The sequence below is a fragment of the Micromonospora chalcea genome (assembly GCF_002926165.1).
Taxonomy (GTDB): Bacteria; Actinomycetota; Actinomycetes; order Mycobacteriales; family Micromonosporaceae; genus Micromonospora; species Micromonospora chalcea.
Genome location: NZ_MAGP01000110.1, coordinates 1 through 56,993, shown reverse-complemented (window position 1 = coordinate 56,993; position 56,993 = coordinate 1). Strand labels below are relative to the sequence as shown.

Genomic DNA, 56,993 nt, shown 5'->3' with positions numbered 1-56,993 from the left:
CAGGTCGCGGATGGCCAGGCAGCTCTTGACGCCCTCGGCGGTCTGCCGGGTGGCGGCCTGGGCCTGCTCCAGCGACTCCCCGCGGCCCAGGTGCTCGCCGAAGGTGCGGTTACGGGCCATCGGGGACGAGCAGGAGGCGACCAGGTCGCCCATGCCGGCCAGCCCGGCGAACGTGATCGGGTCGGCGCCGAGCGCCACGCCCAGCCGGGCGGTCTCGGCTAGCCCCCGGGTCATCAGCATGGCCCGGGTGTTGTCGCCGAAGCCCATCGCGGTGGCGATGCCGTACGCCAGCGCGATCACGTTCTTCACCGCGCCGCCCAACTCGCAGCCGATCACGTCGTCGTTCGTGTACGGGCGGAAGTACGGCGTACGGATGGACGCCTGCACCAGCGCGGTACGCCGGCTGTCGGTGCCGGCGACCACCGTCGCGGCCGGCTGCTCGGCGGCGATCTCCGGGGCCAGGTTGGGCCCGGAGACGACCACCACCCGGTCGGCGGGCACCCCGGCGGTCTCCATGATCACCTGGCTCATCCGCTTGGTGGTGCCCAGCTCGATGCCCTTCATCAGCGACACGAGCGTGGCGTCCGGCGCCACGTACGGCGTCCAGTCGGCGAGGTTGCCGCGCAGCGTCTGCGACGGCACCGAGAGCACCACCACCTCGGCGCCCTCGATCGCCTCGGCGGCGACGCCGGTGGCGGTCACCCGCTCCGGCAGGCGTACGCCCGGCAGGTACTCCGGGTTCTCCCGGCCGGTCCGGATCGCCTCGGCCACGGCGGCGCGGCGGGCCAGCACTGTGACGTCCCGCCCGGCGTCGGCGAGGATCTTGGCGAACGCGGTCCCCCAGGACCCGGCGCCCAGCACCGCCACGTGCCCGCTCATTCGCCGGCCTCCCGGATGCCGGTGCGGGCGGGCCGCTGCCAGAGCGGCGGTGGTGTGCCGCCACGGATCTCCGCGACCAGATCCCGGATGCGCAGCATGATGGTGTCCGTCATCTCCTCCAGGATCGGCCGGGTCGGCGTGGCGCCGGCCCAGGGGCTCAGGTCCACCGGCGGGCCGGCGATCACCGTCACCGGGGTACGCGGGCGCAGCCCGAAGCGCGCCGTACGCGGGTCGAACATCCGCTCCGGGCCGACCATGGCGATCGGGACCACCGGGGCGCCGGTGGCGGGCGCCAGCCGGGCCGCGCCGGTCTTGCCCTTCATCGGCCACAGGTCCGGCTCCCGGGTGGTGGTGCCCTCCGGGTAGATCACCACGGCGCCCCCCTCGGCCAGCGCGGCGACCAGCTTGTCCAGCGACTTGACCGCCTCGACGGTGCCCCGTTCGACAGGGATCTGCTGGCAGCGGTGCAGGATCGCGCCGACCACCGGCACCCGGAACACGCTGGCCTTGCCGAGGAAACGCGGCCAGCGCCCGGCGTCGTAGATGTAGTGGGCGACCACGAGCGGGTCGGCGTGCGAGATGTGGTTCGGCACGAGGATCACGCCGCCGTCGCCGCGCAGGTGCTCCATGCCCCGCCAGGTGCGCCGGGTCCAGACCGTCATCAGCGGCTTCACCAGCACCACGGCGAGCCGTCGCCAGAACCCCAGCCTCCGCCGTGCCACAGTGCCTCCTCGATCCGCCCACGCGCCCCGGCACAGAATCATGCCTGTTCGCCCCCGCTGCGGCCAGTGCGGGTACCGGCGCTCCCGCTGGCAGGATGGTCGGCGTGTCTGAGGCCCGCTGGACCGTGGTGATGCCGGTGAAGCGCCTGGGAGCGGCGAAGAGCCGGCTGCGGGGCGCGCTGCCCGGCGTACCCCATGAGGAGCTGGCGCTGGCCCTGGCGGCCGACACGCTGCGCGCGGCGCGGGCGTGCCCGGCGGTCGCCGGGGTGCTCGTGGTGACCGACGACGCGCGGGTGCGCGCGGCGGCGGACGCGGCGGGCGCCCGGGTCGCCGCCGATCCGGGCGCCGGGCTGAACGCGGCGTTCCGGCACGGCGCGGCCGTCGCCGGGCCGCGCGCCGCCGTGGCCGGCCTGACCGCCGACCTGCCCGCGCTGCGACCGGCCGAGCTGGCCGCCGCGCTGCGGGCCACCCAGGGGGTACGCGGGTACGTCGCGGACGCACCCGGCGGTGGCACCGTGCTGCTGGCCGCGCCGGCCGGGGTGCCGCTGGCGCCGCGGTTCGGGCCCGGCTCGGCCGCCGCCCACGCGGCGAGCGGGGCGCTGCCGCTGGCCGGTGACTGGCCCAGCCTGCGCCGGGACGTGGACACCCCGGCGGACCTGGCCGCCGCCGCCGGGCTGGGTCTGGGGCCACGCACGGCGGCGCTGCTGGCCGGGGCCGAAGTCCGGTACGGTGCTGGCATGCAGGGCACGGTGGCCACCTACGACGCGTCGACCCGCAGCGGCGTGCTGCTGCTCGACGACGGCACCGAGCTGGCGTTCCCGGCCCGCGCGTTCGACGCCTCCGGGCTGCGGCTGCTCCGATTGGGGCAGCGTGTCCGGATCGAGCGGGACGCCGACGGCGAGGTCGTCCGGGTGACCTTGCCGACCATGGCGTGAACAACCTGGCCGGAGTTCATTTTCCGTTCACCCTTATCGGGGAATCATGAGGTGGTGAGCACCCCTCGCGAGCACCCCGACGGCCCGCCGCCGATCCTCGACCCCGGCCCGCCCCGCAACGGCCGCCCCAGCGGCGGCCCGGACGGGCGGTTCCGCCAGCCCCGGCCCCCGGAGGAGCGCCTCGGCGCCGACCCGGACGCGGCCGGCGCCACCGGGCTGGACGAGCCGCTCGACCCGGTCGAGGGCCCGGACGAGACCGGCCCGGACGCCGGGTCGCCACCGGCGCAGCCGCTGCCGGAGGACCGCTTCCTCAACCGGGAGCTGTCCTGGCTCGACTTCAACGCCCGGGTGCTGGCGCTCGCCGAGGACCCGCGCACCCCGCTGCTGGAACGGGCGAAGTTCCTGGCCATCTTCGCCAGCAACCTGGACGAGTTCTACATGGTCCGGGTGGCCGGGTTGAAGCGCCGCCTCTCCGCCGGCCTGCCGGTGCGCGGCGGCGACCGGCTGCCGCTGCGCACCCAGCTCGAACTCGTCACCGAGAAGGCCGCCGGCCTGGTCGCCCGGCACGCCGCCTGCCTGGTCGACGACGTGCTGCCGATCGTCGCCGCCGAGGACATCCGCATCCTGCGCTGGAGCGACCTGGACGACGCCGAGCGGGAGCGGCTGCGCACTTGGTTCCGGGAGCACATCTTTCCGGTGCTCACCCCGCTGGCGGTCGACCCGGCGCACCCGTTCCCGTACATCTCCGGCCGGTCGCTGAACCTGGCCGTCTCGGTACGCGACCCGGACGGCGGCTCGGAGCTGTTCGCCCGGGTCAAGGTGCCGAACAACGTGCCCCGGTTCGTCCGGGTCCACCGGGAGCAGCCGGGCGTGCGGTTCCTGCCGGTGGAGGACCTCATCTCGGTGCACCTCGGCCAGCTCTTCTCCGGCATGCAGGTGGTCGAGTGCCACCTGTTCCGGGTGACCCGCAACGCCGAGGTCGAGGTGGACGAGGACCGCGACGAGGACCTGCTCCAGGCGCTGGAACGGGAACTGGCCCGGCGCCGGTTCGGTCCGCCGGTACGCCTGGAGGTGGCCGCGTCCATCTCCGACCACATGCTGGAGCTGCTCGTCCGCGAGCTGGACATGGACGACCACGACGTGCTGCGGGTACGCGGGCTGCTCGACCTGTCCGCGCTGTGGCAGGTCTACGGCGAGGCGGACCGGCCCGACCTGAAGGACCCGTCGTTCGTGCCGGCCACCCATCCGCGCCTGGCCGAGGGCGAGGTGCCGCGCAGCGTCTTCGCCACGCTGCGCGACGGCGACGTGCTGGTGCACCACCCGTACCACTCGTTCGCCACCAGCGTGCAGCGCTTCGTCGAGCAGGCCGCGGCCGACCCGAACGTGCTCGCCATCAAGCAGACGCTCTACCGCACCAGCGGCGACTCCCCGATCGTGGACGCGCTGGTCGACGCGGCCGCCGCCGGCAAGCAGGTGGTGGTGCTGGTGGAGCTGAAGGCGCGCTTCGACGAGGTGGCGAACATCGGCTGGGCGCGCACGCTGGAACGGGCCGGCTGCCACGTGGTGTACGGCCTGGTGGGCCTCAAGACGCACTGCAAGACCGCGCTCGTCGTACGCCAGGAGGGCAACCAGATCCGCCGGTACTGCCACATCGGCACCGGCAACTACCACCCGAAGACGGCAAGGCTCTACGAGGACTTCGGCATGCTCACCGCCGACCCGGAGATCGGCGCCGACCTGACCGACCTGTTCAACGTGCTCACCGGCTACAGCCGGCAGACCGCGTACCGGCGGCTGCTGGTGGCGCCGCAGGGCATCCGCAGCGGCCTGATCGAGCGCATCGACAGGGAGATCGAGCACGTCCGGCTGGGCATGCCGGGGCTGGTGCAGTTCAAGGTGAACTCCCTGGTGGACGAGGAGATCACCGACGCGCTCTACCGGGCGTCGCGGGCCGGCGTACACGTGGACCTGCTGATCCGGGGCATGTGCACGCTGCGGCCGGGCGTGCCGGGGCTGTCGGAGAACATCCGGGTCCGCTCGATTCTCGGCCGGTTCCTGGAGCACTCCCGGATCTTCCGGTTCGGCAACAACGGCGACGCCGAGTTCTGGATGGGTTCGGCCGACCTGATGCACCGCAACCTGGACCGCCGGGTCGAGGCGCTGGTGCAGGTGAGCGATCCGGTGGCCCGCGCCGAGCTGGACCACGTCCTCACCGCCGCGTTCGACCCCGACGTGGACGCGTTCGAGCTGGCCGCCGACGGCACCTGGCACCGGCGTACCGGCGACGGCGACACGCCGCTGACCCACCTGCAGGACCTGTTGCTGCGCCGGGTCGGCGGCCGGGCGGACTGAGCGGGCCGTGGCGCGTGCCGGGCGGGCATACGGTGAGCGGGTGAGCGACGACGAGCCGGTACGGATCCGGGCCGCGGGCGGCGTGGTGTGGCGCCCGGGCCCGGCCGGCGTCGAGGTCTGCCTCGTGCACCGCCCCCGGTACGGCGACTGGTCGTTGCCGAAGGGCAAGCTGGACCGCGGCGAGCATCCGCTGGTCGCCGCCGTCCGTGAGGTCGCCGAGGAGACCGACGTACGCGCGGTGCCGCAGGTGCGCCTACCCACCGTCCGCTACCGCAGCGAGGGTCACGCCAAGGCGGTCGACTACTGGTCCATGCGGGCGGCCGGCGCCGGCGGCTTCCAGCCCGGCACCGAGGTCGACGACGTGGCCTGGTTCCCGGTCGACGACGCGGTACGCCGGGTCAGCTACCCGCACGACGCCGAGGTGATCGCCGCGTTCGCGGCGCTGCCGCCGGTCACCGCGACCGTGCTGCTGGTGCGGCACGCCAGCGCCGGCAAGCGCGGCACCTGGACCGGCCCGGACCACGGGCGCCCGCTGGACGACGACGGGCAGGCCCAGGCGCTGGCGCTGGTTCCGCTCGTGGCCCTGGTCCGCCCGGCCCGCCTGTGCTCCGCCTCGGCGCGCCGCTGCGTGCAGACGTTGAGCCCGGCCGCGGCCCGGCTGGACCTGCCGATCGAGGTGTGCGGCGACTTCGACGAGCCGGAGCCGGGCCAGCAGGCCGAGGAGTGCGCGCTCGCCGCCGCGGCCCGCCTGGTCGCGCTGGCGCAGGCCGCCGGGACGGTGGCGGTGTGCAGCCAGGGCAAGGTGATCCCGGGCGCGCTGGAACGGCTCACCGGCCGCGTGGACGAGGACTTCACCACCGCCAAGGGCGGTGGCTGGCTGCTGCCGTTCGCCGGTGACCGGCTGGTCCTCCCGGACCGGCTGTGAGGCGGCTCAGGGCAGCGTGACGGTGAGCGTCACCGGGAGGTGGTCGCTGGCCTCGGTACGCGGCGCGCGTACCTCGGTGGCGGTCAGGCCCGGGGAGACGAAGACGTGGTCGATCTGGGTGCGCGGGTCGTCGGCCGGGCTGGTCCGCAACGGCCGGGCCGGGGCCAGCGCGTCCACCAGCCCGGCGCCGGTGAACTCGGCGAACGCCGGGTCGGCCGGCTCGGTGTTCAGGTCGCCACCGAGCACCAGCGGACGGCCGGCGGCGTACCGGCCGGCGAACGCGGCCACCTCGCGGGCCTGCTCCACCGGATCCCGGCCGGGCGGCGGTTGCAGGTGCGTGGCCACCACTGCCAGCTCGCGACCACCGAGGTCGAGCGTGACGCCGAGGGCCTGCGCACCGGTCGGCGCGCCGTGCGCGGTCAGCCGCCGCGTCTGCCCGGAGCGCGCCGGGAACCGGCTGAGCACCGCGTCGCCCCAGACCGGGTCGGCGGCGGGCGCGAAGACGTACGGCATCTCCAGCCGCCGGGCCAGCAACGCCAGCGTGTCGTGGCCGCCGTTGAGCCACCAGCCCCGGTCCACCTCGCTGAGCAGCACGATGTCCGCGCCGCGCAGCTCCCGGGCCAGCGCGTCGAGGTCCAGCCGGCCGTCCAGGCCGAACCCCATCCGGATGTTGTACGCGGCCACCCGTACCGCCGCCGGCGCGGCCGTGGCCCGGGCCTGTGCGGGCGGTACGTGCAGCACGGCGGCGAGCCCGGCCAGCGCGGTGAGCGCGGCCAGGGCCGCGACCCGGACCGTGGTCGGCAGCACCGGGCCGGGTGCGGCTGCGCCGGGCGCCGTCGGGTCGGGTGCCGTCGGTGCGGCCCGGACAGGCGCGGTAGCCGCCACCAGAGCCACCAGGACGGCCGTGGCGACCGGCGCCCAGCCGTTGGGGTACCCCAGGTCGTAGGCGGCGTAGTAGGCCACCGTGGCCACCGCGAACACCAGCATCCCGAGCGCCGCCGCCCGCCCGCGTCGCGCCCCCGCCCGTCCGTCGTCGCCCGGCCCGGCCGCGTCGTCGGCGGCTGCGGGCCCGTCGCCGGTCGTGTCGGTGAGGGCCAGGCAGCCGCCGAGACCGGCGGCGGTGAGCAGGTACGCCGGAACGAGATGCCCGGTCACGAACAGCACCGACCCGGCGAGCAACGCCAGTGGCCACAGCACCCGCGCCACGCGCGCCGGTGCCCGGAACAACGCCGCCGCGAGGAACAGCAGCACCGCGAGCGCGCCCGGCAGGGCACCGCTGCCGGGGCGGGCGAGGCCGGGGAAGTCAGGCGATCCGGTGCCGGCGGCGGCGCTCCAGAGCGCCGGGGCGAGCGCCACCTGACCGGCCAGCAGCAGCGCCGGGCCGCACAGCAGCCAGGCTCGGCGGCCCGGAACGCGGACACGCCGCCCGGTTGTGCCGTGGCCCGCGCCCGTCGGGGACGGCCCCGCCGCCGGCGTGTCCGCCCACTCCCGCCGTACCGCCACCGACGCGGCCAGGAACGCCGGCACCAGCAGGGCGCTCAGGCTCCAGGCGAGCACACCGCCGCGCCACACCAGGTCCTCGGTGCCGAGCAGGGCGTGCCCGACCGCGTTCCCGGCCATGCCCAGCGCCAGCCCGGCCACCGGCCGGGGCACGGACGCGGCGGTGGCGGCGAGCCAGACCAGGCCGGCGAGCAGCCCGGCGCAGGCCAGCCAGAGCTGGGCCGGACCACCGGGTTGCGCGGTGAGCGCCAGCCGCGCCGCCGCCAGCACACCCGCCGCGACGAGTCCGACCGGGGCGGCGCCGGTGCGGCGTACGAGCGCAGGCGCGGCGAGCGCGAGCAGGAACCAGCCGAGCGCGAACGCGCCGAGCAGCTCGGCCGGTGTCTCGGCGGCCCGCCCGAAGAGGGTGATGACCGACGGGAGCCAGACCCGCAGCACGTCCAGCAGGACCGCGATACCGAGCGCGAGCGTGAGGGTGGAGAGGTGACGGTGCCGCACGGGCGCCTCTTCTCGTGACCGACGGGGGTTTTCGGCACGGCGATTCTGCGGGGCGCGACGGCGGACGGTCAACGGCGTACCCATGCGAAAGGGCGCCCACCGGCAACGGTGGGCGCCCTTTCGTGGGCCGTCCGGTCAGCGCCGGGTGGCGGCCTTCTTGGCCGGTGCCTTCTTCGCGGGCGCCTTCTTGGCCGCCGTGGTCTTCTTGGCCGTGGCGGACTTCGCCGCGGTCGTCTTCTTGGCGGTGGTGGTCTTCTTCGCCGCGGTGGACTTCGCCGCGGTCGTCTTCTTCGCCGCCGTGGTCTTGGTCGCGGCGGCCTTCTTCGCCGGCGCGGCCTTCTTGGTAGCGGTGGTCTTGGTGGCCTTCGCCGCCGTGGTCTTCTTCGCGGCGGCGGTGGTCTTCGCCGCTGTGGTCTTCTTCGCGGCGCCGGTGGTCTTCTTCGCGGCGGCGGTGTCCTTCGGCACCTTGCCGCTGGCCACCATCTCCTTGAAGCCCGCGCCCGCCCGGAACGTCGGGACGGAGGTCTTCTTGACCTTCACCGCCTCGCCGGTACGCGGATTGCGCGCTGTTCGGGCTCCCCGGACGCGCTTCTCGAACGCTCCGAAACCGGTGATCGCCACCTTCTCGCCCTTGGTGACCGCCGCCTGGACCTCAGCGAGAACCGCGTCGAGCGCGGCCGTCGCCGTCTTCCGGTCCCCCAGGCGAACGGCGAGCGCCTCGATGAGCTCGGCCTTGTTCACGACTTCCTCCCGATTGTGCAACTGACTCGACGCGAGCCATTCTGCGCGCACGTTATGCCCTGTGCTGCCTGGACACAAACATTCGGTGGAAAAAAGCCCTTGTGTCGTAACGGATTCGCCCCCACCGGGCGCACCGGTGGGGGCGAATTCGGGCCGGAGTCAGGCTACCGAGGGCAGGAACGACGGCCGGGACGCCTCGTACGAGGCGATCTCCGCCTCGTGCCGGAGGGTGAGTCCAATGTCGTCCAAGCCCTCCATCAGCCGCCAGCGGCTGTGGTCGTCCAGCGGGAACGCCCAGGTGGCGTCACCGGCGTGGACCTGGCGGGCGGCGAGGTCGACAGTGATCGGCGTGGTCGGCTCGGATTCCACGAGATCCCACAGTTCTTCCACGGCTTTCAATTCCAGCTCGACCGGAAGGAGGCCTTCCTTGAGCGCGTTGCCGCGGAAGATGTCGCCGAAGCGGGGCGAGATGACGGCCCGGAAGCCCCAGTCCCGCAGCGCCCAGACGGCGTGCTCCCGGGATGATCCGGTGCCGAACTCGGGGCCGGCGATCAGAATCGACGCACCCGAATGGACGGGATCGTTGAGGACGAATGACGGGTCCTCCCGCCACGCGTTGAACAGACCGTCGGCGAATCCGGTCCGGGTCACCCGCTTGAGGTACACGGCGGGGATGATCTGGTCGGTGTCCACGTTGGATCGGCGCAGCGGCACGGCGGTGCCGGTGTGGGTGGTGAACTTGTCCATCTCTCGGCTGCCCTTCTACAGGTCGGCGGGGGCGGCCAGCCGGCCGACCACGGCGGTGGCGGCGGCGACCGGCGGGGACACCAGGTGGGTACGCCCGCCCCGGCCCTGGCGGCCCTCGAAGTTGCGGTTGGAGGTCGAGGCGGAACGCTCACCCGGCTTCAGCGTGTCCGGGTTCATGCCCAGGCACATGGAGCAGCCGGCGAAACGCCACTCGGCGCCGGCCTCGGTGAAGACCTTGTCCAGCCCTTCGATCTCGGCCGCCTCGCGGACCGCGGCCGAGCCGGGGACCACCAGCATGCGTACGCCGTCGGCGACGCGGTGCCCGCGCAGCACGTCGGCGGCGGCACGCAGGTCCTCCAGGCGGCCGTTGGTGCAGGAGCCGACGAAGACCACGTCCACGGCCAGGTCACGCATCGGCGTGCCCGGGGTGAGGTCCATGTACTCCAGCGCGCGCCGGGCGGCGACCCGCTCCGGCTCGGTGACGAAGTCCTCCGGGGCCGGCACCGTCGCGCCCAGCGGCACACCCTGCCCGGGGTTGGTGCCCCAGGTGACGAACGGCGTGATCCGGCTCGCGTCGAGCGTGACCTCGGTGTCGAACGTCGCGCCGTCGTCGGTGGGCAGCGTCCGCCAGTACTCCAGCGCCGCGTCCCAGGCGTCGCCCTGGGGCGCGTTGGGCCGCCCCTTCAGGTACGCGAACGTGGTCTCGTCCGGCGCGATCATGCCGGCCTTGGCGCCCCACTCGATGGACATGTTGGCGATGGTCATCCGCCCCTCCATGGAGAGGTCGCGGATCGCCACGCCCCGGTACTCGACGATGTGACCGCGACCGCCGCCGGTGCCGACCTGCGCGATCAGCGCGAGCACCAGGTCCTTGGCGGTGACGCCGGGCGCCAGCTCGCCGACCACGTTCACGGCCATGGTCTTCGGCCGGGCCTGCGGCAGCGTCTGCGTGGCCAGCACGTGTTCGACCTCACTGGTGCCGATGCCGAACGCGAGCGCGCCGAACGCGCCGTGGGTGGCGGTGTGCGAGTCGCCGCACACGATCGTCATGCCGGGCTGGGTGAGGCCGAGCTGCGGGCCGATGACGTGCACGATGCCCTGGTTCTCGTCGCCCAGCGCGTGCAGGCGGACGCCGAACTCGGCACAGTTGCGACGCAGCGTCTCGATCTGGGTGCGGGAGGTGGGGTCCGCGATCGTGAGCAGGTCGCCGCGCCGGAGGCGGAACGCCGGGTCGTCGTACCCGGTCGGGGTGTTGTGGTCCTCCGTCGCGATCGTCAGGTCGGTACGGCGGACCCCGCGCCCGGCCAGACGCAGCCCGTCGAACGCCTGCGGGCTGGTCACCTCGTGCAGCAGGTGCAGGTCGATGAAGAGCAGGTCCGGCTCGCCGTCGGCGGAGCGGACCACGTGTGCGTCCCAGACCTTCTCGGCCAGGGTCCTCGGTTGAGTGACTCCCACCATCTGGACATCCTAAATTCTGGGAGGTAAATTTCGGCTTGTGGGACACAGTATGAGCGGTGTCGGCGTTCTCGACAAGGCGGTGGTCATCCTGGCCGCCTGCGTCGACGGCGCCAGCCTGGCCGAACTCGTTGAACGCACCAAGCTGCCCCGGGCCACCGCGCACCGGCTGGCACAGGCGCTGGAGATCCACCGGATGCTCGTCCGGGACACCCAGGGGCGCTGGCGCCCGGGTCCACGCCTGGGCGAGCTGGCGAACGCGGCCCCGGACGTGCTCCTGACCGCCGCCGAGCCGCTGCTCGCCGCGCTACGGGACGCCACCGGCGAAAGCGCCCAGCTCTACCTGCGGCGCGCCGACGAGCGGATCTGCGTGGCCGCCGCCGAGCGTGCCAGCGGCCTGCGGGACACCGTCCCGGTCGGCTCGGTGCTGCCGATGACCGCCGGGTCGGCGGCGCAGATCCTGCTCGCCTGGGAGCCGCCGGAGGCGGTCATGCCGCTGCTCCCCCGCTCCAAGTTCACCGGCCGTACGCTGGCCGAGGTACGGCGGCGCGGCTGGGCCCAGAGCGTCGCGGAGCGGGAGGCTGGTGTGGCGAGCGTCTCGGCGCCGATCCGGGACCGCACCGGCCGGGTGATCGCCGCGATCAGCATCTCCGGCCCGATCGAGCGCCTCGGCCGCCGCCCCGGAGAACGCCACGCCATGGCCGTCGTCCGAGCCGGCCAGCGCCTCTCCGGCCTCTGACCCACCCACCCCCACCCCCCTCTCGCGTTGATCATGAAGTTGGCGGCATTTTTGATCTCCCAGACTGCCGCTAACTTCATGATCAACGGGGTGGGGCGGGGAATGCGAACGGCCCGCCTCGCGTAGCGAGACGGGCCGTTCGGTGACGTAGCCCCGACCGGATTCGAACCGGCGCTACCGCCTTGAGAGGGCGGCGTCCTGGGCCGCTAGACGACGGGGCCAGGCACTTTTCCTGCTTCGCCGCCCTGCCGGGTGGCGTGGCAGTAGTCTAGCGGCATCGCGTCCGGCACCGCGCCGCGGGGGTCACCCCCACCGCACGCGGAAAACGTTGCCCGGACAGCAGAAAGCCCGCCCCGGGGAAACGGGACGGGCTGTCGGTGCTGTAGCCCCGACCGGATTCGAACCGGCGCTACCGCCTTGAGAGGGCGGCGTCCTGGGCCGCTAGACGACGGGGCCAGAACCTTCATTGCACTCCGCCAGCGTGGGCTGCCGGAATCCAGCGTCCGCGAGCTCTTTCGAACCCGCGGCTGCGCTGGGGTACCAGGACTCGAACCTAGACTAACTGAACCAGAATCAGTCGGGCTGCCAATTACCCCATACCCCATTGGCCCCTTGCGGCGCCGGGAATGAACTTTACCCTCCCGGTGCCGACAGGCCAAATCCAACCCCTCGAAACCCACCTGACCAGCGGAAACGAGGCATCGGAGCGAATCAGGCGACAGGGACCACCGGGTTGCTGAGCTCCCCGATCCCCTGGATCCGCACGGTGACCGTATCCCCCTCGGTGAGCGGACTAACCCCCGCCGGCGTGCCGGTCAGGACCACGTCGCCGGGCAGCAGCGTCATCACGTGCGAGATGTACGACACCAGGCCCGGTACGTCGAACACCATGTCCTTGGTCCGGCCGAGCTGGCGTACCTCCATCTCCTCCGGGTTGCGGCCCACCTCACACCGGATCTCCAGGTCGCTCACGTCGAGCCCGGTGGTGATCCACGGCCCGATCGGGCAGAACGAGTCGAAGCCCTTGGCGCGGGTCCACTGGCCGTCGGAGCGCTGGAGGTCCCGCGCGGTGACGTCGTTGGCGCAGGTGTAGCCGAAGATGGCCCGCTCGGCGGCGGCCCGGTCGGCCCGGCGGGCGCCCGGAGCGCCGATCACCACGGCGAGTTCCGCCTCGTGCTCGACCTGCTTGGAGAAGATCGGCAGCCGGATCGCGTCGCGCGGACCGATGACCGACGTGGACGGCTTGAGGAAGAGCAGCGGCTCCTTCGGCACCTCGCTGCCGTGTTCGGCGGCGTGCTCGGCGTAGTTGCGGCCGACGCAGACCACCTTGCTGGGCAGGATCGGCGACAGCAGCCGGACGTCGGAGAGCGCCCAGCGGGCGCCGGAGAACTGGATCTGCCCGAACGGGTGGCCCTCGATCTCGGCGATGGTCAGGCCCTGCGGCCCGGCCTCCGGCTCGCCCTCGACGACCCCGAACGACATTCCCTTGGCATGAGCGAAACGAGCGATACGCACCCGGCCAATCTATCCCCGCCCGCGCGGCGCCCGTCGGACACCGGCAGGCAGCGCGCCCGGCGGCCCGCGCCGCACCCCTCGCCGCCCGCCGGCGCCGGGACCGGCGAGAGAGCGGCAGGGTACGCCGGATCGCGCCGGACGGGGCGGGAATGGCGGCTTCGTACCCGCCCGGCGGGGCCCGGCCCATAGCTTCGGTTCCGGAGGTTCGTTGGTATGCCTGCATCGAGACGACACCACAAGGCCCTGGCAGTGTTCGTGAACTGCCTCGGCGTCATCGCCGCCGTACCGGCGCTGTCCCCGGCGACGCCCCGCGCGGCCGAAACCCCCGCCCGACCGGCTCCAGCCGCAGCCGCCGTCCCGGTCGCCCTGCCCGGCGCGGGGGCGACCCCGATCCCGACCGGCGTGCCGGCGGTCCCGCCGGCGGTGCCGACCACCGGCCCGGCGCCGGTCCGCCCGTCGATGCCGCCGGTGAGCGTGGCGGTCGGCGCGGCGGGCACTCCGGCGCCGGGTTACCGGATCGAGGTCCGCAACGCCGGCACGGCGCCGGTCGACACGATGGTGCGGCAGGAGCTGCCGAGCGGGTCGCGGGCCACCACGGTGACCGGCGGCGGGCGGACCACCCGGCCCGCCGGGTCCAACGCCGGGGAGGTGACGTGGCGGCTGCGCCTGCCGGCGAAGAGCACCACCACGTTGCACACCGCGCTGTCGGTTCCCGGCCCGGGCCGGTCGGTGACCGCGCCCACCTGCGTCTACGGCACCGACGGCACGCGCCCGTACGACTGCGCCACGGCGACCTGGGTGGGGGCCGCGACGGCCCCGGCGGCGCAGGTGACGGCCGCCCCGGCCTGGCGGCGGCCACCGGTGCTGCTTGCCGCGTTCACCGCGTTGCTGGTGGTGACCGCGGGCGTGCTGTGGTGGGCCCTGTGGCGCCGCCGCCGGCGCACGGCCGCGACGGCGGGCACCGGCCTGTCCGGAGGCGGGGCGATGTCCGCCGGTGCCGGCGCGCCGGGAAGCGGCGTCCCGGGGCAGGGCAGCCCGGCCGAACGGGGCACGGTCTATCCGCGTACTGCGGTGCCGGCGCCCGCGAGCCGCCGTCGCCGGCCGCCGGTCTGGCTGGTGGTGGGCGTGGCGGCGGCGGTGCTGGCCGGGGTGGTCGGCGCGGCGGCCTGGTCGGCCACGCAGCGGGTGGCGGCGATGGACACCACCAAGCAGCCGACGAGCGGCGCGTGGGTGGGCAGCAGCGTCACCGGCGCGTTGGGCCAGCCGCTGCGGGAGACCGCGTTCGAGTTCACCGTCTACCGGGTGAGCTGCGGCGCGGACGTCCTGCCGGCGGCGCCCGGCGGCGGACGCCCCTGTCTGGCCACGGTCGGGGTGCGCAACGTCACGAACGAGGACCAGACCTGGCACGGGCAGTTGCAGCGCGCGTACCTGCCGAGCGGGAACTGGGTGGCCGCCGACGAGGACGCGACCCGGGTGGCGAACCTCGGCCGGGACGTGTTCTCCCAGCCGGTGGCCGCCGGGCGGCGGGTGCTGCTGCCACTGGTGTTCACGATGCGCGGCGACGAGCCGCCGAAGCGGCTGGAGCTGCGCAGCGGCGTCTTCTCCGCGGGCGTGCGGGTGGACGTGCCGTGACCCGGCGACGGGCGGCGGTCGTACCCTGGGGTGCGTGACCGCCGCCCTCGCCCCCGCGCTCGACGTCGCCGACTGGCAGGCGCGCCGGGCCGCCCACGAGCAGCGGGTGGACGCCTGGCTGACGCCGCATCTCGGCCGCCGCCGGGCGGGCGTGAAGCATCCGGTGGAGGACTTCCTCTTCACCTACTACTCGCACCGGCCGGCCCAGCTGCGCCGCTGGCACCCGGGCGCGGGCGTGACGCTGCGCGACGCCGACCCGGCCGGTTTCGGCCCGGACTACACCGCCTGCGCCGCCGGGCTCACCCTCGATACCGATCGGGTACGCGCGCGGCGCGCCGAGTCGATCGCCTGGATCCGTACGCTGCTGGCGGCGACCGCCGGACGCCCGGCGCAGTTCGGCTGCTTCGGCATGCACGAGTGGGCGATGGTCTACCGGCAGACCCAGGAGCAGGTACGGCACAACTCCTGGCCGCTGCGGCTGAGCCCGGCGGCGACGGCGGCGGTGGTCGAGGAGCGCGGCGTGCGGTGCAGCCACTTCGACGCGTTCCGGTTCTTCACCGCGCCGGCCCGCCCGCTGAACGTGCTCCAGCCGACCCGGGACAGCCAGCACGCGCTGGAGCAGCCGGGTTGCCTGCACGCCAACATGGATCTCTACAAGTGGGCGTACAAGCTGTCGCCGCTGGTCTGCTCGGAACTCGTGGCGGACTGCTTCGAGCTGGCCCGGGAGATCCGGACGCTGGACATGCGTGCCAGCCCGTACGACCTGGCCGCCCTGGGCTACCCGCCGGTGCCGGTGGAGACGCCGGAGGGCCGGGCCGAGTACGCCGCCGCGCAGCGCGGGTTCGCCGAGCGTGCCGCCGGGTTGCGCGCCCGGCTGCTGGCCGCGCTGGACCGGGCGGTGCCGGCCGACCACCGCTGAGCGGGGCCGGCCGGCACGCGACGGTCAGCTCGGCGCGCAGGTCAGCGCCGGGCTCGGCGCGGTTCCCTCGGCCAGGAACCCGAACGTGGTCTGGGCGGCCGGCGGCGGCGCGCCGTTCCAGCTCGCGTTCCGGGCGGTCACAGTGGTTCCGCTCTGCGTCACGTCGGCGCTCCACGCCTGGCTGATCCGTTGTCCGCCGGCGAGCGGGAAGCGCACGGTCCAGCCTGCGATCGGCGCGGCGCCGTCGTTGCGCACTGTCACCTCCCCCTGGAAGCCGCCCGGCCACTGACCGGCGAGGCGCCAGGTGGCGGTGCAGCCGCCGGGCGCCGACGTCGGGCTCGCGGTGGGCGACGGGCTGGTCGTCGGTGACGGGCTGAGCGTGGGCGACGGCGTGGGGCTGACGGTCGGGGACGTGGTCGGGCCGGGCGTGGCGCGGCCGAGCGCGGCGACCAGCGCCGGGTACCACCTGTCGGACATCTTCTGGTCCCCGGCCGCGTTCGGGTGCACCCCGTCGTAGGTGTCGGCGGCGGTGCTGAACCCGGTCCACTGGTCGACCACCACGATCGGGGAGGCGGCCGTGGTCTTCCCGGCCGCCCAGCCGTCGATGAGCGAGTTGAGCGCCACGGTCCGCTGGCCGCACTCCGGGCAGCTCGCCGGGTTCATCGGGATGATCTTCGCGACCAGCACGGTCGTGGCCGGGTTGGCGGCCCGCATCTGGTCCACCAGCTTCGAGTACGCGGCGAGGATCGTGGCGGGCGCGATGTTGCTCCACACGTCGTTGGTGCCGAAGTGCATGAGCACGACGTCCGGGCGGGTGGCGGCGAGCCAGCCGGGCAGCAGGTTCTGGTTGGCCACGTTCGTCGCGAGGTAGCCGCCGTGGCCCTCGTTGTCGCCGTCGTAGGGCACGCCGCAGCCCTGCGGCCCGAGCGTGCCGACGAAGTCGACGTCGGTGTGGCCGGTGGACTGGAGGCGGTTCCAGAGCAGGGCGCGCCAGCAGCCGGGCGACCCGGTGATGGAGTCGCCCAGTGGCATGACGCGGACCGGCGTGGCCGCCGCGGCGGCCGGGGGTGTGGTGGCGGTGAGGGCGAGGCCGAGAGCGAGGACCGGTAGCAGCGCGGCGAGCGCGGTCAGCGCGGCGCGTACGGGGTTTCGGGACATGCGGAAGGGACTCCTGTCACTGTGACGTGGTGGTCGGTGACGGCCCTGAAGCTCCCGTACGCATTGAAGCGCTTCGACGCCTCCGGCTCAACCCTCCGGGTGCCCCCGGTGCCGGTTCCACTCCGGAGCGAGGATCGACATGACAGTGGCGTCCACCCAGCCGTCGCCGTCGCGCAGCACCTGCCGCAGCGTCCCCTCGGCGACGAAGCCCACCTTCTCGTAGGCGCGCCGGGCACGCGGGTTGAACGCGAACACCTCCAGGCCGATGCGGTGCAGGCCGAGCTGCTCGAAGCCGTACCCGACGATCAGCCGCACCGCCTCGGTGCCGAGGCCGCGGTCGCGGCCGCCGGGACCGATCAGCGTGCGGAAGTTGCAGCTCGCGTTGGCCCGGTCCCACTCGTTGAGGACCACCTCGCCGACGCAGGCGCCGCCGGCCCGGTCCACCACCGCGAGGTCGAGCCGGTCGTCCTGGCTGTTGCGGGTGCCGTACCAGGCGCGCAACCGGGCCGGTTCGAACGTCTCGCCGGCCGGGCTGCCGGTCAGCCGGACCACCTCCGGGTCGGCCAGGATCTCCGCGAGCGCCGGCAGGTCGTCGTCGTGGAACGGGCGCAGCGCCACACGCTCGCCGGTGAGCGTGGGCTTGACGGAGAAGTCGATCACGGGGCGGAATTCTCCGGTCGGCGCGCCGGGCGGTCCAACCGTTTTTCGGTCACTCGCCGTCCACCCGGCGGTCGCGTTTGCGCTGGGACTGACGCTTCTTCTCGGCCAGCCGGCGCTCCTTGGCGCCACGGGAGGGGCGGGTCGGGCGGCGCGCCTTCGGCGGCGGGGCGACGGCCTCGCGCAGCAGCGCCGCCATCCGTTCCCGGGCCGCTTCCCGGTTGGCCAGTTGCGCGCGGTGTTCACTGGCGGTCACGGTCAGCACGCCGTCGACCAGGCGACCGGCGAGCCGGGTCAGCGCCCGTTCCCGCAACGTCTCCGGCACGCTCGGCGAGCGGCCCAGGTCGAAGCTCAGCTCCACCCGCGAGTCGGTGGTGTTCACCCCCTGGCCGCCGGGCCCGGACGACCGGGAGAACCGTTCCCGCAGCTCGACTGCGGGCACCACGAGCCGGTCGGTCACCCGCAGTCCGTCGTCCACTCCCCGAGGCTAGCGCCCGGCGCGGTGACTCGGGGTGGGGGTGGCGCTCGGGGTGGGACCGGCCCGTTCCTCGCCGCCGCCCGAGGCCGCGTACGCGGCCGCGCCGACCAGCAGCAGGGCGATCACCGCGAGCTTGACGACCACGCCGCGAATCGCGAGCCAGGCGTTGCGGCGGGCGCCCGGCACGCTGGTCCGGATCGTCTGGTAGTCCGTCCAGCCGCGTTTCGCACGCGCGTAGGACGCGCCGACACCGGCGCCGATGATCAGGCCCATCACGAGGAGGGCCGCAATGACAGCTTGCTCCACCTCCGCCAGTATCCATACTCAGCGTAATATTTCTATGCCCCAATGATCCCACGCCGGATATCCGACAGTTCGCACCGATCTTGCAGTGCTTGTGCAGGTCAGCGCCGCGCGAAGCGCCGAGGCAACCCGCGCGGGAGACCGCGCCCGGTGACTCAGCCGCCCCGGCCGATGATGGTGTCGGCGGTCTGCTGGACCTGGTCGATCGGGATGGCGAAGCCGATGCCGATCGACCCGTTGCCGTCGATGGTGGCGATGGCGGTGTTCACGCCGACCACCTCACCGCGCGCGTTCACCAGCGGCCCGCCCGAGTTGCCCGGGTTGATGGAGGCGTCGGTCTGCACCGCCGTGTGCCGGCCGTTGCCGATCCGCACCTGCCGGTTGAGCGCGCTGACGATACCGGCCGTGACGGTCCCGGCGAGCCCGAGCGGCGACCCGACCGCGAGCACCGGCTCCCCCACCCGGGTCGAGTTCGCCTTGGCCAGCGGCAGCGGCGGCAGCCCGGCGGACGCGGGCACCTTGAGCACGGCCAGGTCGCTGGCGGGTTCCCGGCCCACCACCTCGGCCGGGAAGCGACGCCCGTCCGAGGTCTCCACAGTCACCGCGCCCGAGCCGCCGCGGGCCAGGATGTGGTCGTTTGTGACGATGTGCTGCTCGTTGTCGATGGCGAATCCGGAGCCGGACGCGGACGCGCCGGATCGGCCCCCGACCATCACCGAGACCACGCCGGGCACCGTCTTGCCGGCGGCGGTGACCAGTTCCGCGGGCACCGGCGCGGCGGATGCCGCGCTCGGCCCCGGCGAGCCCTGGTCGGCCGCCCAGGTGCCGGCCACCGCGCCGGAGACGGTGGAGAGCGCCACCACCGCCGCCACGCTCAGCAGCCGGTGCCGCAGGCTGCGCCGTCCGGCCTCCGGCCCGCCCCCGGGTACGTCCCGGTGGCCGCGCCCGTCCGGGTCCAGCTCCGGCGAGACGAACCACGGTCCGCGTGGCTCGCCGAGTCCGGTCTGCACTGCCATGCCTGGCTCCTCACATGTCGTGCGGTAGTGGTGTGCGGGTCAGGGCAGCCGGGAGAACCACCGCAGCGAGCCGGCGGCGGCGCCCATCGCCAGGACCAGCCCGAGGCCGATGAAGCGGGCCGAGATGTCCTGCCGTTCGGTGCGGTAGCCGACGGAGGTGCCGATGTCCTCGTAGACGTCCTTCAGCTCGGCGGTCGTGGACGCCTCGTGGAAGCCGCCACCGGTCTGCTCGGCGACCGCCCGCAGCGTCTGCCCGTCCACCGGCACCTGGATCGCCCGGCCGCCCCGGTCGACCGAACCCCCGGGCGTGCCGAAGGAGATCGTGTGCACCGGCACCTTGGCGGCGACGGCCTGGTCGGCCGCCTCGATCGGGTCCATCCCGGAGGTGTTCGCGCCGTCGGAGAGGATGATGATCCGGGCCGGCGGCGGGTCCTTCGCGGCAGTCGCGTCAAGGCTCTTTACCGCGCCCAGCGAGGTGCTGATCGCCTCGCCGATCGCGGTGCCCTGCACGCCGGTGATGCCCTCGGCCAGCCGCCCGATGCCGTCGTGCAGCGCCTCCCGGTCGGTGCTCGGCGGCACCAGCACCGCGGCGCTGCCGGCGAACGCGACGAGGCCGACGTTGAACTCGTCCGGCAGCCCGTCGACGAACCGCCGGCCCGCCTCCTTGGCCGCTGTCAGCCGGTCCGGGTCCACGTCACCGGCGAGCATCGAGGTGGAGACGTCGACAGCCACCATCACGGTGGCCCGTTCCCGGGGGACCCGCACCTCCGCCTCGGGGCGGGCGAACCCGACCACGAGCAGCGCCAGCATGGCCAGGAACAGGCCCGCCGGCACGTGCCGGCGCCAGGCCGGGCGGCGCGGGGCGACCCGGTCCAGCAGGCGCAGGTTGGTGAAGCGCACCGCGTACCGGCTCTGCCGCCGTTGCAGCACCAGATAGCCGGCGACCAGCGCGAGGACGGCGAGCAGCAGCCAGAGGCGGGCGGGTGACTGCCAGGTCATGCGACACCTCCCCGGGCGGCGGCCGGCACGGTGGCCAGCCGGCGCTGCTCGTGCACGTGCCGCACCACGTCCGCGCACCAGTCCCGGTCGGTGCGCAGCGCCATGTGGGTGGCGCCGGCCCGGCGCAGCGTGTGGCGTACCTGCTCGCGCTGCTCGGCGGCGGCGCGCGCGTACCGCTCGCGCAGGTCGGGATCGCCGGTCCACACCTCGCGGTGCCGGCCGCTCTCCGGGTCGACGAGCGTGATCAGCCCGACGTCGGGCAGTTCCAGCTCACGCGGGTCGGTCACCTCGACCGCGAGCACCTGGTGCCGTACCGCGAGGCGGCGCAGCGCGGCCGCCCAGGGCGGTGGCGCGGCGTCCGGGTCGTCGGGCAGCTCGTCGAGGAAGTCGGAGACGATCACCACGAGCCCGCGCCGGGTGGCGACGCGCTGGAGGCCGTCCAGCCCGTCGGCCAGGCCCGGCCCCGCGGCCGGCGGGCGTGCGCCGGCCGCGCCCGCGCCGCCCGGGTCCCGCCCGTCGCCGGTACGCGGAGCGCCGAGCAGCGCGCGGAGCAGCCCGAGCAGATGGGTACGCCCGCTGCGGGCCGGGAATCGGCGCAGCCCGTCGGGCGTGAGCACCTGCGCGCCGAGCCGGTTGCCGACTCCGGCGGTGAGGAAGCCGATCGCTGCCACAGCGGCCACCGCCAGCTCCCGTTTGTCCAGCGTGGAGGTGCCGTACTCCATGCTGGGGCTGGCGTCGACGAGCAGCCAGGTGGTCAGTTCCCGGTCCGCGTCGACCTGGCGGACGTGCGGCACCGTGGTCCGGGCGGTGACCGCCCAGTCCATCCGGCGTACCTCGTCCTCGCCGGGGCGGTACTCCCGGCTGCCGGCGGCCTCGCTGCCCGGCCCGGGCAGCAGGCCCCGGTACCGGCCGTGCAGCAGGCCGTCGAGCCGCCGGGTCACCGTCAGCTCCAGCCGGCGCAGCCGCTGGTCGGGCGCGAGGTCGGTCAGCCCGGGCTCGGCCGCGCCGGTCATGCCGCCGCCAGGTCCGGCGCCGCCTCGGTGGGCCCGTTCACCAGCCGGGGTGGTGGCACCGCCTCGATCACCCGGCGCACCACGTCCTCGCCGGAGATCCCGTCGGCGACCGCGTCGAAGGTGAGCACGAGCCGGTGCGCCAGCACGTCCACCGCCAGGTCCCGGATGTCCTCGGGGAGGACGTAGTCGCGGCCGTGGATGAGTGCCTGCGCGCGGGCGGCGGCCACCAGGCCGAGCGTGGCCCGGGGGCTGGCCCCGTACGCCAGCAGCGGCGCGATGTCGGGCAGGCCGAAGCGTTGCGGGTCGCGGGTGGCGAGGATGAGGCGGACCACGTACTCGGCGAGCGCGTGGTGGACGAAGACGTCGGTGGCGCGGCGCTGGAGTTCCCGGAGCCGGATCGGGTCGAGCACGGTGCTCGCGGTGGGGCGCTCGGTGCTCATCCGGTAGAGGATGGCCAGCTCGTCGGCGTCGCTCGGGTAGTCGACCACGACCTTCATGAGGAAGCGGTCGCGTTGCGCCTCGGGGAGCTGGTAGACGCCCTCGGACTCGATCGGGTTCTGGGTGGCCAGGACCAGGAACGGCTCCGGCACCGGCCAGCTCCGCCCGCCGATCGAGACCTGCCGCTCGGCCATCGCCTCCAGCAGGGCCGACTGCACCTTGGCCGGGGCCCGGTTGATCTCGTCGGCGAGCACGAGGTTCGCCATGATCGGTCCCAGCTCCACGTCGAACTGCTCGGTCGAGGCGCGGTAGATGCGGGTGCCGACGATGTCGGAGGGCACCAGGTCGGGCGTGAACTGGATCCGGGAGAAGGTGCCGCCGACCACTGTGGCGAGGGTCTGCGCCGCGAGCGTCTTGGCCACCCCCGGTACGCCCTCCAGCAGGCAGTGACCGTCGGCGATGAGGGCGGTGAGCAGGCGTTCGACGAGCCGATCCTGCCCGACGATCACGCGTTTGACCTCGGCGAGGGTCTGTTCCAGCTCGACGCCGCTCGCGTCGGCATCGACCGGGCTGGGCACGCTGGCCAGGGTGTCCGAGATGTCCGTCACGGTGCTTGCTTCCCGGGCCGGACCGGCGACAAACGTCGGATTATCGGACCCGGACCGGCAGTGGCCGAACCGGACGGGCAGCATCTCCCCGATCGGGCGGCAACGGCGCGAACCCCATCGGTCCGGGCGGGACCGGGACGGAACACGACACCGGCCCCCGCCGCAGCGGAGGCCGGTGCGCGGCCGGACGGGTCAGTTGGCGACCAGGATGTGGAACGGCCGGTCGGCGAAGCCGCCGGTGGAGTTGCGGGTCTGCACGAAGACCGCGTTGGGGGTCAGCGTGCGCGGCGCGGCCGAGATCTCGCCGCCCGGCGGCACGTTCGCCGAGTCGTTCGTCCCGATAGACACCTGGTACGACTTCTGACTCACGTCGTAGTCGAACAGCACCTGGTACTGCCCGGCGGACACGCCCGGGCCGGGTACGAACCGGAGCGAGGACACCACGTTGCCGGAGTGCTGCAGCAGCGTCCCGTTCGCCGACACGACCGCCCAGGCGACCTGACCGGGGGCCGGCGGGGCCAGCGTGGCCCGCATGGCGGCGCGGGCGGCCTGCCGCTCGGCGGCGGTCACCGGCGGCTGCGCGGTGCTGTGCCGGGCGCCGGGCTGGGGTCGCGCCTCCGCCTGGGCGGCCGCGGCGATCCCTCCACCAGCCAGGGTGAGGGACAGCGCGGCGAGCGCCACCACCGTCGCCTTTCGCTTGAAGAATGTGGCCATGATTTCTCCCTTGGTTAAACCGTGGTGATACGGCGACTGCGCGCGTCAAATTGCGGATCATCGGGAATCCGCCCGGGGAGCGCACCGCTCGTGAGCTGGCCTTACTACAGAGAGTCGCGACGTCTCAACCAGGGGGAACGTAGCACCGGAAAACGCGGGCGGTCAATAGCTCATATTGCGTGTCCGACCGATCGAAAAAGTGCTCAGAAATTGCGGTCGAGCATTCACGAAATTGTTTCGCCGGGCATCGCGGCAGCGCGGACCCGGGTAGCCTGACGGCCATGATCACAGCGCCGGACCTGTCCCGGGGCGGCACCCGGGGCGGCCGCTGGGCCACCGCCGCGTGCTGGCTGGCAGCGGCGCCGGTCGCCGCCTGGGCGCTGGTACGCCTGGCCGGGCTGGAAAGCGGTCCGCTGGTGCTGGCGATCGCCTTCACGCCGTACGTCGCCGCGCTGGCCCCGGTCGTGGCGGTGTCGGCGCGCGCCTTGCGGCGCCGGGCCCCGGCGGTGGTCGCGGCCCTCGCCGCGCTGTCGCTGATCGGCGCGGTGGCGCCCCGGGCGGTCCCCGACGCCCGTCCCCCGGCCGACGGGCCGACGCTGCGGCTGCTCACCGCCAACCTGCGCCTCGGCTCGGCCGACCCGGCGGGACTTGTCGACCTGGCCCGGGTCCGGCGGGTGGACGTGCTCACGGTGCAGGAGCTCACCCCGGCGCTCGCGGCCGAGCTGGACCGGCTCGGCCTGGCCACGCTGCTGCCCTACCGGTCGCTGAGCCCCGAGGTCGGCTCCACCGGCTCCGGCGTGTACGCCCGCCACCCGCTGCGCGACACCGGGCACCGCCGCAACCAGGGGTTCTTCTTCACCCAGGCGTACGCGACGGTGACGGTGCCGGGCGCGCCGCCGTTACGGGTGGAGTCGGCGCACCCGGCCGCGCCGTACGCGGTGGACGTGGCGCCGGACTGGTGGACCGACCAGCGCGCCCAGCCGCCGGCCACCCCGGACGGCGGGCTGAGCGTGCTGGCCGGGGACTTCAACGCGACGCTCGACCACGCGGCGCTGCGGGAGCTGATCGCCACCGGTTACACCGACGCGGCGGACGCGGCCGGTGCCGGGTTCGGCGGCACCTGGGGCCCGTACGACGGCGACCCGATCCCGCCGGTCACCATCGACCACGTCCTGGTGGACCGGCGCATCGCGGTGCGCGCCGCCGGCACCTTCCCGGTGCCGGGCAGCGACCACCGCGCGTTGCTGGCCGAGCTGCGCCTGCCGGCCGGGTGAGTCAGGCCGCGGTCCCGCCCGTCACGCGGGTCCGGTCCAGGCCGTAGGTGAGCGCGTCGACGAGCGCGTGCCAGCTGGCCTCGACCACGTTCGGGTGCACGCCCACGGTGGTCCAGTCGCGGCCCGCCCCGGCGGTCTCCACGAGTACGCGCGTCACCGCGCCGGTGCCGTGGCTGCCCTCCAGGATGCGGACCTTGTAGTCGGCCAGCTGGAACTCGCGCAGCTCCGGGTAGTGCCGGGACAGCGCCACCCGCAACGCCTCGTCCAGCGCGTTGACCGGGCCGTTGCCCTCGGCGGTGGCGATCACCCGCTCGCCGCGTACCCGGATCTTCACCGTGGCCTCGGAGACCACCGCGCCGTCCTCGCGGTGCTCGACCAGCACCCGGTACGACTCCAGCGTGAACGGCCGGACCGGCGCCGCGCCCGGCAGTTCCGAGCGGACCAGCAGTTCGAACGAGGCGTCGGCGGCCTCGAACGACCAGCCGTCGGCCTCCAGCTCCTTGACCCGCCCGGTGACCTTGGACAGGGTGTCCGGATGGCCGGCCAGGTCCAGACCGAGCTCACGGCTCTTGAGCTCGATGCTGGCCCGGCCGGCCATCTCGGTCACCAGGATCCGCATGTCGTTGCCCACCACGGTGGGTTCCACGTGGTTGTAGAGCAACGGGTCGACCTTGATCGCGCTCGCGTGCAGCCCCGCCTTGTGAGCGAAGGCGGCGGCCCCGACGTAGGCCTGGTGGGTGTCGGGGGCGATGTTGGCGATCTCGGCGATGGCGTGCGAGACCCGCACCATCTGTTCCAGGCAGCCCTCCGGTAGGACGGGCATGCCCAGCTTGAGCTGAAGATTGGCGACGATCGCGAAGATGTCGGCGTTGCCGGGGCGCTCGCCGTACCCGTTGGCGGTGCCCTGCACGTGGCGGACGCCGGCCTCGACGGCGGCGATGGTGTTGGCGACCGCGCAGGCGGTGTCGTTCTGCGCGTGCATGCCGAGCCGTTCCGGCGCGATCCCGGTGCGCGCCACCAGCCCTTCGATCACGGCGGTGACCTGGGAGGGCAGCATGCCGCCGTTGGTGTCGCAGAGGACGAAGCGCTCGGCGCCGGCGGCCAGCGCGGTCTCCGCCACGGCGGCGGTGTAGCCCGGGTCGAAGCGGAACCCGTCGTAGCAGTGCTCCCCGTCGACGAAGACCCGCCGGCCCTGCGCCACCAGGTACGACACGGTGTCGCGGACCATGGCGAGGTTCTCCTCGGCGGTGGTGCGCAGCGCGCGTTCCACGTGCCGCAGGTCCGCCTTGGCGACCAGGGCGACGGCCGGGGTCTGCGCGTCGAGCAGCCCGCGCACCTGCGGGTCGTCCTCGACCGCGAGGCCGGCCTTGCGGGTGGCGCCGAAGGCGACCAGGATCGCGTGCCGCAGTTCCAGCTCGGTGCGGGCCCGGCGGAAGAACTCGGTGTCCTTGGGCACCGCGCCCGGCCAGCCCCCCTCGATGAAGCCGACCCCGAGGTCGTCGAGCAGGCGGGCCACCGCCAGCTTGTCGACCACCGAGTACGTGAGTCCTTCGCGCTGGGCGCCGTCGCGCAGCGTCGTGTCGTACACCTGGAAGGTCATCGGAGTCCTCTTCTCGTGTCCGTCCTGGGGCGCAAACAAAAAGACCCCCCGCGGATGCGGGAGGTCTGCGCGCTCGGCGAGGGAAGGCCGGCGCGCTAGCTGCTAATGATCAGGACGAAGCTGGTCACGACCAGTACTCTGCCACCCCGCCCCCGCTTTTGGGAGGCGAAACCCATATTCCGGGACGATCGCGGGGCTGGTGACCGCCTTCACACCCGGCCACCGCCCGCCACGAGCGCAAACAGGGCTGCGGAAGAATCTTGAACAGATCCAGTTACTGGCCCGGCGGTGCTGCCGGGTCACGCTCAAGGAGGACCCGTGCTCACTGTCGGTGACCACTTCCCCGAGTACGAACTCACCGCCTGCGTGTCGCTCGACGCCGACAAGGCGTTCGAGACGATCAACCACAAGTCCCACGAGGGCCAGTGGCGCGTCGTGTTCTTCTGGCCGAAGGACTTCACCTTCGTCTGCCCCACCGAGATCGCCGAGTTCGGCCGCCTCAACGGCGAGTTCGCCGACCGCGACGCCCAGGTGCTCGGCGTCTCCGTCGACAACGAGTTCGTCCACTACGCCTGGCGCAAGGACCACCCGGACCTGCGCGAGCTGCCCTTCCCGATGCTCAGCGACATCAAGCGTGAGCTGACCTCCGCCTGCGGCGTGCTCGGCGCCGACGGTGTCGCGCAGCGGGCCACCTTCATCGTGGACCCGAACAACGAGATCCAGTTCGTCATGGTGACCGCCGGTTCGGTCGGCCGTAACGTCTCCGAGGTGCTGCGGGTGCTCGACGCGCTCCAGACCGACGAGCTGTGCCCGTGCAACTGGAACAAGGGCGGCGCGACGCTCGACGCCAACGCGCTCCTCGCCGGCGCCGGGGCCTGACCATGGGCCTGGACGCGATCAAGGCGGGCCTGCCCGAGTACGCCAAGGACATCCGGCTCAACCTCGGCTCCACCATCACCACCTCGACGCTGAAGCCGGAGCAGGCGTGGGGCACCGCCCTGGCCTGCGCGGTGGCGGCCCGCAACCCGGTGGTGCTGCGGGAGATCGCCGCCGAGGCGGCCGGTCACCTCACGCCCGAGGCGGTCGCGGCGGCCAAGGGCGCGGCTGCGGTCATGGCGATGAACAACGTCTACTACCGGGCCAAGCACCTGATCGGCGACGAGCAGTACGCGTCGCTGCCGGCCCGGCTGCGGATGCAGATCATCGCCCGCCCCGGCGTGGAGAAGACCGACTTCGAGCTGTGGTGCCTCGCCGTCTCGGCGATCACCGGCTGCGGCGTCTGCCTGGAGTCGCACGAGAAGACGCTGCGCGCCGCCGGGTTCAGCCGGGAGCAGGTGCACGAGGGGCTGCGGATCGCCGCCGTCGTACACGCCGCCGCGGTGACCCTGGACGCGGAGGCCGCGCTGGCCTGATCCACCGGCCCGGACGCGCCCGACCGGCGCCGCGCGGGCCGACCTCCCGAGGGGCCGGCGTCACCACCGTGGCGCCGGCCCCTCGGCGTGGGCGGGCCGGCCGCCGTCGGGTTGGTGCCCGGACAGGGTGGGTAACCCTCCCGACTGATGACGGCGCCGCGACGGCCGCGGCCCTGGGGACGGGAGGCGGCACATGGACGGACTGGACCCGCGCGCCACGCACGGCGGCACCGAGCCGATCCTCGACGACGGCCGGGGCACCGTCGCCGGGGGCACCCCGGCGGGCGCCTTCGACCCGTGGCGCTACCGCGACGAGGCGGGCGTGGCGAGCGCCGACCTGACCGGCTACAAGGTCGAGGCCACCGACGGCGCCATCGGCAAGATCGACCGGGCGAGCCACGAGGTGGACGACAGCTACCTGGTCGTGGACACCGGGCCGTGGATCTTCGGCAAGAAGGTGATGCTCCCGGCCGGGACCGTGAACCACGTCGACCACGACGCCCGCACCGTGCACGTCGACCGGGAGAAGGACCAGATCAAGGCCGCCCCGGAGTACGACGAGTCCAGCCACGCCGACCCGGGCTACCGGGACCGGCTCGGCGGCTACTACGGCGAGAGCCACTCGGCGCTGCCGCCGGACGTGCCGCCGCGCATCTGACACCGCGGCGGCGGCCGGCGGGGACGTGGGAACGCCCCGCCGGCCGTACCGTGTCGGATGTGGACGCCCCGCAGAGCCCCTTCCCCACCCTGTTCAACTTCCGCGACGTCGGCGGATACGCCGCTCAGGACGGGCGCACCGTGCGCCGCGGCCGGCTCTACCGTTCCGACTCGCTGCACCGCATCGACGAGACCGACCGGGCGGCGTTCACCGCGCTCGGCATCCGTACCGTGATCGACCTGCGCCGCCCCACCGAGGTGGAACGCGACGGGCGGGTGCCCGCCTACGACGGGCTCGCCTACCGGCACATCCACCCCGAGCACGCCGACTGGGGCGCGAACCGGTTCGACGCCTCCGGCGTCAGCCTGGCCCGCTACCTGGCCGACCGGTACGCCGACCTGGCGCGTACCGGGACCGCCGGGCTCGCCGAGGCGGTCGGGCTGATCGCGGACAGCGCCAACGCGCCGGTGGTGGTGCACTGCGTCGCCGGAAAGGACCGCACCGGCATCGTCTGCGCGCTCACGCTCTCCGTGCTCGGGGTGCCCGACGAGGACGTGGTCGCCGACTACGCGCTCAGCACCGCGGCGTCGCAGCGTTTCACCGAGTGGGTCCGCGCCACGCTGCCGGACGCGGAGGAACCGCCGCCGCCGTTCCTGGAGTCACCGGCCGAGACGATGGAGCTGTTCCTGGCCGAGCTGCGCGCCGGCCACGGCTCGGTCGAGGGTTACCTGAACCACGCGGGCGTCACCGAGACGCAGCTGGAGTCGCTGCGCACCCACCTGCTGGACTGACGCCGCGCGGTGAGCAGGGAGCGGACTCGCTGCTCACCGCGCGGTCGGGCGGTCAGATGACCCGGGTGACCCAGCCGTGCGGGTCCTCGGCGCGACCGCGCTGGATGTCCACCAGCTTCTGGCGCAGCGCCATGGTGACCTGGCCGGGCTCGCCGCCGCCGATGAGGAACTCGCCCTCCGGGAAGCGCACGCCGCCGATCGGGGTGACGACAGCGGCCGTGCCGCAGGCGAACACCTCGCGCAGCCGCCCGCTCGCCGCGTCCGCCTGCCAGTCGGCGAAACTGACCGGCGCCTCCCGCACCTCGTGCCCGACCTCGGCGGCCAGGGTGAGGATCGCGTCGCGGGTGATGCCGGGCAGGATCGTGCCGCCCAGCGGCGGGGTGACGATGCTGCCGTCGTCGTAGACGAAGAAGACGTTCATGCCGCCCAGCTCGTCCACGTAGCGCCGCTCGACCGCGTCCAGGAAGACCACCTGGTCGCAGCCCGCCTCGATCGCCTCGGCCTGCGCCGCGAGCTACGCGGCGTAGTTGCCGCCGCACTTCGCCGCGCCGGTGCCGCCGGGCGCGGCCCGGGTGTAGTCCGGCGAGACCCAGACCGTCACCGGCTTCACCCCGCCGGAGAAGTACGCCCCGGCCGGCGAGGCGATGACGCAGTACAGGTATTCGTTGGCCGGGCGCACGCCGAGGAAGACCTCGCTGGCGAACATGAACGGACGCAGGTAGAGGCTGGCGTCCTCGTGCTCCGGGATCCACGCCTGGTCGATCTCGACCAGGCGGCGCAGCGACTCCACGAACGTCGCCTCCGGCAGCTCCGGCATGGCGAGCCGGCGGGCGGACGCGCTGAACCGGGCCGCGTTGGCCTCCGGGCGGAACATCGTCACCGCGTCGCCGGTGCGGTACGCCTTCAGCCCTTCGAAGATCTCCTGCGCGTAGTGCAGGACCGCCGCGGCCGGGTCCATCGGGATCGGCGCGCGCGCCTCCAGGCGGGCGTCGTACCAGCCCTTGCCCTCGGCGTAGCGGATGGTGACCATGTGGTCGGTGAAGACCCGGCCGAAACCGGGGTTCGCCAGCAGGGCGGCCCGGTCGGCGGCGGATACCGGCGCGGGATTCGGACGGATCTCGAAATCGAGCTTGTCACCACCGCTCATCGCGCTGACCTCCCTGCGGGTTCACGGCATGCGGGATCGCACGCCGACGTCACTGGTGCCAGAAACTTACCCCGAACGGTCGTTCAGCGGATAGGTCCGCCCCTCGGACGGTTGCGCCGCACCGGACCGCCGAATCGGGCCCGGAGACGGGTCTGGCGGCCCGTTACCGGGCCGCCAGGTGAGGATCGGCCCGGTCAGGATACGGCGTACCCGGCGAGCCGGTCGCCGACCTCCTCGGTGCGCAGGGGCGCGCCGGGCGTACGCGCGGCCAGCTCGGCGCCGACCGCGGCGGTGACCCGGGCGGCGGCGTCGGCGTGGCCGAGCTGGTCCAGCAGCAGCGCGGCGGAGAGCACGGCGGCGACCGGGTCGGCGACGCCCTTGCCGGCGATGTCCGGCGCGGAGCCGTGCACCGGCTCGAACATCGACGGGTAGCGCCCCTCCGGGTTGATGCAGCCGCTGGCCGCCAGCCCGATGCCACCGGTCACCGCGGCGGCGATGTCGGTGAGGATGTCGCCGAAGAGGTTGTCGGTGACCACCACGTCGTACCGGGACGGGTTGGTCACCAGGAACATCGCGGCGGCGTCGATGTGCTGGTACTCGGTGGTGACGTCGGGATGCTCGGCGGCCACCGCGGCGAAGGCGCGCGACCAGAGCGAACCGGCGTGGGTGAGCACGTTGGTCTTGTGCACGAGCGTGACCTTGCGCCGTTCGCGACGGCGGGCGCGGGCGAAGGCGTCGCGGATGACCCGCTCGACGCCGTGCCGGGTGTTCAGGCTCTCCTCGGTGGCCACCTCGGCCGGGGTGTCCCGGTGCAGCGCGCCTCCGGCGCCCGCGTACAGCCCCTCGGTGCCCTCGCGGACCACCACGAGGTCGACCTCGCCGGGCTTGACCGCGGCGAGCGGGCCGCCGACGCCGGGCCAGAGCCGGGACGGGCGCAGGTTGACGTACTGGTCGAAGGCGAACCGGAGCTTGAGCAGCAGGCCGCGCTCCAGCACGCCCGGCGGCACGGTCGGGTCGCCGACCGCGCCGAGCAGGATCGCGTCGTGACCGGCCAGCTCGTCGAGGACGGAGTCGGGCAGCGCCTCGCCGGTGCGGTGCCAGCGCGCCGCGCCCAGGTCGTACTCGGTGGCCTCGATGCCGGGCAGCACCGCGTCGAGGACCTTGCGGGCCTGCGCGACCACCTCGGGTCCGATGCCGTCGCCGGCCACCACCGCGATGCGTGCCACCTGATGCTCCTCGTCTCGACGTTCCCGGCAACGGTACGTCGGTGTCCCGTCCCCCGGTACGAATCTTCCACCATTCGGGAACGCGAGTCACAGGATCCTCCCAGCTGACACCCATGGCGCGGTCATCTCCACTGCTTAGGGTCGGGTTTCATCGGGTCGACGCAGGCCCGGAACCGGCCACCGCCGCGACACGGCGGCGACCACCGAGGGGCAGGTGTCATGCGGATCGAGCACCGGCGGACCCACTGGGCGGACGAGCAACCACGTACCCGCTGGGTCGACCAGTCCGCGTTCCGCCCGGTCCGTCCGGACCTGCACCTGGGCGCCAGCAGCCACCGCGTCGAGCGGCCCGGCGCCGGCGCGTCCGGCCGGATCACCGTCCGGCACACGGTGGCCACCTCGACCGCCGACTACACACTGCTGCTCAACGCGCCCGAGTGGCTGGGCCACCGGGTGGTGGGCGAGGCGCTGCGGGACGCCGTCGCCGAACTGCGCGCCGTCGACCTCACCTACGGACCGAACCGGCCGGACAGCCTCGTGTCCCGGCTGCGCCGCGACGAGATCAGCCCCGATTCGTACCCCCCGCTGGCCGACCTGATCGACCTCTGCGCGTCGATGCGGGCGGCGACCGACGGCTGGTTCGACGCCTGGGCGGTGCCCGGCGGCTTCGACCCGGGCGGCCTGCTCGGCGGCTGGGCCGTGGAGAGCGCCGCGGCGCGGTTGCGCGCCGCCGGCATCCACGACTACGCCGTGCTCAGCGGCGCCGACCTGACGGTACGCGGGCGCGCGGCGCACGGCGGGCCGTGGCGCGTGGCCGTGCACCACCCCACCGACACCCGGCGCACGCCGCTCGTGCTGGAGATGACGACCGGCGCGGTGGGCACCTCCGGTGTCACCGGGCGGCGGGGGCACGTGATCGACCCGCACACCGGCGAGCCGACCGACCGCCTGGCGGCCGCAACCGTGATCGGCCCGGACCTGGCCGTCGCCGACGCCTACGCCACCGCCCTGTACGCCGCCGGACCGGCCGGACTGGCCTGGTTCCGCCAGGACTCGGACTACCGCCCGCTGTTCGCGTAGCACCGGCGCTGAGCCGCGATCGGCCCCCGCGGTCTCGGCAACGACCGTGGGGGCCGGTCAGCGACGAGTGCGCGTGGCTCGCGCAATCGAGGGGTGCGGGCCGACGGGGCGGACGCCCGACCGCGCCACCCGAAGACGGGCCGGGGAATCGACTCAGCCGGAAACCGCAACGGTACGCTAGCGAATCGACGCAACTCGACGCAAGAGTCTCCACAGCGGACGCCGGGGAATCGGTGTCGGCAATCAGCCGGTGAACGCACGGTGGGGCAGAGGTGACGGGCCGGGCCCGGGATGGCACGCTGTCCGCCGTGAGTTTCGATCTGAGCGTGTGGGCCCTGCCGAACGGGGCGACACCGGAGCAGGTGCGGGCGGCGGTGCAGCAGTGCCGCGAGGGCTGGCACGGCAGGCAGCAACCCGACCCGAGGCTGGTCGCCTTCTACCGGGCGATCACGGCGAGCTACCCCGACGGTCCGACCCGGCCGGGTACGCCCTGGGAGGCGCCGCTGCACACGGCCGCCGACCACATCGAGATGAACCTGAACCCGACCTGCCCGGACCAGGTCCTGCTGGACATCGAACGGCTGGCCGGCGAACACGACCTGATGCTCTTCGACGCGCAGGACGGCTCGGTCTACCCGCCACCGGCCCGCGTGCGTTCCTGACCGGCCGGAACGACGAAGGGCCCGGCCGCATCCGGCCGGGCCCCGATGTGTCCTGTCCGGACTACACGTCGCGCAGGTCGGCCGCGCTGGCCGCCACCGCGCCGATCGAGTCGGCGGCGGAGGTGAGCAGGTCGGCGCCGAGCGCCTGGTCGACGGTGAGCGTCATCAGCGTCTCGCCACCGGCCTCACGGCGGGCCACCTGCATGGCGCCGATGTTGACGCCGGCCTCGCCGAGCAGCGTGCCGACGGTGCCGACCACGCCGGGCCGGTCGGCGTAGCGCAGGAAGACCAGGATGCCCTCCGCGCCGATCTCGACGTCGAAGCCGTCCACCTCGGTCAGCTTGAACACGTCCCGGGCGCCGGTGTGCACCACGGTGCCGGACACTCGGACGGTACGGCCGTCCGGCAGCGCGCCGCGCACGGTCACCAGGTTCGGGTGGTCGACCGTCTCGCCCGGCGTGGCCAGCGTGACCTCGACACCCCGCTCGGCCGCCAGGTGCGGCGCGTTGACGTAGGTGACCTGCTCCTCCACCACGGAGCTGAACAGGCCCTTGGTCGCGGCCAGCTTGAGCACCGACACGTCGTGGGCGGCGATCTCACCGCGCACCTCGACCGTGACGCTGGCGGCCACCCCGCCGGCCAGGGCGGTGAACGCCCGGCCCAGCCGCTCGGCCAGCGGCAGCAGCGGGCGTACGTCCTCGGCGACCACGCCACCGGCCTGCACGTTCACCGCGTCCGGCACGAACTCGCCCTGCAGCGCCAGCTTGACGCTCTTGGCCACGGCCAGACCGGCCTTGTCCTGCGCCTCGTTCGTGGAGGCGCCCAGGTGCGGGGTGGCCACCACGTTGTCGAAGGCGAACAGCGGCGAGGAGGTGCACGGCTCCTTGGCGTACACGTCGACGCCGGCGCCGGCGACCCGGCCCTCCGCGATCGCGTCGGCGAGCGCCTGCTCGTCGACCAGCCCGCCCCGGGCCGCGTTGACGATCCGGACGCCCGGCTTGACGATCGCCAGCTCCTTCTCGCCGATCAGGCCCACCGTCTCCGGCGTCTTCGGCAGGTGGATCGAGATGAAGTCGCTCTCCCGCAGCAGTTCCTCCAGCCCGACCAGGCGGACACCGAGCTGCGCGGCGCGGGCCGGCTGGATGTACGGGTCGTACGCGATCAGCCGGGTGCCGAACGCGGCGATGCGCTGGGCGAACAGCACGCCGATGCGGCCGAGGCCGACCACGCCCACGGTCTTGCCCTGGATCTCCACGCCGGTGTACTTGGACCGCTTCCACTCGCCGGCCTTGAGCGCGGCGCTGGCGCTGGCGGTGTTGCGGGCCACCGCGAGCAGCAGCGCGACGGCCTGCTCGGCGGCGGAGACGATGTTCGAGGTGGGCGCGTTCACCACCATGACGCCCCGGGCGGTGGCGGCGGGCACCTCGACGTTGTCCAGACCGACGCCGGCCCGGGCGACCACCTTGAGCCGCGGCGCGGCCGCGATCGCCTCGGCGTCGATCTGGGTGGCGCTGCGTACGATCACCGCGTCGGCCTCGGAGAGGGCGGAGAGCAGGGCCGGGCGATCGGTGCCGTCCACGTGCCGCACGTCGAAGTCGTGGGCGAGCACCTCGATGGCGGCGGGGGCGAGTTCTTCGGCGATCAGTACGACAGGATTCATCGGTCCTCGTAGACGCTCGGTAATGGTGCGGCCTGGGACGCCGGGGCGCCGCGCTGCGCCCTACGCCGATCCGTGCCATGGCCGTCGGGTGCGCCGGGGCACCACACCAAGGATGGTAGGTGGCTGCCCGCCCGGCGTGTCCCGGAGTGCGGGGTGAGGGCCCTCACAAAGGCCCGTCGCACGCCCGTCATCCCCCGTTAACGGGTGCGGTACGGGACGAGGCGCTACTCACCGTGTCTCAACACGTGAACGCACGGCGGCCCGCAGCCGGACGCCGGGGAGAGCGTCGGGCCACGGGCCGCACGAGGGAAGAACTCAGGCGGTCTCGGTGATCGGCCGGTCGACCCAGCTCATCATGCCGCGCAGCTTCTGCCCGGTCTCCTCGATCGGGTGCGCCGCGCCCTCGGCCTGCCACTTGGCGAAGTTCGGCCGGCCGGCCTCGTCCTCGGCCACCCACTCGCGGGCGAACTCGCCGGACTGGATCTCGCCGAGGATCTTGCGCATCTCCTCCTTGACCCGCGAGTCGATCACGCGCGGGCCACGGGACAGGTCGCCGTACTCGGCGGTGTCGGAGATGCTGTAGCGCATCCGGGCGATGCCGCCCTCGTACATCAGGTCGACGATCAGCTTCAGCTCGTGCAGGCACTCGAAGTAGGCCACCTCGGGCGCGTAGCCGGCCTCGGTGAGCACCTCGAAACCGGTCTGCACCAGCGCCGCCGCGCCGCCGCAGAGCACCGCCTGCTCGCCGAACAGGTCGGTCTCGGTCTCCTCGGTGAACGTGGTCCGGATCGCGCCGGCGCGGGTGCCGCCGATCGCCTTGGCGTACGCCAGAGCCAGGCCGAACGCGTTGCCGCTGGCGTCCTGCTCGACGGCGACCAGGCAGGGCACGCCCTTGCCGTCGACGTACTGGCGGCGGACCAGATGACCGGGGCCCTTCGGGGCGACCATCGCCACGTCCACGTCGGCCGGGGGCTTGATCAGGCCGTACCGGATGTTGAAGCCGTGCCCGAAGAACAGCGCCTTGCCCGCGGTCAGGTTCGGCGCGATGGCCTCGGCGTAGATGTGCCGCTGGGCCGTGTCCGGCGCCAGGATCATGATCACGTCGGCCTCGGCGGCCGCCTCGGCGGTCGTGAGCACCCGCAGGCCCTGCTCCTCGGCCTTCGGCCGGCTCTTCGACCCGGCGGGCAGGCCGATCACCACGTCGACGCCCGAGTCGCGCAGCGACAGCGCGTGCGCGTGGCCCTGGCTGCCGTACCCGATCACGGCGACCTTGCGGCCCTGGATCAGGCCCAGGTCGGCGTCGTCGTCGTAGAACACCTCAACGCTCATTGACTTCCCTTTCGTACGGCGGAGCCCGTCGGCCCGTCGAAAAAACTTGTGGGTACGGATCAGGCGGCGCGCAGGGCCGGGCCGGCGGTGATGGCCCGGGAACCCCGCCCGATGGCCACCGTGCCGGACTGGACCATCTCCTTGATGCCGAACGGCTCCAGGTCACGCAGCAGCGCGTCGAGCTTGTCCGGCGTGCCGGTGGCCTCGATCGTCAGCGTGTCCGGCGCGACGTCGACCACCCGGGCACGGAACAGGCCGACCGTCTCCAGCACCTGGGCGCGGGCCGTGCGGTCCGCGCGGACCTTGACCAGCAGCAGCTCCCGCGCCACCGACACCTGCGGATCCAGCTCCACGATCTTGAGTACGTTGACCAGCTTGTTGAGCTGCTTGGTCACCTGCTCCAGCGGCGAGGACTCGGCGTTGACCACGATGGTGATGCGGGAGACGTCCGGGTTCTCGGTCTCGCCGACGGCGAGGCTGTCGATGTTGAACCCGCGCCGGGAGAACAGCCCGGAGACCCGGGCCAGGACGCCCGGCTTGTTCTCCACCAGCACGGACAGCGTGTGCATCGTCATTTAGAGTTCGTCCTCGTCGAAAGCAGGGCGCACGCCCCGCGCGAACATGATCTCGTCGTTGCTGGTGCCGGCGGCGACCATCGGCCAGACCATCGCGTCCTTGCCGACCACGAAGTCGATGACCACCGGCGCGTCGTTGATCGCCATGGCCGCCTCGATGGTCTTGTCCACGTCGGCGGCGTTCTCGCAGCGCAGCCCGACGCAGCCGAGCGCCTCGGCGAGCTTGACGAAGTCCGGGATGCGGTGCTTGTGCGTGCCCAGCTCGGTGTTGGAGTAGCGCTCCCCGTAGAACAGGGTCTGCCACTGCCGCACCATGCCCAGGTTGCCGTTGTTGATCACGGCGACCTTGACCGGGATGCCCTCCAGCGCGCAGGTGGCCAGCTCCTGGTTGGTCATCTGGAAGCAGCCGTCGCCGTCGACCGCCCACACGGTGGTGTCCGGCTTGCCGACCTTGGCCCCCATCGCGGCCGGAACGGCGTAGCCCATGGTGCCCAGGCCACCGGAGTTGAGCCAGGTGTGCGGCTTCTCGTACGAGATGAACTGGCTGGCCCACATCTGGTGCTGGCCGACGCCCGCCACGTAGATCGCGTCCGGGCCGGCGATCTCGCCCAGCCGCTTGATCACGTACTGCGGGGAGAGCGTGCCGTCGGCCGGCTCCTCGAAACCGAGCGGGTACCGCTCGCGCAGGTCGTCGAGCTGCGCCCACCAGTCGGTCAGGTCGACCGACGGGTGCGCGGCCTGCTCGGCGGTGACCGCCGCGATCAGCTCGTCGATGACGTGCCGCGCGTCGCCCACGATCGGGACGTCGGCGTGCCGGTTCTTGCCGATCTCGGCCGGGTCGATGTCGGCGTGGACCACAGTCGCGTCCGGCGCGAACGAGTCGAGCTTGCCGGTCACCCGGTCGTCGAAGCGGGCGCCCAGCGCCACGATCAGGTCGGCCTTCTGCAGGCCGTAGACCGCGGCCACGGTGCCGTGCATGCCCGGCATGCCCAGGTGCTGGCGGTGCGAGTCGGGGAACGCGCCGAGCGCCATCAGCGTGGTGACCACCGGGATGCCGGTCTGCTCGGCCAGCTTGCGCAGCCCCTCGGTGGCGCCGGCCTTGAGCACGCCGCCGCCGACGTAGAGCACCGGACGGCGGGCATTGGTCATCAGCCGGGCCGCCTCGCGGATCTGCTTGCCGTGCGGGTGCAGCGTGGGCCGGTAGCCGGGCAGGTCGAGCGCGGGCGGCCAGGAGAAGGTCGCCGGCGCCTGGAGCACGTCCTTCGGGATGTCGAAGAGCACCGGGCCGGGCCGGCCGGTCGCGGCCAGGTGGAACGCCTCGGCCAGCACCCGCGGGATCTCGTCGGCCGTCTGCACCAGGAAGTTGTGCTTGGTGATCGGCAGCGTGATGCCCTGGATGTCCGCCTCCTGGAAGGCGTCCGTGCCGATCGACGGCCGGGCCACCTGGCCGGTGATCGCCACCATCGGCACCGAGTCCATGTAGGCGTCGGCGATCGGCGTCACCAGGTTCGTCGCGCCCGGGCCGGAGGTGGCGATGCAGACGCCCACCCGGCCGGTGGCCTGCGCGTAACCGGTGGCCGCGTGCCCGGCGCCCTGCTCGTGCCGGACCAGGATGTGGCGGACCGTGGAGTCGTAGAGCGGGTCGTACGCGGGCAGGATCGCACCGCCCGGAATGCCGAAGACCACGTCGACGCCGAGCGCCTCCAGCGACCGCACGAGCGAACCGGCGCCCGAGACCTGCGCGGTGGCGGGCTCCCGTACGGGCGTCTCGGTGGTGGCGGCCGCCGGGGCGGCACGGCCGGGGCGGGCGGCGGAGTCGGAGTCACCGGCCGCGCCGGTGCCGGAACGGGCACGGCGGGCGGTGTGGGCGAGGGTCTCGGGCGTGGGTCTCGTCATGGCGGTTCAAGCCTTCGGAAGTGAGTGGGTGACGCGCTTCTCAGGATGGGACGCGGAGGTCCCGCGATGGGTCCGACGGCAACAAAAAAGCCCACGTGCAGGATGCACGGGGCCAGCGCACTCTCGGTGGGAGAGTGCGCTCAGGTAAGTACTCGCGGCGACCGGTTCGACGACATGCGGCTAAGCCTGACGCATCTCACGCGATGAGTCAACTGATCCCACATTTTGGTTCACGGACGTGGGCGTTTCGGTACCCGGCATGCCCTCCACCCCCGGTGCCACCTGCGAAGATCCCTCCATCGGAGGACGCTGCGCGGGCACCGTGGCGGGCGGGTTGTTGCGCAACCGGGGCAGCAACGGCGACGGGCTGTGCGCCGGCGGCGCGGGTGGCGTCTGCGGCATCGCGGTGTGCCGGTTCCCGGGCGCGGTCGCCGCCTCCAGCATCGCCTCCAGGTGCTCGGCCGGCACGCCCCAGCCGAACAGCGCCCCCTGACCGAACCGGCAGCCGGCGGCCACCACCGCGGCCAGCTCCGTCGGATTGGTCACGCCCTCGGCGATCACCTCCAGGCCGAGCTGATGCCCCAGGCGCATGACGATGTCGACCATCGGCGCGAACGCCGGACCGTCCCGCCCGACCGGCCGGACCGGCTCGTGCTCGGCGACCAGACTGTGGTCGATCTTGAGAATGTCGATCGGCAGCCGCCGGAGCTGGCCGAGCGACGAGTAGCCGGCGCCGAAGTCGTCCAGCGCGATCCGGACGCCGGTCAGCCGCAGCGCGGTGAGCCGCCGGATCAGCTCGTCCAGGTCGGTGGCGACCGCGTGCTCGGTCACCTCCAGCACCAGCCGCTGCGGCGGTACGTGGTGCGCGCGCAGCGCCTCGGCGACCTGGACCACGTACTCCGGCGCGTGCAGCTCGCGCGGTGAGACGTTCACCGACACCCACACGTCGTGCCCGTCGGCGAGCCAGCGGGAGAGCTGGTAGCAGGCCTGGTGCAGCACCCACGCGCCGAGCTTGGCGATCATCCCGCACTCCTCGGCGAGCGGGATGAACTCGTCCGGCCGGACGTTGCCCAGCTCCGGGCGCCGCCAGCGCAGCAGCGCCTCGGCGCCGACCGGGCGCACCGACGGCAGCGAGGCCACCGGCTGGAAGACCAGCCGCAGCTCGTCGCGCTCGATCGCGCCGCGCAGCTCGTGCTCCAGCCGGGTACGCCGGCTCAGCAACTGGTCGTACGTGGCGTCGTAGCGCTCGATCCGGTTCTTGCCCCGCTGCTTGGCGTAGCGCAGCGCCAGGTCGGCGTTGCGCAGCAGCAGCTCCACGTCCGCGTCGCCGTGCCCGGCCGCCACGCCGATGCTCACCGACAGGAAGACCGGACCGTCCCCCTGCTCGTACGGGCGGCCGAGCACCCCGAGCAGCCGGTCGGCCACCGGGCCGGGATCGGCCGACCCGTGCATCAGCACCGCGAACTCGTCGCCGCCGAGCCGGGCCGCCAGGTCACCCGGCCGCAGGTTGCCCCGCAGCCGCCGCCCCACCTCGATCAGCACCGCGTCGCCGACGTCGTGGCCCCGCATGTCGTTGACGTTCTTGAACCCGTCCAGGTCGAGCCCGAGCAGGACGCAGGGCACGCCCGACTCGGCGCAGCGGTGCAGGGCCCGCAGCAGCCCGCGCCGGTTCGCCAGCCCGGTGAGCGGGTCGGTGTGCGCCAGCTCACGGAAGTGCGCCTCCCGCTCGGCCAGCCGGCCCGCGTAGCCGCGTACGTCGTTGAGCGCCAGGTACTGCCGGGTGACCAGGGCGAAGCCCTCGACCGTGCCGGCCACGATGGCGTACCCGTCGAACCCGCCACCCTGCACCAGGTGGTACATCGCGGAGGCGGCGATGGCGAACATCGGCACGAAGGCGTACTCGCCGTCGCGGCGGATGAGATCGACGTCGAGCTGCGTCAGGTCGGCCCGGCGTCCGGCCACGGCGGTGGCGAGCAGGCCGGCGGCGGTCAGCGTGGCGCCGGTCAGCGCCAGGCCGGGACCGGCCTGGCAGAGCCCGGCCGAGACGCCCAGACCGCCCGCGGTGACCGCTATCGCGCCGACGCCGAGCAGGGTCAGCCACCCGCGTGGCGGCGCGACCCGCAGCACCAGGATCACGGTCAGCCCGGTGGTCAGCGCCGCGATGATCGAGGCCAGCACGATCGGCAGGCAGGCGACCGGGGTGGCGTCACCGAGCAGCCGGGTCGGCTCGCTGAACGCCACCCAGCCGACGAACCAGAGCGCGCTGCCCATGATCAGGCCGTCCAGCAGCAGCCGGGCGGTGGCGGCGCGGGTCGCGGCGGCGCCGGGCAGCCGGAGCACGGCGGCGCCGAGGCCGAGCCCGGCGAGCGTGGTGCCCACCGCGACCACTGCCGCCCAGCCGGTCCGCTGGCCCTGCCGGTGCGCCCAGTGGTCCCCGGCTGCGAGCAGACCGCCGAGACCGACCAGCAGGCTGAGCAGGGCCGCCCCGGCGGCGACGGCCAGCAGCAGGTGGGCCTGCCGCCGAGGGCCGGTGCGACGCCGCGCGGACGCGGCGAGCAGCACCGTGGCGGCGGCCGCGGCGATCCCGCTCAGCGCCGCGACGGTGACCATCCCCGGGGACGACTGCACGCGTCAACTGTGCCGGATGAGCGCCCCCCGTGGGGCACCGGGTGTGCAACTGTTGGGACACAGGGTGCGCGGCGGGGGCGCGCCGCCGGGATGGTGTCAGACTGGTTGTCATGCCTGAGCTGCGGTCGAGGACCTCCACCCACGGTCGGACGATGGCCGGCGCCCGGGCCCTGTGGCGGGCCACCGGGATGACCGACGACGACTTCGGCAAGCCGATCGTCGCCATCGCCAACAGTTTCACCCAGTTCGTACCCGGTCACGTCCACCTCAAGGACCTCGGCGGCCTGGTCGCCGACGCGGTGGCCGAGGCCGGCGGCGTGGGGCGGGAGTTCAACACCATCGCCGTGGACGACGGCATCGCCATGGGCCACGGCGGCATGCTCTACTCCCTGCCCAGCCGGGAGCTGATCGCCGACGCGGTCGAGTACATGGTCAACGCGCACTGCGCGGACGCCCTGGTCTGCATCTCCAACTGCGACAAGATCACCCCGGGCATGCTGCTCGCCGCGCTGCGGCTCAACATCCCCACCGTCTTCGTCTCCGGCGGCCCGATGGAGGCCGGCAAGACGGTGGCGATCGAGGGCGTCGTGCACTCCAAGATCGACCTGATCGACGCCATGATCGCCTCCTCGAACGAGGCGGTCACCGACGACCAGCTCGGCGAGATCGAGCGCTCCGCCTGCCCGACCTGCGGGTCCTGCTCCGGCATGTTCACCGCCAACTCGATGAACTGCCTCACCGAGGCGATCGGCCTCGCGCTACCAGGCAACGGCTCGACGCTCGCCACCCACGCCGCGCGCCGGTCGCTGTTCGTCGAGGCCGGGCGCACGATCGTGGAGATCGCCAAGCAGTGGTACGAGAACGACGACGCCTCGGTGCTGCCGCGCTCGATCGCCGGCCGGGAGGCGTTCGAGAACGCGATCGCCCTCGACGTGGCCATGGGCGGCTCCACGAACACGGTGCTGCACCTGCTCGCCGCCGCCCGCGAGGCCGAGCTGGACTTCGGCGTCGCCGACATCGACGCGATCTCCCGCCGGGTGCCGTGCCTGGCCAAGGTCGCCCCGAACTCGCCGAACTACCACATGGAGGACGTGCACCGGGCCGGCGGCATCCCGGCCATCCTCGGTGAGCTGAACCGCGCCGGGCTGCTGCACCGAGACGTGCGCGCGGTGCACTCCCCCGGCCTCGACAAGTGGCTGGCCGACTGGGACGTGCGCGGCGGCGCGGCCACGCGAGAGGCGATCGAACTGTTCCACGCCGCCCCGGGCGGCGTGCGCACCACCGAGCCGTTCTCCACCACCAACCGCTGGTCGTCGCTGGACACCGACGCGGCCGGCGGCTGCATCCGGGACCGGGAGCACGCCTACAGCGCGGACGGCGGCCTGGCCATCCTGCACGGCAACCTCGCGCCGGCCGGCTGCGTGGTGAAGACCGCCGGCGTGCCCGAGGAGTGCCTGACGTTCCGCGGCCCGGCCAAGGTCTACGAGTCGCAGGACGACGCGGTGACCGCGATCCTCGCCAAGGAGATCGTCGCCGGGGACGTCGTGGTGATCCGGTACGAGGGCCCGAAGGGCGGCCCCGGCATGCAGGAGATGCTCTACCCGACCTCGTTCCTCAAGGGCCGCGGGCTGGGCCGCTCCTGCGCGCTGCTCACCGACGGCCGGTTCTCCGGCGGCACCTCCGGCCTGTCCATCGGGCACGTCTCCCCGGAGGCCGCCTCCGGTGGGCTGATCGCGCTGGTCCGCGACGGCGACGAGATCGTCATCGACATCCCGGGCCGGTCGATCGAGCTGAACGTGCCCGCCGACGAGCTGGAGGCGCGCCGGGTGGCCGAGGAGAAGCGGGACCGCCCGTACACCCCGGTCGACCGGCAGCGTCCGGTGTCGGCGGCGCTGCGCGCGTACGCCTCGATGGCGACCTCGGCCAGCGACGGCGCCTACCGCCGCGTCCCCGAGTGATGTAAGGAAGGGCCCCTTCTTAACCCCTCCGGTAGAGGAGGGGGCCCTTCTTAACACCCGCGCGCCGGTAGGGTCCGGCGGCGTGGAGACGACGGTGAGTTACGCGCGACTGGTCCGGCCGGCGATCGACCGGGTGTACGTGGGCGCCCGCTGGGCAGCGCGCGCCCGGATGGAGGCGTTCTACGCCGAGCGGGGCTGCACACTCGGTGCGGAGAACAGCTTCTTCTCCGGTGTGCTGGCCCGGCCGATGCCCGCCGAAGCGCTGGCCGACGGCCTGATCTACACCCCCGGAAGCATGGACGAGGAACTGGCGCAGGGCGTCGTCGTCCGGGACGACGAGGGCGCGTGGCACCTCACCGACCTGGGCCGGGAACTGACGCTGTTCGCCCAGCGGGCCACCGGCGAGGCCGCCGAGGAACTGTGGGCCATGCTGCCCGGCGTGCTGCCCGGCCTGGGCATCGTGCCCCGGCTCGCCGAACTGGTCGGCCGGGTGCTGACGCACGCGCAGGCCACCGGCGGGCCGGTGTTCCGGGCGATGTCCCCGCCGTACGAGCCGGAAGGGGCCTCCCCGGCGCTGCTGCTCGTCACCCGGCTGGGCTCGCTGCGGCACCACCGCGCGGACGCGCACCGGGCCGCGTGGCGGGCCGCCGGGCTGACCGCCGACGAGATCCGCGCGCTGCCGGACGGCCCGGAACGCGCGGCGATCGAGGCGGACACCGACCGCCGCGACGAGCCGGCGTACGCGGCCCTCACCGAGGCCGAGCGCTGGGAACTGCTGGCCGGCCTCGCCGCACTGCCCAACTAGCGCCCGCGGCCTCCGCGGCCATCGGGTGGAACGCCATGGATGTCTCAGGACCCGTTTGACACCCATGGCGTTCCCTTCACCGCTGGGCGGGGTCCTCCTCGGCCAGGGCGGTGCCATCTATCGGCAGGCCGAACTCCGCCGGTGAGTTCTCGTCGGTGCCGTCCAGGTCCGCGTGCGGCTCGTCCGGGATGACGTCGTCGGGATCGGCGCCTCCGGCGTGCAGTTCGGACAGCTCAACCGGATCAGTCATGCCGCCCTGGTACCCGCCCGGCGCCGCCCGAACCCGCCCGAGGGCCGACGGGGTCAGGCGCGCGGCAGGTGTCGTTCGAGGCCGTCGAAGAGCAGGTCGAGGGTGAACTCGAACTCGGTCTGGGAGTCGCACCAGCCCAGCGTCGGATCGGCCGCGTCGTGCGTCTCGGCGGCCACCATGGCGGCCAGGTGCGGCAGCCGTTCGGCCAGCGCCACCATCTCCGCTTCCGCAGCTGCGGCGTCGGCCTCCCCGCCCGCGTCCGGGCGGAACACCTCCTGGGCGAAGCCGAGCGCCATGCTGCCGAACGCGTGCAGCGCCCGGTGGGCGATCCGGTACGAGAAGCCGCCGTCGACGAGCGTGGCGAGGATGCCGTCGTAGTAGGCGTACACCCCGGCGGGGACGGTCGGGCGCGAGCTGAGCAGCGCGGGGGCCCACGGGTGCCGCAGCATGACCGCGCGCGCGGCGAGGAAGCGCAGCCGTAGCCGGGTACGCCAGTCGCCGCCGGGCGCGTCCGCTTCGGCACGCTCGGCGGCCGAGGTGATCTCCGTGGCGACCGCGTCCACGAGGCCGTCGAGCAGTCCGGCCTTGCCGGGTAGGTGGTGGTAGAGCGACATGGCCTCGACGCCGAGTTCGGCGGCGAGCCGGCGCATCGTGAGCGCCTCCATCCCTTCCGCGTCGACGAGGGCGATCGCGCTGGCCAGGGCCCGCTCGCGGCTCAGCGGCTCCCGAGGTTTCCGCGCTCCCATCCGGCTCCCCATCTCCCCTTGACCTTACAACGTATGGTTGGCCTTACGGCGTAAGGCAAGCCCCGCCACCGCGTCGTTCACCCCCGAAGGAGCCGCCATGCACCAGCTGATCCGTAGCGCCCGGGTGACCGGGCTGTTCTACCTCGGGCTCGCCGTCACCGGCGCGCTGGGGTTCCTCACCGTCCGGCCGATGATCTTCAACCCGGACGACGCGGGCGCGACGTTCGCCAACCTGGTGGCCCACGAGTCGCTGGCCCGCGTCGGCATCGCCCTCGAACTGCTCGTCGTCCTCACCCAGGCGCTCACCGCCGTCTGGTTCCACCGCCTGTTCCGGACTGTCGACAGCACCGCCTCGGGCAGCATCTCCGCCTTCGGGCTCGTCAACGCGGTCGCGATCCTCGGCAGCGCCGCAGTGCTCGCCACGGCCCTGGGGGTGGCGACCGGCGGGCCGGGCGACGCCGACACGGTCCAGCTGCTCTACCTGGTCAGCGGGAACCTGTGGGAGGTGGGCGGCCTCTTCTTCGGGCTCTGGCTGGTGCCGATGGGCTGGTGCGTGCTCCGGTCGGGCTGGCTGCCCCGGCCGCTGGGCCGGCTCCTCGTCGCCGGTGGCGTCGGCTACGTGCTCATGACGTTCGTCGCGTACCTCGCCCCCGGCGCCAGGGTCGCGAGCGACCTGCTGGTGGTGCCCGCCACGGTGGGCGAGGTGTGGATCCTCGGCTACCTGATCATCTTTGGCGTGCGAAAGCGCGCGGAGACGGATGCCAGGGCGACCGCAAACTAGGCGGGGCTCGCGGCCAGGGCGACACCCCGGGCGTACCGGATGGCGGCCGGGGTGTCCGCGAACACCAGGCCCTCGCGGCGCAGCTCCTCGGCGACGCCGAGCGTGCTGAGCACCTGGTCGTGGCCCGGGGTGATGCCGGAGAGCAGCACCGTGATCCCCCGGGCGCGCAGCCGGGCGATGGCGTCGCCGAGCACCTGCGCGCCGGTGGCGTCGATGGTGGAGACGCGGGACATCCGCAGGATCACCACCCGCACGTCGGCCACCTCGGCCAACTCCAGCAGGAACGTGTGCGCGGCGGCGAAGAAGAGCGGCCCGTCCAGCCGGTACGCGACGATGTGCTCGGCGAGCAGCGCGTGCTCCTCGGCGCTGTGCTCGCCGGTGTCCAGCGGCACCTGTTCCAGCTTGGCGCTGCGGGCCACCGCGCGCAGCGCCAGCACGACCGCGACGGCGAGCCCGACGACCACAGCTGTCACCAGGTCCCAGATGACGGTGACGGCGAATGTCAGCACCAGCACCACCGCGTCGGCGCGGGTGGCCCGCATCAGCGCCAGCAGGGAGGCGGCCTCCACCATCCGGACGGTGGTGGCGAGCAGCACCCCGGCCAGGGCGGCCAGCGGGATGCGCCCGACGAGCGGGGCGGCGGCGAGCACGATCGCGGCGAGGGCCACCGCGTGGGTGAGCGCGGCGAGCTTCGAGGACGCCCCGGCGCGAACGTTGACAGCGGTACGGGCGATGGCGGCGGTCGCCGGGATGCCGCCGAAGACCGGGGAGGCGAGGTTTGCCAGGCCCTGGCCGAACAGTTCGCGGTCCGGGTCGTGCCGCTCGCCGACTGTCATGCCGTCGGCCACGGTGGCGGAGAGCAGGCTCTCCAGCGCGGCGAGCGCGGCCACGGCGAGGGCGCTGGGCAGCAGTACGCCCAGCGCGCCGAGGTCGACGAAGTCCAGCGACGGCGCGGGCAGCCCCTGCGGCAGCTCGCCGATCCGGGCCAGGTCGATCGGGGCCAGCTCGGCGAGGAGCGTCGCGGCGGCCACCCCGACCAGGGAGAACGGCACGGCGGGCCGCCACCGGCCGCCGAGCAGCATCAGCGCCGCCACGCCGAGCGCGACAGCGATCGCGGCGGGCCGGGGATGCGCGGCGAACCGGGCGACCGCGTCGGCGGCCACCGCCCACACCTTCTCGCCGTGCGCGCCGGTGACGCCGAGCGCGGCCGGCACCTGTTGCAGCGCGATGACCACGGCGATGCCGGCGGTGAACCCCTCGATCACCGGGGACGGCAGGTAGCGGACGTACCGGCCGAGGCGGGCCAGGGCGAGCGCGATCAGGATCAGCCCGGCCAGCGCGCCGACCATCAGCACGCCACCGGCGCCGAACTGCTGCACCACCGGCACCAGCACGACAGTCATCGCTCCGGTGGGGCCGGAGACCTGGAGGTTGGAGCCGCCGAAGACCGCCGCGACCGCCCCGGCGACGACGGCGGTGACGAGGCCGGCCTGCGCGCCGAGGCCGGAGGTGACGCCGAAGGCGAGCGCCAGGGGCAGCGCCACCACGGCGACGGTGAGCCCGGCGAGCAGGTCGCGCCGGGGCGAGCGGCGCGCCGCCGCCCAGTCGGCCCGGCCGGGCAGCAGCCCGCGGAACAGCCGGCCCGTCTGCCGTACGACGTCACCGGCGCGAAGGGCAGTCGCCGCGCTCACCGGTCCGTCCCCGAGGCCCGCAGCTCGTCCAGCAGGGCGTCCCGGTCGGTGAGGACCGCGCCGAGGATGCGCCGCCCGGCGGCGAGCAGGTCCGCGACGTCGGGGGTGCTGAGCGCGTACATGACGAGGGGGCCGTCCCGGTACGAGGTGACCATGCCGGCGCGGCGCAGCACGGCGAGCTGCTGGGAGAGGTTGGACGCCTCCACGTCGATGGCGGCGAGCAGGTCGCGTACCGGTTTCGGCCCGTCCTGGAGCAGTTCGAGCACCCGGATGCGCACGGGGTGCCCGAGGGTGCGGAACAGCTCCGCCTTGGCCTGGTACAGCGGCACCGACACGACACACCCCTCCGACGACGACTCTGAAGACTTTAGCACTTGCAGAAATCTTCACATCGATGGAGATGAAGGGTGGCACGCTCAGGCCAGGTCGTTGACGCAGCGCAGCACCGGCCGGGAGGTGAGCGCCTCGGCATCCAGCGGGCACGTGGTGCTCACCGTGAAGACGACGCTCTCCCCCGGCAGCAGCGTCACCAGGGCCGCGTCGACCTGGGCGGACGGGTCCAGCCGGTCCGGGAACAGCGTCAGGTCGCGCAGCACCGTCCGCGCGGTCACCCGGACCCGCCGTCCGCCGTCCACCGGCTCGACCGCCGCGTCCCACTGCGCCGCCGGCCACCGCACGTCGCGGTCCTCGGCGAAGAACCACAGCGCGCGCTCCGCGGCGTCCCCGGCGTCCGCGACGAGCAGTTCCGCGCGGCCGTCGTCCGGCCGCGCCAGCTCCGCCGGCAGTTCCACCACGACCGAGGAGTACGCCGGGACGTCGAGGTCGACCGAGGTCTTCGCCCTCGGCTCCCCGGTGACTGTCAGCCGGGTGACGGTGGCCGGCCCGCGCCACGCCTGCGCGGTCTCGTTCACCGCCACCACCGCCGGCCGGCCGTCGCGCGGCTGCACCGTGAGCAGCCGGTCGGCGTAGGCGCGGCGCAGCGCGTACCACAGGGGTTTGCGGCGCCCGTCGCCGTCGATCGCCGACCAGGAGGTGACCGGCCAGCAGTCGTTGAGCTGCCACACGACGGTGCCGGCGCAGACCGGCCGGTGCGAGCGGAAGTGCTCCACGCCGAGCTGGATGGCGCGGGCCTGGTTGAGCTGGGCGAGGTAGTGCCAGTCGTCGAAGTCGGCGGGCGGCGGCAGGTGGGCGTCGAGCCCGCGCCGCAGCTTGCCGTCCCCGTCGGCCGCCTTCTGGTGGTGCGCCATGCCCGGCGAGTCGTGCGCGAGCGGGTCGTCGGAGAGGGCCCGGCGCAGCGTCGCGTACGCGGGCGGCGCCTGGTAGCCGAACTCGGCCACGAAGCGCGGCACGTAGTCCCGGTAGCGCGTGTAGTCGTCGGTGTTCCACACGTCCCAGATGTGCGTGGTGCCGTGCGCCGGGTCGTTGGGGTGAAGTGCCTCGCTGCCGGACCAGGGACTGCCCGGCCAGTACGGGACGGTCGGGTCCAGCTCCCCGACGACGGCGGGGAGCAGCTCCAGGTAGTAGCCGCGTCCCCAGGTGCGCCCGGCCAGGGGTTCCTGCCAGTCCCAGTCGTGCCAGCCCCAGATGTTCTCGTTGTTGCCGGTCCAGAGCACCAGCGACGGGTGCCCGGCGAGCCGGGTCACCTGCTCGCGCGCCTCCGCCTCGACCTCGGTGCGGAACGGTTCCTCCTCCGGGTACGCGGCGCAGGCGAACAGGAAGTCCTGCTGCACCAGCAATCCCATCTCGTCGGCCAGGTCGTAGAAGTCGTCCGACTCGTACCGGCCGCCGCCCCAGACGCGCAGCAGGTTGACGTGCGCGCCGGCCGCCTGGCCGAACCGCTGCGCCAGGCGCTCCCGGGTGACCCGGTTCGGGAACGCGTCGTCGGGGATCCAGTTGACGCCCCTGACGAACACCGGCACGTCGTTGACGTGCAGCGCGAACGGGGTGCCGTGCGCGTCGGGCGTGGTGTCCAGGCGTACCGAACGGAACCCGATCCGGCGGGACGCGGCGTCCAACTCCCGGCCGTCGGCGGCGTGCTGGGTGGCGTCGAGGTCGTACCGGGGCTGGTCGCCGTACCCGATCGGCCACCACAGCGCGGGGTCCGCGACGGTCAGCGTCACGACGGCGGTCCGCTCCCCCGCCGGTACGGCGATCTCGGCGGTGACCCCGGCGACATCGGCGCGGACGGTCAGCGGCTCGTCGCCGGTCCGCTCGACCTCGGCGTGCAGCTCGACCCGGCCGACGCCGTCGACCACGGTGACGATCGGCCGCACCGACGCGAGCCGGGCGGTGGACCAGGCGTGCAGGCCGATGTCGCGCCAGATGCCGGCGGTGACGAGCGTCGGTCCCCAGTCCCAGCCGAAGTTGCAGGCGGTCTTGCGGATGAAGTGGAACGGCTCCGGGTACGCGTTCGGCCGGTCACCGAGCCGGTCCCGGTGCGCCTCGGCATACCGGTACGGGGAGTCGAAGCGTACGGCCAGGGTGTTGCCGTCCGGGCGCAGCAGCGCGCGGACGTCGAAGCGGTACGAGCGGTGCTGGTTCTCGGTGCGGCCGACCTCGACGCCGTTGAGCGTGACGGTGGCGACCGTGTCCAGGCCGGCGCAGACCAGGTCGACCCGCTCTTCGTCGCCGGGCTGCCATCCGAACGTCGTCTCGTAGACCCAGTCGGTGCGGCCGATCCAGGTGAGGCGGTTCTCGTTGTCGTCCAGGTACGGGTCGGGGATGAGGCCGGCCGCGAGCAGGTCGGTGTGCACGCATCCGGGCACTGTCGCCGGCACCGCCGTCCCGGCGATCTGCGGCGGCACCGCCGGACCGGGCTCGGCCCGCAGCGTCCATCCCTCGTGCAGCAGCGTTCGACGGCTCACGACTTCACCGCGCCTTCCATGATTCCGCGGACGATCTGACGTCCACCGATGAACAGCATGACCAGCAGGGGCACGGTGGCGATGAACGCACCAGCGAGCACCCGCCGGTAGATCACGTAGTTGCCGCTTGCGAGGTCGGAGACCGCCACCATCGACGTCGGGTAGTCGGTGCCGCTGAGCGTGATGAGCGGCCACTGGAAGTCGTTCCAGGTGGCCACGAACGTGAGCAGGCCGAGCACCGCCAGCGCCGGGCGGATCGCGGGGAGCACGATCGTCGCGTACACCCGCATGGTCGTGGCGCCGTCGACCCGGGCCGACTCGATCAGCTCGTCCGGGACGGTGTTCAGGATGAACTGCCGCATGTAGAACACGCCGAACGCGGTGACCAGGCCGGGCGCGATGACCGCGAGCAGCGTGCCGTTCCAGCCGAGCCTGCCCATCACGATGTAGAGCGCCACGATGCCGAGCTGGTTGGGCACGGTGAGCGTGAGCACCACGAACAGCATCAGCGCGCGGCTGCCCCGGAAGCGCAGCTTGGCGAACGCGAAGCCGGCCAGCGAGCAGAAGAACAGCACCGAGGCGGTCACCACCACCGAGACGATGACGCTGTTGATCAGCGACGCGGCGAAGTAGACGTCCTGGAGGGAGAAGACCTCCTCGACGTTCGTCAGGAACCGGTCGCCGGGGATCACCGCGGGCGGCAGCTTCGCCAGCGCCTCGTCGTCACTGGTGGCGATGACGAACATCCAGTAGAGCGGGAACGCGGCGAACAGCATGCTGACCGCGAGCAGCAGGTAGGTCCAGAGCCCGGCCGGGGTGTCCTGCGGGGCCCGGGCCACCACACGTCGGGTCGTCACCGGCGGCCTCCGGAGAGTCGGTTGGTCAGCAGGTAGTTGAGGCCGGCCACGATCAGGATGATCAGGAACAACGCCCAGGACATGGCGGCGGCGTAGCCGAGGTTGAGGTCCTTCCAGCCGACCTTGTAGATGAGCTGGGCGATGGTCTGCCATTCACCGTCCGGCCCGCCGGTCGCGGCCTGCGCGTTCGGGTCGAACAGCATCGGCTCGGTGAACAACTGCAACCCGCCGATGGTGGAGAGGATGACTGTGAACAGGACCACCGGTTGGATCATCGGCACGGTTATCCGCCAGAGCTGCTTCCACTGCCCGGCGCCGTCGATGGCGGCGGCCTCGTAGACGTCGCGCGGGATGGACTGCATGGCGGCCAGGTAGAGCAGCGCGTTGTAGCCGATCCACTTCCAGTTGACCATGGTGGCGATGGCGATCCAGGCCTGGAGCTTGCCGGCCCGCCAGTCGATCGGGTCGTCCGCACCGCCGATGCCGAGCAGGCCGAGCACCCAGTTGGCCATGCCGAAGTCGCGGGAGAAGAAGACGCTGAACACCATCGTCGAGGCCACGATCGGTGTCACGTACGGCAGCAGGACACCCACCCGCCACCAGGTCTGCGCCCGCAGCTTCCGGTTGAGCAGCGACGCGACGAGCAGCGCGAGCAGCAGTTGCGGCACTGTGGAGAGCAGGAAGATGCCGAACGTGTTGTAAAGGGCGTTCCAGAAGTCCTCGTCGGCGATCAGGCGGCTGAAGTTCTCCAGGCCCGCCCAGTACGGCAGCGTCGGGTCGTCCAGGCGGTAGTTGCGCAGCGACACGACCGCGTTGAACAGCAGCGGGAACAGCCCGAACACGAGGAAGAGCAGGAAGAACGGCGCGATCATCAGGTACGGCATGTAGCGCATGTCGAAGCGGTACAGCCGGTCGCGCCAGGTCATCCGCCGGTCGCCGGCACTGCCGCCCTGCGGCGCGGGTGGGCGGCGGGGCGGTGCGGCACGGGTGCTGGACATCTGTTCACTCCAGGGCCGGGAGATCGGACGGTGACGGGGCGGGCCGGGCCGCCCCGTCACCGCTGACACGTCAGGACTTCGCGGCCTTCTCGGCCTCCTTGACCGCCTGGTTCCAGGCGGCGTCGGACTTGAGCGACTTGTTCTCCACCCGCCGGATCACGTTCTCCACCGCCACCCGGGTCGGGCCGTTCTTGCGGCCCAGGTACTGCGGGGTGAGGCCCTGCGCCATCTTCGGGAAGATCTGGCCGACCGGGGCGTCGTTGAAGAACGGGTTCTTGAAGTCGGCGATGGCCGGGTCGGTGTAGAGCGCCGGCTGCGACGGCAGGTTGCCGACCTTCTTGAAGATCTCGATCTGCTGCTCCGGCGCGACCAGCCAGGTCAGCAGCTTGTACGCCTCGTCGACGTTCTTGCCCTGCTTCGGCAACGTCAGGAACGATCCGCCCCAGTTGCCGCCGCCACCCGGTACCGCGGCGATGTCCCACTTGCCCTCGGTGCCGGGCGCGGTGTCCTTGATGTGGCCGAGCATCCAGGCCGGGCAGGCGAGCACCGCGAACGCGCCGCTGGTGAAGCCCTTGTCCCAGTCGGCCTGGAAGCTGACCAGGTTCGCCGAGAGCCCGGCGCCGACGGCCTTGACCGTGTAGTCGAACGCGACCTTCGGGCCCTGCTCCATCCGGAGCTGGTCCTGCTCGTCGTAGAACCCGACCGGCTGCTGACCGAGGATCGGGTTGAACAGGTTGGTGCCGGCGTCGATGAACTTCTTCTTCGTCGTGGTGGTGTACTGCTGGCCGACCTCGATGAACCTGTCCCAGGTGGGCCAGAGCGCTGACACCTGGTCGCGTTCGGTGGGCAGGCCGGCGGCCTTGAACAGGTCGGTGCGGTAGCACATGGCCAGGCCGCCGACGTCGGTGCCGAGGCCGATCTGCGTCTTGCCGTCCGCCGACAGCGACTGCTTCCACTTCCAGGGCAGGTACTTGCTCTCGTACGAGCCGGCGCCCTTGTCGAGCAGGTTGACGAACTTGTCGGACTGGCTTCGGAACTGGACCATGAAGCCCTCGTCGATCGCCGCGATGTCCGGCGCGCCGTTGCCCGCGACGAGCTTCTTCTGCAGGTCCTCGTGCTGGGCGTTGTACTCGCCCGAGTTGAGCTGGATCTTGACGTTCGGATGTTCGGCCTCGTACCTGGCCTTGAGGTCCTGGAGCCCGAAGTCGCCCCAGAAGTTGATTTTCAGCGTGACCTGACCACCGGCCGGGTCGGAGCCGCCGGTGGTGCTCCGGCCGCTGCAGGCGGCGATCATGACCAGGCTGACGGCACCGACGGCGGTCACCCGCGCCAGGTGCGTCCAGGACCGTCTCATCTCATCCTCCGCGCCGAAATGGGAACGCTCCCGAATATCGAGAGACGTTGACTGAACCGGATAAGTGACGCCACCGTACGGTTCCCATTCACGACTGTCAACGGCCGGTTACCGATGTGCCGATCCGGTAACCTCGCCGCCGCTCACGACCACGCTGCGGGCGGTCTCGTCGGGTCCGCGCTCTAAGCTGAACCGCACAAGCGACTGCCGCCGGATGCGGTCCACCGATGCCGCCCGCGGCACCCGGACCCGGCACCGCGTGCAGTAGCGTCACCAGACGCCGGTGATCCGGCGACCGGAAGCGCCCGCGAGGGCCGGACACAGTGGAGGAACGCTCCGGTGAAGCGGCCGACCATCGCCGACGTCGCCCGGCGCGCCGGGGTCTCCAAGGGCGCGGTGTCGTACGCGCTCAACGGCCAGCCCGGCGTCTCCGAGGCGACCCGCCAGCGCATCCTCGCGATCGCCGCCGAGATCGGGTTCCGGCCCAGCAGCGCCGCCCGCGCGTTGTCCGGTGCGACCGCCAAGGCGGTCGGGCTGGCGCTGTGCCGCCCCGCCCGGATACTCGGCATCGAGCCGTTCTTCATGGAGCTGATCAGCGGCGTCGAGGCCGAGCTGTCGGCCCGCTCGTACGCGCTCACACTCCAGGTGGTCAGCGACCAGGACGCCGAGATCGCGGTCTACCGGCGGTGGTGGGCCGAACGCCGGGTCGACGGCGTGCTCGTCTGCGACCTGCGCACCGACGACCGGCGGGTGCCGGCGCTGGAGGAGCTGCAACTGCCGGCGGTGGTGATCGGCGGCCCCGGCCGCACCGGCGGCCTCGCGAGCGTCTGGGCCGACGACGCGGCGGCGCTGGTCGAGACGGTGGAGTACCTGGTCGCGCTCGGCCACCGGCGCATCGCCCGGGTCGGCGGGCTGCACTCGCTGCTGCACACCGAGATCCGCACCGAGGCGTTCACCGGCGTGTGCCGGCGGCTCGGGCTGGAGGAGGCGCAGACGGTCTGGTCCGACTACACCGGCGAGGAGGGCGCGCGGGCGACCCGCCGGCTGCTCAGCTCCGCCGCCCGCCCCACCGCGGTGATCTACGACAACGACGTGATGGCGATCGCCGGGCTCTCGGTGGCCCAGGAGATGGGCCTGGCCGTCCCCGGCGACCTGTCCATCGTGGCCTGGGACGACTCGCCGCTCTGCCGGCTGGTGCACCCGCCGCTGACCGCGCTGGGCCGGGACATCCCGGCGTACGGCGCGCACGCCGACCGGCAGCTCCTCGCCGTGATCGCGGGTGAGCCGGCCGCCGTGGTCCAGGACGAGACCGCGCACCTCACGCCGCGCGGCAGCACGGCCCCACCTCGTACGACAGAACGCTGAACCGGTTCAGCTCAGCGGGCGGCGGAGGGGAACTCCTCGAACCACGCCTCGACCCGCTCGGCGGTCGCCGGGCGGGCCAGCGCGAAGCCCTGCCCGTACCGGCAGCCGGCCCGGCGCGCGCCCGCCACCTGGCCCTCCGACTCCAGCTCCTCGACCACCAACTCGACCCCGAGCCGGTCGGCCAGGTTCGCCACCACGTCGATGAGCGGACGCTGCCCGTCCCCACCCGGCCGGACCAGATGCGGACCCACCTTGAGCAGGTCGATCGGCAGGCGGCGAAGCTGGGCGAGCGAGGCGTGCTCGGCGCGGAAGTCGTCGAGCGCGGTCCGCACGCCGATCGAGCGGAGACCGGCGAGCCGGGCCACCACGGTGGACAACTCGGCGCCCACCCCCGGCTCGGCCACCTCCACCACCAGCCGCTCCGGCGACACGTCGTACGCGGCCAGCGCGGTCGCCGTACGCGCCACGAAGTCCGGCGCGGCCAGCTCACGCGGCGTCACGTTGACAGCCATCCACAGCTCCCGGCCGCTCCCCGACCACGCGGCGAGCTGGCGGCAGGCCCGGTCCACGACCCACCGCCCGATCTCGCCGACCAGGTCGAGGTCGGCCGCCACCGGCAGCAACTCCGCCGGCAGCACGGTGCCCAGCGTGGGACTGCGCCAGCGCAGCAACGCCTCGGTGCCGACCGGTGTCCGCTCCGCGAGCGCCACCACCGGCTGGTAGACCAGGTCCAGCTCACCGCGCGCCACCGCGCCGGGCAGCTCCCGTTCCAGATCCAGGCGCCGGACCAGTTGCTCCTCCAGGTAGGCGTCGTACCACTCGACCCGGTCCCGGCCGAGCTGCACCGCCCGGCGGCGGGCCAGGTCGGCCTGACGCAGCACGTCCTCCGGCTCGCCGCCTCCGGTCTCGGCCAGCCCGACGCTCACCCGCACCCGGGCCACCCCGCCCGGCCGCGGGTACGGCTCGGTCAGCGCCGCCAGCAGCCGGGTGCCGAGCGCGTACGCCAGCACCGGCCCGACATCGGTGAGGACCGCGTACTCGGTGTCGCCCAGCCGGGCGACCAGGTCGTGCGCCTCGACGCCGACTCGGAGCCGGCGCGCGACCTCGGTGAGCACCGGCCCCTCCGGCACGGCCGCGCCCTCGCCGTGCAGGTCGACCACGAGCAGGGCGCCACCGCTGCGCTGCGCCAACGCCCGGACCAGATCCGCGCGCGTCAGCGGCGCGGGCTCGACGGCCCGGGCATCAGGCCCGAGCCGGCGCCGCAGCCACGCCTCCCGGGCCGCCAGTCGTTGCACCCGGCGACGCTGGTCCGCGGCGGCGAGCAGCTCACCCACCATGATCGGCGGAACGACCGTCAGGCCCAGGGCCATCGCGCCAGTGCTGAACTCCCCCACCACGCACAGATGGACACCGGCGGCCAGCGCGGCGATCCCGGCCGGCGCGGTGAGGCGGGGCCAGGCGGCCGGCGCCACGTCCCGGTCCGGCCGCTCCCCGGCCCAGGCACGCCGGAGGCCCGCGACCGGCAGCAGCGCCCCCGCCAGCAGCGGCGCCGCGACAACCGGCAGCGCCCGGTCCGGCGCGCCGTACGCCAGCAGCACCACAAGCAGCGTCAGCCCGCCGAGCGTCAGCGCGGCCCCGGCGTGACAGCGTGCGGCGCCCGGCCGGCGGTGACGTTCGGCGAGGGCCACCACCACGAGCACGGCCAGCACCACCGCACCGCCCGACGCGGCGATCCCGGCGGCGGCCGGGACCGGGCCGCCCGGCAGCAGCATCCAGCCGGCGAAGACCAGGCTGACGCCGAGCGCGAGCACGTCGACGGTACGGCGTACCAGCTCGGGCCCGGACAGCCGGGACCGGCCGGGCAGGCGCAGCAGCGCCGTCACGTACAGCGGCGCGGTGAGGCACAGCCCGGTCAGCGCGATCGGCAGCCGGTACGCGGGATCACTCAGCGGCAGCACCGCCACGGAGAGCCCGGCGACCAGGACGGCGGCGTCGAGGATCGCGGCGACCCGGCGGGACAACGCGACCCGGCGCGCCTGCCGCCCGGTCGTCACGCCCGCCGCGAGTGCGTCCCGGCGCTCGGGTGGGCCGGTTTCGGCGCTCCGGGCTGGTGATTCGGCGGTTCGGGCGTCGACGGTCGGCGGCGCGTTCGGGGCGAGGTCGCTCGGAGCGGGCAGCGCTCCACCGGCCAGCCAGGCGAGCCGGACACAGGCGAGCGCGGATCCACCGGCGACGGCGAGCGCGGTCGCGGCCGGACCGGGTAGGAGCCCGGCGACGCCCGCCAGGAGAAAGACCGCGCCGGTGAGCGACACGGCGACATCGGGCAGGGGTGGCCGCCGACGGGGACCGGCGGGAGGAGGGACGGGCACGGCGGTCGCCTTCGTGAGGGGGCACGGGGGCGGTGCGGTTGCGGTTCGCGGTAACGACGTGCGGGGTCGGGGCG

The 56,993-nt window shown here is 73.4% G+C and carries 48 protein-coding genes, 3 tRNA genes and 2 pseudogenes (1 of these 53 running past the window's edge); 17 read left to right on the top strand and 36 right to left on the bottom strand.

Translation table 11 applies throughout. The annotated features are described in order from the left end of the window. On the bottom strand, positions 1 to 879 hold the 5' portion of the coding sequence (locus tag BAW75_RS14475) for an NAD(P)H-dependent glycerol-3-phosphate dehydrogenase (RefSeq protein ID WP_104113897.1). It extends 129 nt beyond the left edge of the window; 879 of the gene's 1,008 nt are visible here — the first part of the coding sequence; the start codon lies at positions 877 to 879; its stop codon lies beyond the left edge, outside the window. Further along, positions 876 to 1,601 (bottom strand): lysophospholipid acyltransferase family protein, encoded by a 726-nt coding sequence (locus BAW75_RS14470; RefSeq protein WP_104113896.1) that lies wholly within the window; start codon positions 1,599 to 1,601, stop codon positions 876 to 878. The genes BAW75_RS14475 and BAW75_RS14470 overlap by 4 nt, the downstream gene beginning before the upstream one ends. A 95-nt stretch (positions 1,602 to 1,696) precedes the next feature. On the opposite strand from BAW75_RS14470, the pseudogene cofC reads away from it, so the two are divergent. The 3 genes and pseudogenes from cofC to BAW75_RS14455 form a co-directional block, all read left to right on the top strand. Further along, a pseudogene (gene cofC / locus BAW75_RS32910) lies at positions 1,697 to 2,317 on the top strand (2-phospho-L-lactate guanylyltransferase); the annotation flags it as partial. Positions 2,318 to 2,590: 273 nt separating this feature from the next. After that, positions 2,591 to 4,888, top strand: coding sequence for an RNA degradosome polyphosphate kinase (locus BAW75_RS14460; protein WP_420915005.1), 2,298 nt, complete (start codon positions 2,591 to 2,593; stop codon positions 4,886 to 4,888). Between the two features lie 7 nt (positions 4,889 to 4,895). Further along, a complete protein-coding gene (locus BAW75_RS14455; protein ID WP_064447016.1) occupies positions 4,896 to 5,813 on the top strand; it encodes an NUDIX hydrolase in 918 nt (305 codons plus the stop codon). Between the two features lie 6 nt (positions 5,814 to 5,819). On the opposite strand, the gene BAW75_RS14450 is transcribed toward BAW75_RS14455, so the two are convergent. The 4 genes from BAW75_RS14450 to leuC all read right to left on the bottom strand — a co-directional run bounded on the left by BAW75_RS14450 (position 5,820) and on the right by leuC (position 10,757). Continuing rightward, the gene (locus BAW75_RS14450) at positions 5,820 to 7,811 is read right to left on the bottom strand and encodes an endonuclease/exonuclease/phosphatase family protein (RefSeq protein ID WP_104113894.1); all 1,992 of its coding nucleotides are present in this window, start codon (positions 7,809 to 7,811) and stop codon (positions 5,820 to 5,822) included. Positions 7,812 to 7,946: 135 nt separating this feature from the next. After that, entirely contained in the window at positions 7,947 to 8,552 is a 606-nt protein-coding gene (locus tag BAW75_RS14445) for an HU family DNA-binding protein (RefSeq protein WP_030270029.1), read from the bottom strand. Positions 8,553 to 8,711: 159 nt separating this feature from the next. Beyond that, a complete protein-coding gene (gene leuD / locus BAW75_RS14440; RefSeq protein WP_043325965.1) occupies positions 8,712 to 9,299 on the bottom strand; it encodes a 3-isopropylmalate dehydratase small subunit in 588 nt (195 codons plus the stop codon). Between the two features lie 15 nt (positions 9,300 to 9,314). After that, positions 9,315 to 10,757, bottom strand: coding sequence for a 3-isopropylmalate dehydratase large subunit (gene leuC / locus BAW75_RS14435; RefSeq protein WP_104113893.1), 1,443 nt, complete (start codon positions 10,755 to 10,757; stop codon positions 9,315 to 9,317). A gap of 49 nt (positions 10,758 to 10,806) precedes the next feature. On the opposite strand from leuC, the gene BAW75_RS14430 reads away from it, so the two are divergent. Beyond that, positions 10,807 to 11,493, top strand: a complete 687-nt coding sequence (locus tag BAW75_RS14430; protein WP_013284529.1) for an IclR family transcriptional regulator — start codon at positions 10,807 to 10,809, stop codon at positions 11,491 to 11,493. Positions 11,494 to 11,641: 148 nt separating this feature from the next. On the opposite strand, the gene BAW75_RS14425 is transcribed toward BAW75_RS14430, so the two are convergent. The 4 genes from BAW75_RS14425 to BAW75_RS14410 form a co-directional block, all read right to left on the bottom strand. Beyond that, a tRNA-Glu gene (locus BAW75_RS14425) sits at positions 11,642 to 11,714 on the bottom strand. Between the two features lie 162 nt (positions 11,715 to 11,876). Then, positions 11,877 to 11,949: transfer RNA gene (locus BAW75_RS14420), tRNA-Glu, on the bottom strand. 76 nt (positions 11,950 to 12,025) lie between these two features. Further along, a tRNA-Gln gene (locus BAW75_RS14415) sits at positions 12,026 to 12,097 on the bottom strand. A 107-nt stretch (positions 12,098 to 12,204) separates the two neighbouring features. Beyond that, on the bottom strand, positions 12,205 to 13,008 hold the full coding sequence (locus BAW75_RS14410; protein WP_013284528.1) for a fumarylacetoacetate hydrolase family protein: 804 nt from the start codon (positions 13,006 to 13,008) through the stop codon (positions 12,205 to 12,207). 213 nt (positions 13,009 to 13,221) lie between these two features. Here BAW75_RS14410 and BAW75_RS14405 point away from each other — a divergent pair, with 213 nt between their 5' ends. Continuing rightward, positions 13,222 to 14,640 carry a hypothetical protein gene (locus tag BAW75_RS14405; protein WP_104113892.1) on the top strand — a complete coding sequence of 473 codons (1,419 nt, stop codon included), beginning with the start codon at positions 13,222 to 13,224 and terminating at the stop codon, positions 14,638 to 14,640. A gap of 34 nt (positions 14,641 to 14,674) precedes the next feature. Then, complete coding sequence (locus tag BAW75_RS14400) at positions 14,675 to 15,559, top strand: hypothetical protein (protein ID WP_043325971.1); 885 nt, start codon at positions 14,675 to 14,677, stop codon at positions 15,557 to 15,559. 24 nt (positions 15,560 to 15,583) lie between these two features. Here the strand turns inward: BAW75_RS14400 and BAW75_RS14395 are convergent, their stop codons facing one another. The 9 genes from BAW75_RS14395 to BAW75_RS14355 form a co-directional block, all read right to left on the bottom strand. Beyond that, complete coding sequence (locus BAW75_RS14395) at positions 15,584 to 16,717, bottom strand: cellulose binding domain-containing protein (RefSeq protein WP_104113891.1); 1,134 nt, start codon at positions 16,715 to 16,717, stop codon at positions 15,584 to 15,586. A gap of 87 nt (positions 16,718 to 16,804) precedes the next feature. After that, positions 16,805 to 17,377: a GNAT family N-acetyltransferase gene (locus BAW75_RS14390; RefSeq protein WP_064447008.1), complete on the bottom strand. Its 573-nt coding sequence runs from the start codon at positions 17,375 to 17,377 to the stop codon at positions 16,805 to 16,807. 49 nt (positions 17,378 to 17,426) lie between these two features. After that, on the bottom strand, positions 17,427 to 17,852 hold the full coding sequence (gene arfB / locus BAW75_RS14385; RefSeq protein WP_104113890.1) for an alternative ribosome rescue aminoacyl-tRNA hydrolase ArfB: 426 nt from the start codon (positions 17,850 to 17,852) through the stop codon (positions 17,427 to 17,429). Positions 17,853 to 17,861: 9 nt separating this feature from the next. After that, the gene (locus tag BAW75_RS14380; protein WP_043325976.1) at positions 17,862 to 18,158 is read right to left on the bottom strand and encodes a hypothetical protein; all 297 of its coding nucleotides are present in this window, start codon (positions 18,156 to 18,158) and stop codon (positions 17,862 to 17,864) included. Between the two features lie 152 nt (positions 18,159 to 18,310). Then, positions 18,311 to 19,171, bottom strand: coding sequence for a S1C family serine protease (locus BAW75_RS14375; RefSeq protein WP_064447007.1), 861 nt, complete (start codon positions 19,169 to 19,171; stop codon positions 18,311 to 18,313). Between the two features lie 39 nt (positions 19,172 to 19,210). Continuing rightward, positions 19,211 to 20,170 carry a VWA domain-containing protein gene (locus BAW75_RS14370; RefSeq protein WP_104113889.1) on the bottom strand — a complete coding sequence of 320 codons (960 nt, stop codon included), beginning with the start codon at positions 20,168 to 20,170 and terminating at the stop codon, positions 19,211 to 19,213. Further along, a complete protein-coding gene (locus BAW75_RS14365; protein ID WP_104113888.1) occupies positions 20,167 to 21,183 on the bottom strand; it encodes a DUF58 domain-containing protein in 1,017 nt (338 codons plus the stop codon). The genes BAW75_RS14370 and BAW75_RS14365 overlap by 4 nt, the downstream gene beginning before the upstream one ends. Then, positions 21,180 to 22,229, bottom strand: coding sequence for an AAA family ATPase (locus tag BAW75_RS14360; protein ID WP_043325980.1), 1,050 nt, complete (start codon positions 22,227 to 22,229; stop codon positions 21,180 to 21,182). The genes BAW75_RS14365 and BAW75_RS14360 overlap by 4 nt, the downstream gene beginning before the upstream one ends. Positions 22,230 to 22,421: 192 nt before the next feature. After that, entirely contained in the window at positions 22,422 to 22,943 is a 522-nt protein-coding gene (locus tag BAW75_RS14355) for a hypothetical protein (protein WP_064447004.1), read from the bottom strand. 281 nt (positions 22,944 to 23,224) lie between these two features. Here BAW75_RS14355 and BAW75_RS14350 point away from each other — a divergent pair, with 281 nt between their 5' ends. Beyond that, positions 23,225 to 24,217 carry an endonuclease/exonuclease/phosphatase family protein gene (locus BAW75_RS14350; RefSeq protein WP_104113887.1) on the top strand — a complete coding sequence of 331 codons (993 nt, stop codon included), beginning with the start codon at positions 23,225 to 23,227 and terminating at the stop codon, positions 24,215 to 24,217. Between the two features lies 1 nt (position 24,218). On the opposite strand, the gene cimA is transcribed toward BAW75_RS14350, so the two are convergent. Further along, positions 24,219 to 25,817 (bottom strand): citramalate synthase, encoded by a 1,599-nt coding sequence (cimA, locus tag BAW75_RS14345; RefSeq protein WP_104113886.1) that lies wholly within the window; start codon positions 25,815 to 25,817, stop codon positions 24,219 to 24,221. Between the two features lie 318 nt (positions 25,818 to 26,135). Between cimA and BAW75_RS14340 the strand changes: the two genes are divergently transcribed. From BAW75_RS14340 to BAW75_RS14325, 4 genes are all read left to right on the top strand, one after another. Beyond that, positions 26,136 to 26,696, top strand: a complete 561-nt coding sequence (locus BAW75_RS14340; RefSeq protein ID WP_030500869.1) for a peroxiredoxin — start codon at positions 26,136 to 26,138, stop codon at positions 26,694 to 26,696. 2 nt (positions 26,697 to 26,698) lie between these two features. Further along, a complete protein-coding gene (ahpD, locus tag BAW75_RS14335) occupies positions 26,699 to 27,229 on the top strand; it encodes an alkylhydroperoxidase, AhpD family (protein ID WP_104113885.1) in 531 nt (176 codons plus the stop codon). Between the two features lie 193 nt (positions 27,230 to 27,422). Continuing rightward, the gene (locus BAW75_RS14330; protein WP_104113884.1) at positions 27,423 to 27,887 is read left to right on the top strand and encodes a hypothetical protein; all 465 of its coding nucleotides are present in this window, start codon (positions 27,423 to 27,425) and stop codon (positions 27,885 to 27,887) included. Positions 27,888 to 27,937: 50 nt separating this feature from the next. Beyond that, positions 27,938 to 28,678: a tyrosine-protein phosphatase gene (locus BAW75_RS14325; protein ID WP_043330569.1), complete on the top strand. Its 741-nt coding sequence runs from the start codon at positions 27,938 to 27,940 to the stop codon at positions 28,676 to 28,678. 52 nt (positions 28,679 to 28,730) lie between these two features. Here BAW75_RS14325 and BAW75_RS14320 read toward each other — a convergent pair. Beyond that, a pseudogene (locus BAW75_RS14320) lies at positions 28,731 to 29,825 on the bottom strand (branched-chain amino acid aminotransferase). Positions 29,826 to 30,019: 194 nt separating this feature from the next. After that, positions 30,020 to 31,051, bottom strand: a complete 1,032-nt coding sequence (locus BAW75_RS14315) for a 3-isopropylmalate dehydrogenase (RefSeq protein ID WP_030500874.1) — start codon at positions 31,049 to 31,051, stop codon at positions 30,020 to 30,022. Positions 31,052 to 31,270: 219 nt separating this feature from the next. On the opposite strand from BAW75_RS14315, the gene BAW75_RS14310 reads away from it, so the two are divergent. Continuing rightward, positions 31,271 to 32,131: an FAD:protein FMN transferase gene (locus BAW75_RS14310; protein WP_104113883.1), complete on the top strand. Its 861-nt coding sequence runs from the start codon at positions 31,271 to 31,273 to the stop codon at positions 32,129 to 32,131. A gap of 308 nt (positions 32,132 to 32,439) precedes the next feature. Further along, positions 32,440 to 32,793, top strand: coding sequence for a hypothetical protein (locus tag BAW75_RS14305; RefSeq protein ID WP_208635251.1), 354 nt, complete (start codon positions 32,440 to 32,442; stop codon positions 32,791 to 32,793). Positions 32,794 to 32,854: 61 nt separating this feature from the next. Here BAW75_RS14305 and serA read toward each other — a convergent pair whose 3' ends face one another. From serA to BAW75_RS14280, 5 genes are all read right to left on the bottom strand, one after another. Continuing rightward, positions 32,855 to 34,453, bottom strand: coding sequence for a phosphoglycerate dehydrogenase (serA, locus tag BAW75_RS14300; RefSeq protein ID WP_104113881.1), 1,599 nt, complete (start codon positions 34,451 to 34,453; stop codon positions 32,855 to 32,857). 315 nt (positions 34,454 to 34,768) lie between these two features. Next, positions 34,769 to 35,782: a ketol-acid reductoisomerase gene (gene ilvC, locus BAW75_RS14295; RefSeq protein WP_104113880.1), complete on the bottom strand. Its 1,014-nt coding sequence runs from the start codon at positions 35,780 to 35,782 to the stop codon at positions 34,769 to 34,771. A gap of 59 nt (positions 35,783 to 35,841) precedes the next feature. Continuing rightward, positions 35,842 to 36,357: an acetolactate synthase small subunit gene (ilvN, locus tag BAW75_RS14290; RefSeq protein ID WP_018786257.1), complete on the bottom strand. Its 516-nt coding sequence runs from the start codon at positions 36,355 to 36,357 to the stop codon at positions 35,842 to 35,844. After that, positions 36,358 to 38,253 (bottom strand): acetolactate synthase large subunit, encoded by a 1,896-nt coding sequence (locus BAW75_RS14285; protein ID WP_104113879.1) that lies wholly within the window; start codon positions 38,251 to 38,253, stop codon positions 36,358 to 36,360. Between the two features lie 180 nt (positions 38,254 to 38,433). After that, positions 38,434 to 40,881 (bottom strand): putative bifunctional diguanylate cyclase/phosphodiesterase, encoded by a 2,448-nt coding sequence (locus BAW75_RS14280; protein ID WP_104113878.1) that lies wholly within the window; start codon positions 40,879 to 40,881, stop codon positions 38,434 to 38,436. Between the two features lie 110 nt (positions 40,882 to 40,991). On the opposite strand from BAW75_RS14280, the gene ilvD reads away from it, so the two are divergent. Both ilvD and BAW75_RS14270 read left to right on the top strand, forming a co-directional pair. Further along, the gene (gene ilvD, locus BAW75_RS14275; protein ID WP_104113877.1) at positions 40,992 to 42,839 is read left to right on the top strand and encodes a dihydroxy-acid dehydratase; all 1,848 of its coding nucleotides are present in this window, start codon (positions 40,992 to 40,994) and stop codon (positions 42,837 to 42,839) included. Between the two features lie 94 nt (positions 42,840 to 42,933). Beyond that, positions 42,934 to 43,644 (top strand): hypothetical protein, encoded by a 711-nt coding sequence (locus BAW75_RS14270; RefSeq protein ID WP_104113950.1) that lies wholly within the window; start codon positions 42,934 to 42,936, stop codon positions 43,642 to 43,644. Positions 43,645 to 43,720: 76 nt separating this feature from the next. On the opposite strand, the gene BAW75_RS32335 is transcribed toward BAW75_RS14270, so the two are convergent. Both BAW75_RS32335 and BAW75_RS14265 read right to left on the bottom strand, forming a co-directional pair. Then, the gene (locus BAW75_RS32335; protein ID WP_167435569.1) at positions 43,721 to 43,894 is read right to left on the bottom strand and encodes a hypothetical protein; all 174 of its coding nucleotides are present in this window, start codon (positions 43,892 to 43,894) and stop codon (positions 43,721 to 43,723) included. 53 nt (positions 43,895 to 43,947) lie between these two features. Further along, positions 43,948 to 44,652 (bottom strand): TetR/AcrR family transcriptional regulator C-terminal domain-containing protein, encoded by a 705-nt coding sequence (locus BAW75_RS14265; protein ID WP_104113876.1) that lies wholly within the window; start codon positions 44,650 to 44,652, stop codon positions 43,948 to 43,950. Positions 44,653 to 44,737: 85 nt separating this feature from the next. Between BAW75_RS14265 and BAW75_RS14260 the strand changes: the two genes are divergently transcribed. Beyond that, positions 44,738 to 45,421: a DUF4386 domain-containing protein gene (locus BAW75_RS14260; protein WP_104113875.1), complete on the top strand. Its 684-nt coding sequence runs from the start codon at positions 44,738 to 44,740 to the stop codon at positions 45,419 to 45,421. Here the strand turns inward: BAW75_RS14260 and BAW75_RS14255 are convergent. From BAW75_RS14255 to BAW75_RS14230, 6 genes are all read right to left on the bottom strand, one after another. Further along, positions 45,418 to 47,112, bottom strand: coding sequence for a SulP family inorganic anion transporter (locus BAW75_RS14255; protein ID WP_043326022.1), 1,695 nt, complete (start codon positions 47,110 to 47,112; stop codon positions 45,418 to 45,420). The genes BAW75_RS14260 and BAW75_RS14255 overlap by 4 nt on opposite strands. Next, positions 47,109 to 47,447: an ArsR/SmtB family transcription factor gene (locus tag BAW75_RS14250; RefSeq protein WP_013284484.1), complete on the bottom strand. Its 339-nt coding sequence runs from the start codon at positions 47,445 to 47,447 to the stop codon at positions 47,109 to 47,111. Before BAW75_RS14250 ends, BAW75_RS14255 begins: the two co-directional genes overlap by 4 nt. A gap of 81 nt (positions 47,448 to 47,528) precedes the next feature. Further along, a complete protein-coding gene (locus BAW75_RS14245; RefSeq protein WP_104113874.1) occupies positions 47,529 to 49,976 on the bottom strand; it encodes a glycoside hydrolase family 2 protein in 2,448 nt (815 codons plus the stop codon). Further along, positions 49,973 to 50,833 (bottom strand): carbohydrate ABC transporter permease, encoded by an 861-nt coding sequence (locus tag BAW75_RS14240; RefSeq protein ID WP_104113873.1) that lies wholly within the window; start codon positions 50,831 to 50,833, stop codon positions 49,973 to 49,975. The genes BAW75_RS14245 and BAW75_RS14240 overlap by 4 nt, the downstream gene beginning before the upstream one ends. Further along, on the bottom strand, positions 50,830 to 51,831 hold the full coding sequence (locus tag BAW75_RS14235; RefSeq protein ID WP_104113872.1) for a carbohydrate ABC transporter permease: 1,002 nt from the start codon (positions 51,829 to 51,831) through the stop codon (positions 50,830 to 50,832). Before BAW75_RS14235 ends, BAW75_RS14240 begins: the two co-directional genes overlap by 4 nt. Positions 51,832 to 51,901: 70 nt before the next feature. Further along, complete coding sequence (locus tag BAW75_RS14230; protein ID WP_104113871.1) at positions 51,902 to 53,185, bottom strand: ABC transporter substrate-binding protein; 1,284 nt, start codon at positions 53,183 to 53,185, stop codon at positions 51,902 to 51,904. A 339-nt stretch (positions 53,186 to 53,524) separates the two neighbouring features. Here BAW75_RS14230 and BAW75_RS14225 point away from each other — a divergent pair, with 339 nt between their 5' ends. Beyond that, positions 53,525 to 54,550 carry a LacI family DNA-binding transcriptional regulator gene (locus BAW75_RS14225; protein WP_104113870.1) on the top strand — a complete coding sequence of 342 codons (1,026 nt, stop codon included), beginning with the start codon at positions 53,525 to 53,527 and terminating at the stop codon, positions 54,548 to 54,550. A gap of 11 nt (positions 54,551 to 54,561) precedes the next feature. Here BAW75_RS14225 and BAW75_RS14220 read toward each other — a convergent pair whose 3' ends face one another. Continuing rightward, on the bottom strand, positions 54,562 to 56,919 hold the full coding sequence (locus BAW75_RS14220) for a bifunctional diguanylate cyclase/phosphodiesterase (protein ID WP_244206119.1): 2,358 nt from the start codon (positions 56,917 to 56,919) through the stop codon (positions 54,562 to 54,564). Positions 56,920 to 56,993: the final 74 nt, after the last annotated feature.

Excerpts from the sequence above, each read along its gene's own strand:
- BAW75_RS14310 (WP_104113883.1), top strand. The coding sequence starts at position 31,271 with ATGCGGATCGAGCACCGGCGGACCCACTGGGCGGACGAGCAACCACGT.
- BAW75_RS14405 (WP_104113892.1), top strand. The coding sequence starts at position 13,222 with ATGCCTGCATCGAGACGACACCACAAGGCCCTGGCAGTGTTCGTGAAC.
- BAW75_RS14355 (WP_064447004.1), bottom strand. The coding sequence starts at position 22,943 with ATGGCCACATTCTTCAAGCGAAAGGCGACGGTGGTGGCGCTCGCCGCG.
- BAW75_RS14350 (WP_104113887.1), top strand. The coding sequence starts at position 23,225 with ATGATCACAGCGCCGGACCTGTCCCGGGGCGGCACCCGGGGCGGCCGC.
- BAW75_RS14285 (WP_104113879.1), bottom strand. The coding sequence starts at position 38,253 with ATGACGAGACCCACGCCCGAGACCCTCGCCCACACCGCCCGCCGTGCC.
- BAW75_RS14375 (WP_064447007.1), bottom strand. The coding sequence starts at position 19,171 with ATGGCAGTGCAGACCGGACTCGGCGAGCCACGCGGACCGTGGTTCGTC.
- BAW75_RS14330 (WP_104113884.1), top strand. The coding sequence starts at position 27,423 with ATGGACGGACTGGACCCGCGCGCCACGCACGGCGGCACCGAGCCGATC.
- ahpD (WP_104113885.1), top strand. The coding sequence starts at position 26,699 with ATGGGCCTGGACGCGATCAAGGCGGGCCTGCCCGAGTACGCCAAGGAC.
- BAW75_RS14370 (WP_104113889.1), bottom strand. The coding sequence starts at position 20,170 with ATGACCTGGCAGTCACCCGCCCGCCTCTGGCTGCTGCTCGCCGTCCTC.
- ilvD (WP_104113877.1), top strand. The coding sequence starts at position 40,992 with ATGCCTGAGCTGCGGTCGAGGACCTCCACCCACGGTCGGACGATGGCC.
- ilvC (WP_104113880.1), bottom strand. The coding sequence starts at position 35,782 with ATGAGCGTTGAGGTGTTCTACGACGACGACGCCGACCTGGGCCTGATC.
- serA (WP_104113881.1), bottom strand. The coding sequence starts at position 34,453 with ATGAATCCTGTCGTACTGATCGCCGAAGAACTCGCCCCCGCCGCCATC.
- BAW75_RS14430 (WP_013284529.1), top strand. The coding sequence starts at position 10,807 with ATGAGCGGTGTCGGCGTTCTCGACAAGGCGGTGGTCATCCTGGCCGCC.
- BAW75_RS14230 (WP_104113871.1), bottom strand. The coding sequence starts at position 53,185 with ATGAGACGGTCCTGGACGCACCTGGCGCGGGTGACCGCCGTCGGTGCC.
- BAW75_RS14265 (WP_104113876.1), bottom strand. The coding sequence starts at position 44,652 with ATGGGGAGCCGGATGGGAGCGCGGAAACCTCGGGAGCCGCTGAGCCGC.
- BAW75_RS14260 (WP_104113875.1), top strand. The coding sequence starts at position 44,738 with ATGCACCAGCTGATCCGTAGCGCCCGGGTGACCGGGCTGTTCTACCTC.
- BAW75_RS14395 (WP_104113891.1), bottom strand. The coding sequence starts at position 16,717 with ATGTCCCGAAACCCCGTACGCGCCGCGCTGACCGCGCTCGCCGCGCTG.
- BAW75_RS32335 (WP_167435569.1), bottom strand. The coding sequence starts at position 43,894 with ATGACTGATCCGGTTGAGCTGTCCGAACTGCACGCCGGAGGCGCCGAT.
- leuC (WP_104113893.1), bottom strand. The coding sequence starts at position 10,757 with ATGGTGGGAGTCACTCAACCGAGGACCCTGGCCGAGAAGGTCTGGGAC.
- leuD (WP_043325965.1), bottom strand. The coding sequence starts at position 9,299 with ATGGACAAGTTCACCACCCACACCGGCACCGCCGTGCCGCTGCGCCGA.
- ilvN (WP_018786257.1), bottom strand. The coding sequence starts at position 36,357 with ATGACGATGCACACGCTGTCCGTGCTGGTGGAGAACAAGCCGGGCGTC.
- cimA (WP_104113886.1), bottom strand. The coding sequence starts at position 25,817 with ATGACCTTCCAGGTGTACGACACGACGCTGCGCGACGGCGCCCAGCGC.
- BAW75_RS14235 (WP_104113872.1), bottom strand. The coding sequence starts at position 51,831 with ATGTCCAGCACCCGTGCCGCACCGCCCCGCCGCCCACCCGCGCCGCAG.
- BAW75_RS14365 (WP_104113888.1), bottom strand. The coding sequence starts at position 21,183 with ATGACCGGCGCGGCCGAGCCCGGGCTGACCGACCTCGCGCCCGACCAG.